The following is a 56,211-nucleotide window of genomic DNA, read 5'->3' as shown; positions in this document are numbered from 1 at the left end:
GGCCCGCCGGGGATCTTGGCGAGGACGAGGTGGACGATGTTCTCGGTGAGTTCGTGGTCGCCGCCGGAGATCCACATCTTGGTGCCGGTCAGCCGGTAGGTGCCGTCGGCGGCGGGCACGGCCCTGGTGGTGATGTCGGCGAGCGACGAACCGGCCTGCGGTTCGGACAGGCACATGGTGCCGAAGAAGCGGCCCTCGAGCATCGGCGGCACGAACGTCTCGATCTGCTCGTCGCTGCCGTGGGTGACCAGCAGGTTCGCGTTGGCTGCGGTGAGGAAGGGATACGCCGAGGTGCCGGCGTTCGCGGCCTGGAACCACGCCATCGAGGCACGTTGCACGGCGACCGGCAGTTGCATGCCGCCGTGCTCCTCGTCGAACCCGCCGGCGAGTAGTCCCGCCTTGCAGAACAGGTCGAGCGCGTCCTTGACCTCGGGGATGATCTCGACGCGACCGTCCTCGCCGATGCGAGGCTCCTGAGCGTCGCCCTTCTTGTTGTGGGTAGCGAAGTGCTTGGTGGCGATGTCGGCGCTCAGGTCGAGTACGGCGTCGAAGGTCTCCCGTGAATGCTCGGCGAAGCGGTCGCGAGCGGTGAGGGACTCGATGTCGAGCCAGTCGTACAGGAGGAAGTCCAGGTCGCGGCGGGACAGGACTGGAGAAGGCATCGAGGATCCTTTCGGGCGACTCGGATATCGGCCGTAGCAGGAGCGAACTCAGCAGGAACGAACTCAGCAGAACGAACTAAGCGCTCACTCAGTAGACCAACGACGGTGCATGATGTCAACGACGCCTTCTCCGCGACCCGCAGGACGGACCCCGTGACCGACACACCCGAGCAGACCCCCGACGCCTCTCTTGTCGCAGCGCTCCCGAGCGGTGGATCCGAGGTCGCGCGCCGGCTGGTCGCCTCCGCGGTGGAGTCCTTCGCACGCCGCGGCTACCACGCGACCACCACCCGAGACATCTCCGTCGGCGCAGGATTGAGCCCCGCAGCGCTCTATGTGCACTTCCCGTCCAAGGAGGCCGTGCTCTTCGAGGCAGGCCGCAACGGGCACCTCCACGTCCTCGAGGAGGTCGAGAGCGCCGCCACGAGTTCCACCGACCCGATCGAGCGGATCCGCGCCATCGTCGACCGTTTCGTGCGGATCCACGCCGTGCACCACACCACCTGCCGGGTCGCGCAGTACGAACTGCATGCGCTGTCGGAGGAGCACTACCGCGAGATCGCGGAGATCCGCAGGCGCACCGACGCGGTGGTCCGTGAGGTCATCTCCTCGGGGGTCGACATCGGCGCGTTCCGGGTCGGCGACGTGCCCACCGCAGCACTGGCGATCCTGTCGCTGGGGATCGACGTCGCCCGCTGGTACCGGCCCGGCCGCGTGGACGTCGACGATCTGGCCCGCAACTACGTCGGCCTCGCATTGTCGATGCTCGGGGCGCCCCGTAGCTGAACGAAGACGAGGCCCGCAACCCCGGTGGTCTCACCGGTGTTGCGGGCCTCGGATGTCGTTGCGGGTCCGGCTATCCGACGCCGAGCAGATCGATTACGAAGACCAGCGTCTTGCCTCCGAGCGGATGCCCGGAACCGGCCGGTCCGTACGCGAGCTGCGGGGGCACCGTGAGCTTGCGGCGTCCACCGACGCGCATGCCCGGAATGCCTTCCTGCCAGCCCGGGATCAGTCGTCCGAGCGGGAAGCGGACGGAGTCGCCGCGAGCGAACGACGAGTCGAACACATCGTTGGTGTCGTACTCCACGCCGTGGTAGTGCACGTCGACCACGCCGCCGGGCTGCGCTTCGTCGCCGTCACCGATGGTGATGTCCTCGATGACGAGATCGGCGGGCGCCGGGCCGGTCGCCGGCTCGACCGTCGGAACCTCCGGCGGCACCTGCACGGCGAGCAGGTCGATGATGAACACGAGCGTCTTGCCCGACAGGCGGTGGCCCGACCCGGCGGGACCGTAGGCGAGCTCCGGCGGGATGGTCAGCTGGCGACGGCCGCCGACCTTCATACCCGGGATGCCCTCCTGCCAGCCGGCGATCAGACCGGACAGCGGGAAGGTGATGGACTCACCACGGCTCCACGACGAGTCGAACTCTTCACCGGTATCGAACTCGACCCCGACGTAGTGGACTTCGACCTTCGATCCGGGCTCCGCTTCGGCACCTTCGCCGACCACCAGGTCCTTGATGACCAACTGGGTGGGGGCGGGACCCTCCTGGAACTCGATTTCAGGCTTTGTCATGCGTGTCTCCTCGTCGGGATTCGGTCGATCTTTCCGGTCGCTCCGAGGGTTCAGCGCTCCTCGAGGGACGTGTACGGGCGCTCGGTGTAACCGGTGTAGATCTGACGCGGACGGCCGATCTTCAGGGTCGGGTCCGAGTGCATCTCACGCCAGTGCGCGATCCAGCCGGGCAGGCGACCCAGGGCGAACAGCACGGTGAACATGCGGTCCGGGAAGCCCATCGCACGGTAGATCAGGCCCGTGTAGAAGTCGACGTTCGGGTACAGCTTGCGCTCGATGAAGTAGTCGTCCGTGAGGGCGGCCTCTTCGAGCTTCATGGCGATCTCGAGCAGTTCGTCGCCCGCACCGAGCTTCTTGAGGATGCGGTCGGCGGTCTTCTTGACGATCGCGGCCCGCGGGTCGTAGTTGCGGTAGACGCGGTGCCCGAAGCCCATGAGCTTCACGCCGTCTTCCTTGTTCTTGACCTTGCGGACGAAGTCCTTGACGTCGCCGTCGGACTTGTGGATGCCGTCGAGCATCTCGAGCACGGCCTGGTTGGCGCCGCCGTGCAGCGGGCCCCACAGTGCGTTGATGCCGCCCGAGATGGACGTGAAGAGATTCGCGTCCGAGGAACCGACGAGGCGCACCGTCGACGTCGAGCAGTTCTGCTCGTGATCGGCGTGCAGGATGAGCAGCATGTCGAGCGCCTGAGCGATCTCGGGATCGATCTCGTAGGGCTCGGCCGGGAAGCCGAAGGTCATGCGCAGGAAGTTCTCGACCAGCGACAGCGAGTTGTCGGGGTAGAGGAAGGGCTGACCGACCGACTTCTTGTAGGCGTAGGCCGCGATGGTCGGCAGCTTGGCGAGCAGACGGATCGTCGACAGCTCGACCTGCTCGGAGTCGTCCGGATCGAGGGAGTCGGGGTAGTACGCCGACAGGGCGTTGACCGCGCTCGACACGACGGGCATCGGGTGCGCGTTGCGCGGGAAGCCGTCGAAGAACCGCTTGAGATCCTCGTGCAGGAGGGTGTGGCGGCGGATCTTGTCGGTGAAGACCTCGAGCTGCTCCGCAGTCGGCAGCTCACCGTAGATCAGCAGGTAGCTGACCTCGATGAACGTCGACTTCTCGGCGAGCTGCTCGATCGGGTATCCGCGGTACCGCAGAATGCCCTTCTCGCCGTCGATGTACGTGATCGCCGACTTCGTGGAGGCGGTGTTGACGAAACCCGGGTCGAGGGTGGTGTACCCGGTCGCCGCGAGGAGCTTGCCCAGCTCGATACCGTCATTGCCTTCCGTCGCCTTGGCGATCGACATCGTGTGTTCGCCACCGGGGTAGCTGAGGGTGGGGTTGGTGTCATTCTCAGCGGGCACGAAGGATCCCTCTCAAGCTCAGACCTACGAGAAACTTCCGGACATTCACGTAGAACCTAGCCGTAGCGCGGGGTATGCGCTGCGGCAGGGTCCGCCGAAAGTCCCCGATCGGTATGTCGTCCATGTGGGTTCCGAACGCTCGCCCGCACCCTCCGCGACTGCGCCGCAAGGCCGGCACACGCCGATAACCTGCGGCAATACTACCCGGGTCTCACCAAGGTCGTTACGCGGGGATCTGCGCGTATCCGGCGCCCCACGCCGGCCACTGTACTCACGGCACGGCGAAGAGTGCGTCGACCAGCACGGCGGTGGTCTCCGCGACGGGCGCGCCCTCGAGGGGTGCGTCGGGGTCGCCGGTGGTCGAGTCCGACAGGATCGCCAGCAGCAGCGGTTGCCCGTCCGGCGACCACACCACCCCGGCGTCGTTCACCGTCCCGTGATTGCCCCCGTCCGTCTTGTCCGCCGATGTCCATCCCGGCGGCAATCCCCCGCGGATCCGGGTGTCCGAGGTGGTGGTGGCGCGCATCCAGCCGAGCAGTGTCCGCTGTTGCGGCGCGGGCAACCCCGCGCCGAGGAGCACCTCCCGGAAGCCGCGAGCGAGTCCGGCAGCGGTGGTGGTGTCGCGCTCGTCGCCCCGTGCCGCCTCGTTGAGTTCGGGTTCCCAGCGGTCGAGCCGGGTGGTCTCGTCCCCGACGGAACGGGCGAAGGCGGTGACGGCCCCGGGTCCGCCGATCCGTTGGAGCATCAGGTTTCCGGCAGTGTTGTCGCTGCGGGTGAGCGCGGCCTCGCACAGCCGGTCGATCGGCAGTACGCGCCCTTGATGTTCCGAGGTCACCGGCGAATTGACGACGATGTCCTCAGGGTCGATCGGGAGGGTCTCGTCGAGACGGAGGGATCCTTCCGCCTCGAGTCGCAGGATCGCGGCGGCGGCGTAAACCTTGAACGGAGAACAGATCGCGAACCGTTCGTCGGCCCGATAGGTGTGGACGCGCCCGGTCACCGGCGACTGCGCGACCACACCGAGCCGCACGGCGTAGCGGTCCTCGATCTCCCGGAGACGCTCGTCGACACCGGCGGCGAGCAGATGTGTGCCGGGTACCGAATCGGCCGTCGTCGACGACCCCCTGGCGACCGGACCGTCCGGCGACCCGCAGGCCGCCGCGGCGACGACGGAGGACAGGGCGAGGGCGGAGTGGAGAAAACCCCTGCGCGACAATCTTTTCCGGAGAAGTGAATCGGTGGAAGTCATGCCGACAGGACACCACCGACGGGAGTCGCCCCGCCAATACCCACCCGCCGTCCGCACGAGTCGGAAGAACTATCGCCGCCGTTGGAGGCGGGGACGACGGACGGGATCCGGCCGCGCGACACGCCGGGTCGGTGAATCGTCCGCCCGTGCTGATCGAATCCCTGCCATGGACCTGATCCGCCACCTCCGGTTCTTCGTCACCGTCGCGGAGGAAGGACACTTCGGCCGGGCCGCGGCGGTGCTCGACATGACGCAACCTCCTCTGTCACAAGGACTTCGGAAACTCGAGCAGCATCTCGGTTCCGAACTCGTGCATCGCACCAGGCAGGGAGCGGTCCTCACGCCCGCCGGAGCGGAGCTGCTCCCCCGCGCTCGTCTCCTCGTCGACGACGCCGATCGTTTCCTCGCCGAGGCCGGGCGCGTCGCCCGCGCCCGGGGTCTTCTGCACTGGGGTGCCACCCGCGTACTACCCGATCGCCTGGTCACCCTGTGCGTCACCGTTCTGAGCAGACGCGGTGAGGCGACGGTGGCGACGCGTTCCGCGAGCACGGTCGAACTCGTCGACGCCGTCCGCTCGGGCATGTGCGATCTCGCCGTCGTCGAGCATCCGGCTCTGACCGAAGGACTCGAGGCCGGCCCGGTGCTCAAACTCCGGCGATGGTTGGTCGTGCCGGCCGACCACCGCAGCGCCCGCTCCGACCGGCCCCGTCTGCCGATGCTCTCCGACCTGACGTTCGCCGCGCCGCCGCGGACGGGGAACCCGGCGGCCTTCGACGCGGCGCAGGATCTGCTGCGCGAACGCGGACTCGATGTCGAGACCACCCCGGCGGCGGACGACCGCGCGGTGCTCGCCGCCGTGGCCGCCGGTACCCACTTCGGGATGTCGACCTCACCGCCCGGCTCGGTGCCCGGCGTGGCCTGGCTGGACTGGGCTCCGTCCGCGCTGGCCCTGCGGGTGCGCATCGTGCGACGTGCCGACGCCGACGTCGGTGCGCACGTCGACGCCCTCGACCGCGTGCTGTTCAAGGAACGCGTCCGGTGAAAGGCGGGGAACGGCGAGACACGGCGGTCGACCGGATCCGCGCGGTGTTCGCGGATGCCGGGTGCACGGGATGGCTGCACGCCCGCCGGTGTTCGGATCCACGTGCGGCGACGCTGTCGGTGCGCGGGGACGAACGCGTGGTCCTCGCGTCGGTGTACAAGCTTCCGCTGTTCCTCGCGTTCTGCGCGGAGGTGGACGCCGGCCGACTCGACGCATCCGGGCAGCTGCGGATCGTGCCGTCGGACTGCACCCCCGGCCCGACCGGGATCGCGAGCTTCCGGGATCCGGTGACGATGAGCCGACGCGACGTGGCCGCATCGATGATGACGGTGTCCGACAACGCGGCGGCCGATGTGCTGCTCGGCGAGATCGGCACGACCACCGTCGAGAAACTCCTCGCGCGCCTCGGACTCACGCGGACCCGGATCATCGGCGGCACGGCGGACGTCTATCAGCGCCTCGTCGAGGAGACGGACACCCGCACCACCGTCGAGGCGTTCCGGGCGCTCACCGACATCGACGCGGCCTGGACGGTCTCGGCGTACGACCCGGCCTACACGAGCGCGACCATCCCGGAGGAGATGACCCGGCTGCTCGAGGCCGTGTGGTCGGGGCTCGGTGCTCTCGCCCGAGAGCACCGCCTTCGCGCAGCAGGTGATGCGCGCCCAGGTCTGGCCGCACCGCATCGCGTCGGGCTTCCCGCATCGCGGGGTCGCGATCGCCGGCAAGACCGGCACGATCGGCATCATCCGCAACGAGGTGGCGGTCGTCGAGTTCCCCGGCGAGTATCCGATCGCCGTCGCGGTGTTCACCCGCGCCGCCCGCGCGGATCCCGTACTGCCGGTCGTCGATGCAGCGATCGGTGAGGCCGCGCGCATCGCCGTCACCGAACTACGGGCGCCGCTCGCCGATCCCCGAGCGTTCCCGCCCGAGGTGTGACAGCGTTCCCGCCCGAGACGTGATGCTCCGTCGCCGTCGTCGTTTGCCCGCGCACCGGGTCGGGCACCCGAAACAGGAACAGTGAATCGACGACGAAGGAGCAACAGTGAAGGCCGATCGATTCCAGGAACTCGCTTCCGCTGCCGGTCCGTTCGCCTCGGTGTACTTCGAGGACACGCACACGACCGAGGATGCTGCGAAGGTCGCCGAACTCACCTGGCGCGCGATCTCCGAGAAGCTCGAGGAACTGGGGGTGTCCGAGGAGGTGCGCGCTCACGTCGAACACGCGGTGACCGAGGGGCCCACACCGGTCGGGACGAGCGGCCGCGCGGTGGTGGCGAACGCAGACCGCGTATGGGTCGACGAGCGGTTGGTCCGCCCTCCGCTGCAGACCGAGGTGCGATGGTCGGACGGTCCCTACCTGATTCCGCTCGTCGAACACGGCAGCCGAGGACGTCCGCATCTCGTGGTCAGGGTCGACCACGTGGGCGCAGATCTGACGGTTCACGACCGCAACGGCGCCGTCGTGCACGAGGAGACGGTCGAAGGAGACGACCACCCCGTGCACAAGGCCTCCGGGGCACAGACTCCCGGTTACGGCGATCCGGAACCTCCGGTGGAGGAGCAGCGCCGGCGGAACATCGCGAAAGTGGCGGAGCGTGTCACCGAACTCGCCGACGAGTACGGCACGGACCCGGTCTTCCTGATCGGTGAGGTCCGCTCCCGGAACGACCTGGCCGATGCTCTCGTTTCCCGCACGGCGGACGTGGCGGTGCAGGTGGAGACCGGTTCTCGCGCGGAGGGGTCCGATCCTGCGCAGACCCGGGCCGCCCTCGACGAAGGGCTCGCCCAGCAGCGGCTCGCCGAGATGGACGAGGCCGCCGAACGGTTCCGCGCCGGGGCCGGCACGGGGCTGGCCGTCGAGGGTCTGGCCGAGGTCACCGCGGCCCTGCGCGAACGTCGGGTCGAGTCGTTGATCATCGGCGATCTCGGGGACGCGACCGTACTGGTCGGGGACGATCCGTCCGTCGTCGCCCAGGACTCCGACGCGCTCTCGGCGATGGGATCGGAGAACGAACGGGTGTGCCGGGCGGACGAAGCCCTGCCGGTCGCAGCGGCGGTGACGGGAGCCGACCGCCTGGTGCGGATCGACGAGCGTCTGAGCCCCGCCGACGGGATCGCAGCGCTCCTGCGTTACTGATCCGCGCTACCCGCACCCTCAATCGAGGGTGCGGGTGACCCGGTACCGGACGAAGGCCGGGAAGGCGACGACGCACACGAGCGTGCCGACGATGACGAGGACGCCGCCACCGGCAGCCGCGACGGCCGTGCCTGCGGCCGCTGCGGCGGCGCCGTGGAGCACGTCGCCGATGCGCGGTCCGCCCGCGACGACGACGATGAACACGCCCTGCAAGCGGCCACGCATCTCGTCGGTGGCGACGGTCTGCAGCATCGTCGAGCGGAAGGCCGCGGACACCATGTCGACCGCCCCGCCGAACGCCAGGAAGAACAGGGCGACCCACAGCAGCAGACCGCTGCCGTCGGGCTCGGCCCACCACACCGCGACACCGAAGCCGACCATCGCCACGCCCCACAGGACGATGCACACGATCACGGCGAGACCCTGGCGCTGCACCCGCGGCAGCCATCCGGAGAAGACGCCGCCGATCGCCGCGCCGACCGACATGGCCGCGAACAGCAGACCGAGGGCGAAGCCGCCCTGCGCCGGATCGCCGAACGACTCGTGGGCGATCTGCGGGAACAGGGCGCGCGGCATCCCGAACACCATGGCGACGATGTCGACGACGAACGACGCCAGCAGGATCTTCTGGCCCGACAGGTACCGGAAACCGTCGAAGACCGCGCGCAATCCGGCCTTGGTGACCTCACCGAGCGGCGGAATCGCCGGGAGTCGGACCACCGCCCACAGCGTGGCGAGCAGGAAAATCGCGTCCAGCAGGTAGAGGGTGGACAGACCCACGACGGGAATGAGAGCGCCGGCGAACAACGGACCGGCGATCGCCCCGAACTGCACGACCGTCATGTTCAGCGAGGTGGCCGCCGCGATCTGCCCGACCGGCAGCAACCGCGGGATCACCGCCGCCCGGGTGGGCTGGTTGACGGCGAAGAACGCCTGCTGCACCGAGAAGAGACAGAGCAGTACCCACACGTTGTTCAGACCGATCGCGGCCTGCGCCCACAACAACAGCGACGTGACACCGAGACCGGTGGAGGTGACGATGAGCAGTTTCCGGCGGTCCATCGCATCGGCGAGCGCTCCACCCCACAGGCCGAACACCACGAGCGGCACGAGCCCGAACACGCCGGTCAACCCCACATAAGCGGAGTTCCGGGTGATCTCGTAGATCTGCTGGGGTACGGCGACGACCGCCATCTGCGCACCGATGACGGTGACGATCCCGGCCCACCACAGCCGGGCGTAGTCCTTGTTGCGCAGCGGTGTGGTGTCGGCGAGCAGGCGCCTCACGGTTGCAGACGCTCGGCGATCCAGCGACCGTCCACCAGGCGGGTCCGGATCCGGTTGTGCAACCGGTTGGGCCGGCCCTGCCAGAACTCGACGGACTCGGGCACGATGCGGAATCCACCCCAGAACGGCGGCACCGGGATGTCGTCGTCGACCTCGTAGCGCTCGGCGGCCTCGACGAGGGCGTGCTCGAGATCGGCGCGTTCGGCCACGGGACGCGACTGCTGCGACGCCCATGCGCCCAGGCGGGATCCGCGTGGCCGCGTCTGCCAGTACGCGAGGGTCTCCTCGTCTGGCACGCGCACGACCGGTCCGCGGACGGTCACCTGCCGGTAGACCGGTAGCCAGAGGAAGGTCGCCGACGCGTAGGGGTGCCCGGCCAGATGGCGGCCCTTGTCGGACTCGAAGTTGGTGAAGAAGGTCAGGCCGTCGGCGTCGATCTTCTTGCACAGCACGGTGCGGGTCGCCGGGTGGCCGCGCTCGTCGACGGTCGCGAGCACCATCGCGTTCGGCTCGGGCACCGCGGTGGCGACCGCGTTCGCAAACCACGTACGCACCAGCGGAAGCCAGCCCTCGGCGACATCGCCGGGGGTGAGATCGCGGTCGGCCGAGGACTCGTCGGTCGGCCCGGACGGGCTGTAGTCGACACGCATACGCGCGAGGTCGTCACCCTCGGGGCGCGGCAACGGGAAATCGGACGGCACGAACGACGACGGTACTCCCGGCATCCGGGCAGCGACGCTCGGACCACGGGCGCTACAGTTTTCACGACGACCCGAGTGGGGCGCCGATCACACCTGACGGTGACCTCATTCCACCGGCAGCGCGGCTCGGACCGGGCCGTGCTCGAACGAGGAGAGCCCAACCGTCATGGCAGCGCGCGCGTCAGTTCCCGAGGATTTCGTCGCAGGACTCGAAGGCGTGGTCGCCTTCACGAGCGACATCGCCGAGCCCGACAAGGACGGTGGCGCACTGCGCTATCGCGGCGTCGACATCGAAGAGCTCGTCGAGAAGGGAGTGACCTTCGGCGACGTGTGGGCCCTGCTCGTCGACGGCGAGTTCGGTCGCGGCCTGTACCCGGCCGAGCCGTTCCCCCTGCCGATCCACACCGGCGACGTGCGTGTCGACGTCCAGGCCGGTCTGGCGATGCTCGCACCCATCTGGGGCTTCCGTCCGCTGCTCGACATCGACGACGCCACGGCCCGCGACAATCTCGCCCGCGCCGCGGTGATGGCCCTGTCCTATGTGGCGCAGTCCGCCCGCGGCATCTACCAGCCCGCCGTGCCGCAGCAGCGCATCGACGAGGCGAGCACCGTCACCGAGCGCTTCATGGTGCGGTGGAAGGGCGACCCGGATCCCAAGCACGTCGAGGCGATCGACGCCTACTGGGTGTCGGCTGCCGAGCACGGCATGAACGCGTCGACGTTCACCGCCCGCGTGATCGCCTCCACCGGCGCCGACGCGGCGGCCTCGCTCTCCGGTGCCGTCGGCGCGATGTCCGGCCCGCTGCACGGCGGTGCGCCGGCCCGCGTGCTGCCGATGATCGAGGAGACCGAACGCACCGGCGATCCGCGCGGTCTGGTCAAGGGCATCCTCGACCGCAAGGAGAAGCTCATGGGCTTCGGTCACCGTGTCTACCGCGCCGAGGACCCCCGGGCCCGGGTGCTGCGCAGCACCGCCCAGCGGCTCGACGCTCCGCGCTTCGAGGCGGCGGCCGCGCTCGAGCAGGCCGCCCTCACCGAGCTGCGCGAGCGTCGTCCCGACCGGGCGATCGAGACCAACGTCGAGTTCTGGGCTGCGGTGATCCTCGATTTCGCCGAGGTCCCCGCCGCGATGATGCCCGCGATGTTCACCTGCGGACGGACCGCCGGCTGGTGCGCCCACATCCTCGAGCAGAAGCGTCTGGGCAAGCTCGTGCGTCCCGCGGCGATCTACACCGGCCCCGATCCGCGCCCTGCCTCCGAGGTCACGGGCTGGGATTCGATCACGCATCGCTGATGCCTCTTCCTCGGCCGGGCCGACCAGCGCCCGGCGGAGGCTCCGAGGGGGCGGTCTAGACTACCTGTGCACCATGTCCCTCGACTCTTAGGACACGCATTCCGATGGCAGACGCGTCACCGATCATTCCCGCCGACCTCAAGCCCGCAGACGGCCGCTTCGGCTGCGGCCCGTCCAAGGTTCGTCCCGAGCAGCTGCAGTCGCTGGTCGATGTCGGCGCTTCGGTGTTCGGCACCAGCCACCGGCAGAAGCCGGTCAAGGACGTCGTCGCCCGTGTCCGCTCGGGTCTGCGCGACCTGTTCTCCCTGCCCGAGGGCTACGAGGTCGTCCTCGGCAACGGCGGCACCACCGCCTTCTGGGACGCTGCGGCCTTCGGTCTGATCCGGGAGCGCTCGCAGCACTTCACCTACGGCGAGTTCTCGTCGAAGTTCGCGACGGTCGCGAAGAAGAACCCGTTCATCGGCGATCCGATCGTCGTGGGTTCGGAGCCGGGCTCGGCTCCGGAGATCGTCGCCGACGCGTCGGCCGACCTCATCGGCTGGGCGCACAACGAGACCTCCACGGGTGTCGCGGTTCCGGTGCAGCGTCCCGCCGGTTCCGACAACACCCTGATCGCGATCGACGCGACCTCGGGTGCCGGCGGCCTGCCGGTGAACATCTCCGACACCGACGTGTACTACTTCGCCCCGCAGAAGTGCTTCGCCGCCGACGGTGGCCTGTGGATCGCACTGATGAGCCCGGCCGCGCTCGAGCGTGTCGCAGAGATCAAGGAGTCGGGTCGCTTCACCCCCGAGTTCCTGTCGCTGCCGATCGCCGTCGACAACAGCAGCAAGGACCAGACCTACAACACCCCGGCACTGGCCAGCCTGCTGATGTTCGCGAACCAGATCGAGTGGCTCAACGGCAACGGCGGTCTCGACTGGGCCGTGGCGCGCACGAAGGATTCGTCCTCGCGCCTGTACGAGTGGGCCGAGGCCTCCGAGTACGCGACGCCGTTCGTCGCCGATCCGTCGCTGCGTTCGCAGGTCGTCGGCACCGTCGACTTCGCCGACTCCGTCGACGCGGCGAAAGTCGCGAAGATCCTGCGGGCCAACGGCATCGTCGACACCGAGCCGTACCGCAAGCTCGGCCGCAACCAGCTGCGCATCGGTATGTTCCCGGCCATCGATCCCGAGGACGTCACGCAGCTGACCAAGTGCATCGACTGGGTCGTCTCCCAGCTCTGAGTACGCCGCACAGCGGGGCCGGGTCCGATGTCGGATCCGGCCCCGTTGTTGTCATAGTCTCGACCTCGCATCGAGACATTTCGGCGAACCCTGGACGATAACGCGCCGCGTCGGATTTCTTGCGATGTCGCTCGGCGTGGCGCGGCGTGTCCGGCCACGAAAAATATCCAGGTCGGTTACAGTCGTGCGGGTCAATCGCGATCGGCGCGAGGAGGTCAAGGTGCGAGAGCTTCGAGTGGTCGGTCTCGAGCCCGATGCTAAGCATGTGGTGCTCGCCGATCCCACGACGGGGGACAAGTTCCGCATTCCCGTCGACGACACCCTGCGCGCGGCCGCTCGCGGAGATCTGGCCCGTCTCGGCCAGATCCAGATCGAGACGACCAGCCAGCTCCGCCCTCGCGAGATCCAGGCCCGCATCCGCGGCGGCGCCTCGGTCGAACAGGTGGCCGACGAGGCCGGCGTCCCGGTCGCCAAGGTCGAACGGTTCGCCTATCCCGTCCTGCTCGAGCGGTCCCGGGCCGCCGACATGGCCAAGAAGGGCCATCCCGTCCGCCCCGACGGTCCCGCCGTCGAGACCCTCCACGAGATCGTCACGCAGGCCTTCCGCGCTCGCGGGCACAGCCTCGACGAAGCCGAGTGGGACGCCTGGCGCGACGACGAGGGCTTCTGGGTCGCGCAGTTGCGGTGGCACGCCGGTCGTTCCACGAACCGCGCGCACTGGCGCTACCAGCCCGACGCTCACGGCGGCACGATCACCGCGCTCGACGACATTGCCGCCGATCTCGTCGATCCCGATTGCGGCCGTCCCCTGCGCTACCTGACCCCGGTCTACTCGGCGCGCGACGTCGACGATTCCACTGAGGTGGAGAACGCCGACCGTCACGCCCCGATCGAGCTGGAGGCTCCCGCTTCCGACGAACCGGCTCCGGAGCCGGTCGCCGACGAGGAGACCACCGTCGCCGTCACGGTGCCCGACGACGCCGATGCATCGCGCGCGTCGCAGGCTCCCGCGAAGGACAAGCGCGGCAAGCCCGCGCTCCCCTCGTGGGACGACGTGCTGCTCGGTGTGCGCAGTAACGGACGCGTCTGAGGAAGTCGTCGACGATGTCGGCGACAGTGTCGACGCTCTGGTACGTCGACGCACCCGATCCCGTAGCGGTGCTGCGCGAGTTCTCTCCGGACCGCGATGCGGCGCGAGCACTTCTGTCGCGTCTGTTCCCGGAGTTCCAGGTCGATCCCGGCGCGCGGGTACCGCTCGCCGACGCCGGGGGCACCGGCGAGGACGATGGCGCCGAACAGTTCCGGGTCGGTAGCTATCCCGGTGTGACGGTGGTGTCGAGCCCCCGATTCGCACTACGCCACCCCTCGGAGCTGCCCACGATGTGGTTGCGCACGCCCGCCGCCGAACGCACGTGCCTGCTGGCATCCGATCCGGCCGGTGCGTGGGGATCGTTCGCCGTGTGGGAGTGCGGCCGGCTGCGCCGCGGCTTCGGAGCGAACACCGTCGAGTTCTTCGAGGACCAGGGAATCCCGTTCGTATGGGAGCGGCCGTTCTGGGCGGGCGAGCATCCGCTCCGCTGGCCGCCGAACGTACCCCCTCCCCCGGAGTCCCTGCCCTTCCACCCTCGCAAGCTCGTCGAGGAGGCCCACGGGGCGTGGCTCGGGTTCCGCTATGTCGGGCGCCGCGACGACGAACTCGACCCGCGGAACATCGACACCTGGAGTTTCACGCTGCGCACCCCGGTCCCGCAGATCTCCGTCCCCGCACCGAAGACCTCCTGGTGGCGGCGACTCGCGGCGCACTGACGTGCCGTCGAGCGACGCTCCCGGTCGGACTCGTCACTCCTCTGCTCCGACAGTGAATTTCGCCTCGTCGATGTCGTCGGGTGTGATCTCCGGGGATTGCAGGACGAGAGCCCAGGCGTCGACGTACTCGGTGCTGTACTTGTGGCCGTGCCCGGCCGGGACACCCGTGGAGAAGGGCAGATCGGCCGTGACCTGCCAGAAGGTCACGAACGGGATCCACACCATGTCCTCGAGCACGTCGCGGCCGGGGGCTTCGCCGATCCAGTCCGGCTCACTCGTGATCAGGTGCGGACTCCACCAGACGATCGGGTCCGACGGGTGCATCAGATACAGCACCCGACTCCCCTCCCACGGCTCGTCCGTCGGCGGGATCTCCGCCTGTGGGTCGTTCGTGAACCGCACCGTGCGGCCGTCCCGGAAGACCGGTTCGATCTCGGGGCTGCCGGCCTCCCGGCGATCGCTGAACTCCCGGAAGAGGACGTTGAAGTTCGGAGGTCCGGCGAAGACCGTGCCCGACGTGCGATTGCGCAGGTCGTACTCGCCGCTGAAGGCGGTCTCCCCGCCGAACGAACCGAGGCTCTCCCCAGCCACGAGCAGTCGGGGGCGGGCATCCTGGGGAAGCTTCGACCAGACGTCGTAGACCGCGTCGAACAGGTCGCGTCCGGCTTCCCGCGCCTTCGACTGATCGACGAGATAGGAGATCCACGAGGGCAGATAGGAGTACTGGATCGCGACCGTCGCGACGTCGCCGCCGGTGAGGTACTCGACGGAGTCCACCAGGGCCGGGTCCACCCAGCCGCTCCCCGTCGTCGTCACGACGACCAGGTTGCTCCGCTCGAATCCTCCTGCCCGGGTGAGGTCCTCGACAGCGAGGGACGCGCGATCCTCGGTGTCGTCCGCCGATGCCAGGCCGGCGTAGATCCGGATCGGTTCGAGGGCAGGATCTTCGGTGAACTCACCGAGTTGTTCGGTGGTCGGCCCCTGCCCGACGAAGATCCGCCCCTGCCACCCGAGAGAATCCCACGGAACGACCGAATCCGGTCCACCGGAGCGGAGTGCGGTCGTCGGTTGCTGCACACCTTCCTCGGTTCTCGTGTCCCGCGCCGAGAACGCCGCATTGGCGGCGTCGATGAAGCCGGCGAGGAGCACTCCGGAGACGATCGCGTACACGAGTCCCGCGACGAGAACCCACCCCACGACGTTCGCGGCCCGCTGCCCGATCCACCGGTCGAGTGTCCGTGCCGCCCAGTGGTACAGGGCGCGGATACCACGTCCGATCGCCAGCAGCACAGCGAACATCACGACCGCGACGAGCGGGGAGAGAACCGCAAGTGCCAGGTTGTACTCGGAAACCCCCATCAGAGTACGGATCTCGTGCTGCCAGTACTGGCCGAGCCCGAAGAAGACCGCGAAGAGGACCGCCCCGCAGGCGCCGAAGATCCACCACGACGCAGCCTTGGGAGACCGAGGAGGCCGGTCGGCGAAGGCGCGCCACACGAACGCGAGGAGCACGCCGAGGCCGTATCCGATCGCGGCAGTGATCCCGCAGATCATCCCCTGCAGGATCCCGCCGCGCGGAAGCAACGACGGGGTGAACGACAGGCACGCGAAAAGCACTGCACCCCAACACCCGGGAAGTGTGAGGTGCAGTGCCCACCGCCGTGCCCGCGATCGGGGAACTTCGGTCGCGACGTTCGCGCCCGGATCACCCCGGACGTTGCGGCCGTCTTCTTGCACGGTCGCGTCAGTAGTAGTCGGAGCGTGGCTGCCAGGTCGAGATCGCCCAGATCACGACCGCGTCCAACGCGATGATCAGGATCGACCACCACGGGTAGTACGGCAACCACAGGAAGTTCGCGATGATCGACAACGCGGCGATGATGATGGCCGTGACGCGAGCCCACGTGGCACCGCTCATCAACGCGAGACCGGCGACCAGCATCACGACACCGAGGACGATGTGAATCCATCCCCACGTGGTGAAGTCGAACTTGAACGTGTATTCCACGCCCCGCACGAACACTTCGTCCTCGGCCACCGCAGCGATGCCCTGGAAGATCTGGACGATGCCGACAGTTGCCAGGATGATCGCTGCTCCGATCGAGGTGCCTGCGGCGATGCCCTGTTTGACACTGACCCCGCCCCGGTCGGGGCGTACATCCTGTGACATGACAATCCTCTCGTGTACGAAGGAGACATCGACCGTGCGCCGATCCTCGCGAGGAACGGTCACGGTCCGATTCTCAGGAACAAGGGTGCCTGCGGGTTATGCTGCCACCCTTACACTTTCGACCGCCGGCTCCTCGACGCGACGAGGCGTCGAACGCACGAGCCGACCACGGGAGGACTCCGTCCGCAGCGCCCTCCCCGCGACGACGATTCACGCGATGGGCACGCCGTCACGTCCGGTCGTGGCGTTGCCGAGCGCCTGCGCCTTGAGGTGTTCGTACTCCGCGGGCGTGATCGCACCGGAGTCGAGCAGGGCCTTGGCATCGGCGATCTGTTGAGCCGGGGATTTCCCGACCGCCACGGTCCGGATGTATTCGTCGGTGGCCTGCTTCGCCTCGGCCTGGGCCTGTTGTGCCCGCAGAGCCATTCCCCGACCGCGGACGATCAGGTAGACCAGCGCTGTCAGGTACGGAAGGAGCACCAGACCGATGACCCACATCGCTTTGACCCAACCGGACACGGAGTGATCCCGGAAGAGGTCGACGATGATTTGGAACAGGACGATCAGGTATGCCACGAAGGCGAATACGACGACGGTGTACCACACGTAGTCCCAGAATGAATCCATAGCCGAACCTCCTCGGCCGAACCGATGGCGGGACGATGCCCCCATGAAACCACCGGAGAATGAAGATCTCGAATCCTGTTTCCCCCTGCGGTGTGCCGCTACGGCACTGCCACTACTCGCGGCCCCCGGTCCACTCATCGATACCGGCGTCGAATCGTGACGACTGTCCGATTCGGGCTTCGGCAGGTCCATCTTCAGTCATGACGACCTCCGTCCCTCTGATCGGGGAGGGCCGGATATACCATACGCCCGTTCATGGGTGGAGGACATCGGTTTGCGCAATCGGCGCGCTTCGGTACCGGCTCGAGTCGGTCAGGAGTACACCGCGCGGGGGTTCCAGGTCGCGATCGCCCAGATGACCACTACATCGAGGGCGATGATCGCAAGCGCCCACCCTGGGTAGTAGGGAAGCCACATGAAATTCACCAGGATCGACAGCGCGGCGATGACCATTGCGGAGACGCGCGCCCATGTCGCCCCGGAAATCAACGCGATGCCCACGATCACCATCACGACACCGACAACGATGTGGACCCACCCCCACGTGGTGAGATCGAACGTGAACAGATACTCCTGGCCGGCGACGAAGACTTCGTCCTCGGCGACCGCAGCAATTCCCTGCAACAGTTGCAGAGCACCGATCAAGGTCATGATGATTGCGGCACCGACCGACGTGCCCGCGGCGAGACCCTGCTTGACCGACATTTCCTCCCGCTCGGCATGCACATTGCGTGACATGATGCTCCTTCCGGATGACCCGACATCTCGAGTGTGCGCTTCGTCGGAATTCTCCAATGGAGGTTGGGGGTTTTCCGCCGGCAATCGCACCCAGAACTCGTTCAGGACCCGAGCAGCGCGAGCCAGCCGAACGGCACACCGGCCAGGAAACCGGCGGCGAGCCAGCGCAGTACCTGCACCCGGAGCCACGACCACACGGTCGGCGCGACTCCCGCGACCGTCACGACATTGACGACGACGGCGAGGACCGGATGGATCCGGCCGAGCACCTGCCCGCAGGCGACGACGGTGATGACGGTGGCGGCGAAGGATAAAGCCGTCAGCGTGAGCCCCGTCGCCCAGGGAGTGGGCGCAGGACCGCGAGCCTGGCTCATCGCGGAAGCCGCACCCGCTCGTAGAACGCCATCGCAGCCGCGGTGGCCACGTTCAGCGAATCCGTGCCGACAGCCATGGGAATCCGGGCACGCACGTCGGTCGCCCGCATCGCATGTTCGGTCAGGCCCGGCCCCTCGGCGCCGAGCAGGAGCGCGACTTTTTCCCCCGTCATCGCTTCGGCGAGCGGGATCGCCCGTGGGTCCGGGGTCAGGGAGATCAGTTGGAATCCTCTGCTGCGCAACAGATCCAGGTCGTACGGCCACCGGTCGACGTGCGCGAAGGGGACCCGGAGGACGTGCCCCATCGACACGCGCACCGCACGCCGGTACAGAGCGTCGGCGCATCCTTTCCCGAAGAGCACACCGTCGACGCCGAGTCCGGCGGCGTTGCGGAACATCGAGCCGACGTTCTCGTGGTCGTTGACCCCTTCGAGCACCGCGACCGTGGTTGCCTTGTCGAGGACGTCGTCGAGCGAGAGCGGTTCGGGCCGGTGCGCGACGGCGAGCACCCCGCGGTTGAGGTGGAAGCCGACGACCTCCGCCATGGTCGCCGCATCGGTGCGGTAGAACGGCACGTCGACGTCACGCAGGTCGTCGGCGAGTTCGTCCAGCCGCCGACTCACCCCGAGCAGGCTGGTCGCAGCGAACCGGGAGTCGAGCATGCGCTGGACCACCAGCACACCCTCTGCGATCACCAGACCCTTGCCACCGGGAAGGTCGGGCCGACGGTCCGCGGAGTTGAGATCGCGGAAGTCGTCCACCCGGGGGTCGGAAGGATCGTCGATGTCGATGACGTGAACCACCGGGTCATTCTCCCAGCGGCCCTGCACCCTCCCGCACCGGGTCGGTCGTCACGACCGCGGTGCGGTCGGTCGTCATCGACCGCGGTGCGGTCAGTCGTCTTCAGCGACGAGCGCCGTGAGGATTCCGACGGCGTCGCGCAACGTGGCGAGCGAGTCGGGATCGAGTTTGTCGAGCCGTTCGGTCAGCCACACTTCGCGTGCCTGCGCCTCGTCGGCGAGCAATTCCCTCCCGGCTTCGGACAGCGTCACGATGATCTGTCGTCCGTCCGTCGGGTGCGGCGTCCGCTCGACGAGACCGAGTTCGTGCAGAGACGCGATGACCCTGGTCATCGAGGGTGGTTGGACGCGTTCGCGCGCTGCCAGTGCCCCCGGGGTCATCGCACCTTCCTGCGCGAGGGTGGCCATTGCCGAGATCTGGGTCAGAGAAACTCGGGAATCGGTGCGTCTCCCCCGCAGATGACGCGTCAGACGCACAACGGCGAGTGAGAGGTCACCGGCGAGTGCGCGTGTATCCGAGATCATGGCGTGCAGAATACGTCACATCGCCCGAAACACGCGTCGGCTGCCTAGGTGAGCAGTTCCGTGAGCGGATCGACCGAGAAGTACAGGGCGAACAGCACTGCGACGATCCACATCAGTGGATGGATGGTGCGGATTTTGCCGCTCGCGGCGTGCAGGATCACCCAGGTGATGAAGCCGACGCCGATGCCGTTGGCGATCGAGTAGGTGAACGGCATGACCATGATGGTCAGGAAGGCCGGCAGCGCCACAGCGAACACCGAGAAGTCGATGTCGCGGACCTGGCCGATCATCAGGGCACCGACCACGACGAGAGCCGGAGCGGCCGCTTCGATCGGGACCACCTCGTACAGCGGGGTCAGGAACATCGCGAGCAGGAACATCACACCGGTGACCACGTTGGCCAGGCCCGTGCGGGCTCCTTCCGCGATACCCGAGGCCGATTCGACGAACACCGTGTTCGACGAGGCGGAAGCGCCACCACCGACGATGGCGCCGGTGCCCTCGACGACGAGGGCCTTGCCGATGCCGGGCAGGGTGCCGTTCTTGTCGGCCAGGCCGGCTTCCTTGCCGAGGCCGGTCATGGTGCCCATGGCGTCGAAGAAGTTCGCGAGGACGAGCGTGAACACGAGCAGGGTCGCGGCGATCACGCCGATGCGGGTGAACGCGCCGAACAGGTCGACGTTGCCGACGAGGCTCAGGTTCGGGATGCCGAAGAAGGAGTCGGGGGCGTCGGGGGTGCTGAGGTTCCAGCCCTTGGGGTTGGTGCCCAGCGACGGGCCGACGTCGGCGATGGCCTCGATGATCATCGACAGGATCGTCGTGGCGACGATGCCGATCAGCAGTCCGCCGCGCACCTTGCGTGCGACGAGCACACCCATGAGCAGCACACCGACGACGAAGACGAAGGTCGGCCACGACGCGATGGAGCCGTCGATGCCCAGGCCGACAGGGACGGTGGTGCCGGCGGCGTCGGGGATGCGGCGGACGAAGCCGGCGTCGACGAGGCCGATCATGGCGATGAAGGCGCCGATACCGGCAGCGATGGCGGCCTTGAGTTCTGCCGGGATCGCGTTGAAGACCGCGGTGCGGAAACCGGTCAGGGCCAGCACGACGATGATGATGCCGTCGATGACCACCAGGCCCATCGCTTCGGGCCAGGTGACCTGCGGCGCGATGGTCACCGCCAGCAGGCTGTTGATGCCGAGGCCGGCGGCGATGGCGAACGGATAGTTGGCGACCACACCGAAGACGATGCTCATGAAGCCGGCGACCAGCGCGGTGACGGCGGCGACCTGGTTGATGGGCAGGATGTTGCCCATCACGTCGATCTTCGCGCTCGCGTCGTCGGCGGAGAAGCTACCGAGGATCAGCGGGTTGAGGACCACGATGTACGACATCGCGAAGAACGTGACGATGCCGCCACGAACCTCTCGGGACACGGTGGAACCGCGTTCGGTGATCTTGAAATAGGTGTCCAGGAAGGACGTTCGCTTGGAGTCGGTGCCTACGGCCATGTCCACAAATCCGCTCGTCGAGTACGGGGCGTCGCAACGGGAACCGATTATTGCAGCGCGAAGGAACTAATCTGCAAACCGTGGAACCCGCCCAGCTCGTCGCAGCCCGCATCCGACGCCTCGCCGACCCTCGCCCCGCGCTTGCCGTGGGAACCGGTCTGTGGGTGGTGGCGACCGTCGTCGTGGCGGTGGTGGGCGGAGAACTCCGGGACGATGTGCTTCCGGTCTGCGTGGCGGGAATCGTGGTGGGGCTGCTGGGAACTGCGCTCTTCCTGTTGCAGCGTCGCGCCGCCCGACGCGGTGACCGGGGCGCCCAGGCGGGGCTGGACTGACCCTCGCCCACGGCCGTCCGCGACAAGCCCACAGCGGTGTCAGCGACGGATCCGCACCCGAGTGATCAACCACACCCACAGCAGGGCCCATGTGATCCCGAAGATCCAGCCTGCGACGACATCGGTGAACCAGTGCGCCGCGAGGTAGACGCGAGAGAGCCCGATCACGAGGGTGTAACCGGCGAGCGCGATCGTCGCGGCGGTCCGGCGGCGATCGCCGCGCGGCCACGTGCGCACGACGACCGCGACGAGCACCGTGGCCAGAACTGCGCTGGTCATCGCGTGTCCGGACGGGAACGACTCGGTGCGCAGGGCCAGGAGCCGTTCGGGTTCCGGTGGCCGGACACGGCCGAACAGATTCTTGAGCAACACCATCAACGGCCAGCCCGTGAGGACCGCTCCGGCGACGAGGACGGCGTCGGACAGACGATCGGCCCGCACCAGCAGCAGCGTCGTCGCCGCGGCGATCAGGCTCGTCGCGACTCCCCCGCCCGTGTGGGTGAGTGCGGTCACCGCGGTGGTCAGCCACGGCTCGCGGAGCGACACCATCCAGTCGAGCACCGCGGCATCGAGCGTCACGGTTCGGTTCTCACGTCCGGAGCCGTGAGCGCGGTGAGTGCCGCGGCCAGGCCGATCGGTGTGCTGTGGACGGTGCCGGCCGCGTCGACCCACCACGGGACCTCGACCTCACCGGTCAGGACTCCGGAGCAGCGGAGGACGAGTCGGTCGTGCAGCGCGAGTACGCCGCGCGGAAGCGGCACCCCGGCGACGATTCCGGCCAGGACCGCGGCCGGTTCGCGCTCCCACGTCGAACTCCTCCCCTGCTCGACGGGTTCGGCGTCGACCACCGCGGACGCCACGGCGATGTCGAGCACGTCCGCGAGCGCGTGGGCGGTTCCCCTGCCGCCGGTGACGAGGCGGTCGTGCGGGATCGCGGCCGCGAACCACGGACGGTCGGGTACGAGAGCGTCGGCTGCGTCGACGACGACACCCGACAGGCTGCGCACCCCGTCGGGCAGAGTGACCGACTCGGGATCGAGACCACCCGACGAGAACGCCGCGGCGAGCGCGTCGTGCGCGGCGACGATCGCGGCCGGCCCCGGCGACCTGCTGTCGTCCGCGAGCCGGTCGAGCAGTGTCTGTGCCAGTTCGATGTCGTCGATCCGCGTTCCGGCGAGGGCGCTGCGGAAGGCCGATGCGTCGGGGTGGGTACAGGGATCGAGCAGACCTTCGAAGAGGGTGTCGTCGGCGAACCGGTAGTGGCCCAGAGGCCGGCCGTCGAGCGACGCGCGGGTGCGCAGATACCACGCCGTATATCCGGCGGGGTCGGCGATCGCTTCGGCCGTCGTGGGCTCGGCGGCCAGCAGGGTCAACGCCCGCGACCAGCGGCGATCGTCGACGAGATCGAGGTCGCGCACCGCGACGAGCACCTCGGGATCGTCGTCGAGCCGCTCCCACCACAGGTGTTCGTCGGGCAGATCGTGGTCGGGGCCGGTCGGCAGTTCCGCACGCAGGACCGTGAATCCCCAGCCCACACCGATCGCCCGCAGGGCGTCGGCCCCGTACCGGTCGACGACGGACGGGTCGACGGTGCCGAAGGGCGCGTCCTCGACGAGTACTTCTGCGAGCGGTGCACCGGGAAGCAGGAGTTCGTCGGCGGGGACGAGGTCGCCGTGGGTGTCGGGCAGCAGCAGTGCCCCGAGTTCGCGGGGCACGGCCGCGGGCGACACGAGCGGCACCAGTCGCAGCACGACGTCGGCGAGCTCACCGGCCGGGAGGTCGCCCTCCGGGTGGAGGTCGTCGGGATCGGTGTCCTCGACGGCCGCGACGAGCGCCGGGTCGGCGAGCAGGTTCTCGACCGTCACGGTGCCGGCTCCGAGCCGGGCGAGCAGCGGATGCGCGGCGTCGGGATGGACGAGACGCACCCACGGCATGGACACCGGGCCGATATCCTGCAGTTGCGTTGCGAGAACGGCCGTACGCGGGCCGGTCACGGTCCGTCCGTCCGACAGCGGAACCGGCAGCGATGCGAGTTCCTCGGCCGCGACCGCGTCGACGACGAGCGGAGTGAGCGCCTCGTACAGGCGGTTCCACCACTTCGGATCGCGTTCGTGCCCGGAGAGCAGTTCGGCCAGTCGCGCGAGACCGAGCCGGTGCACGCCGACGGCGGACAGCGCGGACGCATGTCGCGGCCCGCACAACTCGGGGATCACGAGCCCCGGGACCACCTCGCCGAGGACGTCGGCGAGGTCGTCGGTGAGACCGGGAAGTGCGACGGCCCGGTCGGGCACCAGATCGGCGCTGCGGTCGGCGGCGGGAAGCCACGCGCCGGCAGCCAACTCGTCGAGGATCGCCTCGCGGATGCGTTCGTCGACCTCGCTGCGCGCGAAACCCGGCAGGGGCACGAGGTCGAGTCGCTGCTCGGCGGGCAGAGCCGCGACGAACCGCGCGTATCCGCGGGCGACGTTCTCGACGTGGGCTCCGGGAAGCACGCGCCTCCGGTCGGGTTGCATGGCGACGTCGGCGACGACGATCGCGGGAAGTGACAGCTCCTCGTCGGAGCGGGTGGGGGCACGCAGGACATCGCTGCGGACCGGGTCGACCCGCCCGTCGACGACGGGCACCAGCCATCGCGCCGACGCTCCGGCGAACTCCCACCAGGTGCGATCGCCGATCCGCACCTCCCACAGGCCGTTGTCGAGTTCGCGCCGGTGACGGGTGAATTCGTCGTCGGCGACGAGGACGGTGTGCAGGCCCGGGAGTTCGAGCAGGATGTCGTGGGCCTCGGATCGGAAGGCGTCGAGCAGTGCGACCGGGTCCACCCCGGGGCGCAGGGTCAGCACGACCTCGGTGTCGCTGCCGGTCGCCGGCGGGGCCTCCGTCGGCCACACGAGGCGCAGCGCCGGGACACCCGACTCCGGCTCGGGCAGGTTCCGCTCGGCCAGCACCGCGCGGGTGCGCTCGGCCGAGAAGTGGAGCGAACCGGTGCGCGAACGCACCTCGATGTCGTCGGAGACCGACAGCACCGCCGTGAAGCCGACACCGAACCGCCCCACGGTGGATCCGGCGCCGGTCTTGTTCGACGAGCGCAGTGCGGTCAGCGCGTGGACACCGCCCTCGTGGAGCGGCTCACCGATGTTCGCGACGTGGAGACGGCCGTCGGCGAACCAGACACGCAGCTCACCCGGTACATCGGCACGCGCGGCGGCGTCGGCGGCGTTCTGGGCGAGCTCGGTCAACACGCGGTCGCGGTAACCCGCGCGGACATGATCGGCCTCGGTCGCCGCGTCCTCGCGCAGACGGGTGGGCGACGACGACCAGGCCGCGAGGATCCCTTCGCGTAACGCCGCGGTCCCGAACGGATCCGCGGGGTCCGGCCGGGTCACGTCAGTCGGTCTGTTCCGACTCGGACGGGGACGGCTCGGACGGGGACGGCTCGGACGACTCGGGGGCAGACGACTCGGGGGCGAGCTCGTCCGTGGAATCGGTCGGCGTGGACTCGGTGCTCACGACCTCGGTGCTCACGACCTCGGTGGTCGCGGACTCCGCAGGCGCCGAGCCGGCCGGTCCGACCTCGACGACCTCCACTGCCGAATCGTCGAACGCCTCGTAGATCGGCGAACCGGCGCCGGTGGGCAGGGTCGTGTCGGAATGCGCGCCGCATCCGTACTCGGCGTGCACGACGTGACCGTCGGCGGCGAACTCGTTGCCGCAGACGCCGAAGGCCGCACGCAGCGATCCGGCGAGCGGAAGATAGAAACCACACAGGCGGCACGATGACGGAGCGGCCTTCGCCATCTCCGAGTCGGGACCGTATTCGCTGTCGAACCAGCGCTGCGCTGCCTCGAGGCGACCTTCCAGACTCATGACCTGCTTGCGGCCCAGCCCGATCTCGAGGGCGGTCTCATCGACCTCGGGGTCGCCGGACAGCATGTAGCCGGGAACCAGGCGCACGTCGTCGGGAGCGGGAGCCAGCAGGTCGCCGGGACCCAGATCGCCGGGACGGATCCGCTCGCTCCACGGCACCCACTCGGGGGCGACGAGCGCGTCGGGACCGGGCAGGAGCACGAGTTCGCTCACAGTCACCCGATCCGAATCCGGGGCGGCGGCCACGACGACGGCCCACTGCCAACCGCGGTAACCCGGCAGCTCCGAGGCGAAACGATGGGTGGCCGAGCACTCGTCCTCGCGCGTCACGCCCAGATAGGCGCCGACTCCACCGTCTCCGAGTTCGTCGAGTGCGGCCCGAGCGAGGTCGACGGCGTCGGCGAGCACGGAACGCACCGCCGGATCGACCACGGGGTTCGTTCCTCGGGAAGTGGAAGCAGAGGCAACACTCACGACCCCCATTCTGCCTGACCTGTCTGCTCCGGCGCCTGCGGGTCGCGGAAGGTCGTACAGGCACCGCTCACACGTGAGGTGCAGGATGGGCGCGTGCCCCGTCTTCTCCTCTCGGCCGCGGTCGCGACGGTCGTCTGCGTCACCACCGCCGGATGCGGCGACGATCTCGTCGCCGAACCCGGTCCACCCGCCACCGAACTCGGTGTGGAAGTCGTCGCCACGCACCCCCACGATCCGGAGGCGTTCACCCAGGGCCTCGAGATCGACGAGGGCGAACTGCTCGAAGGCACCGGCCGGGCCGGGCGCTCGTGGGTGTCGGCCCGAGAGGTCGACCTCGACGGCGGGACCGTCACCCTCGCCGAGACCGAGCGCACCCGCGAACCCGTCCTCGACGACCTCTTCGGTGAGGGCATCACCGTGGTCGGCGACGAGGTGTGGCAGCTGACCTGGAAGGACGGCACGGCCGTCCTCCGCGATCGCGACACCCTGCTCGAGAAGCGCCGGGTCGACTACGACGGCGAGGGCTGGGGGCTGTGCGCGCAACCCGGCCGTCTGGTGATGAGCGACGGCTCGGCCGAGCTGATCTTCCGCGACCCCGTCACCTTCGACGAACTCGGGCGCGTCACCGTGCACCGGGACGGACGTGCCGTGTCGAAGCTCAACGAACTCGAGTGCGCCGAGGACGGCAGGGTCTGGGCGAACGTGTGGCAGACGGACGAGATCGTGCTGATCGATCCGGCCTCGGGCCGTGTGGAGGCCCGGGTCGACGCGGCTCCGCTGCGTGATCGGCTGCCCGCGGGAGCCGATGTGGACGTCCTCAACGGCATCGCACGGATCCCCGGGACCGATCGGTTCCTGGTGACGGGCAAGTACTGGCCGACGCTGTTCGAAGTGCGTTTCGTGGAGTGATCCGGGTGGCATACCGATCGCGGCACGCGTCACTCGGGCCACGTGCCGCCCTTGTGTTACAGCCGCTATCGCGTGGGGAAGAATCGAAGACGTGACCGAACCGGACGAGCGACCCGCCCCCGAGGGAGCGGACGGCCGTGTCCCGGGTTCGCAGCATCCGGGGTACAGCAACTATCCGCCTCCGCGCCGCGTCTCGGGCCGTCGCACTCCCCTGCCGCCCCTCCATCCCGTCGACCATCCGCGCCGACCGCCGGGTGCGTCGGCGGCCGGTCGGGCGGAGTCCTCGTCCGAGACCGACTCACCGCGGGCTCCGCGCATGCCGCGGAAACTGACGGTGACGCGGGTCGCGGCCCTGCGCAGCCGCGAACTCACCTCGAAGGGCATCGCGACCTTCCGCCGAGCGGCCACGGCCGACGGCGCCGACAAGTCGGGCCTGACGGCGCTCACCTACGCGACGATGGCGAACTTCGCCTCCGACGCGGCCATCGCCGTCGCGCTCGCGAACACCCTGTTCTTCTCGGCGGCCACCGGTGAGGACAGGACGAAGGTCGCGCTGTATCTGCTCATCACGATCGCGCCGTTCGCGATCATCGCCCCGCTCATCGGGCCGCTGCTCGACAGGTTGCAGCACGGTCGTCGCGTCGCTCTGGCGACGTCCTTCGCGCTGCGCACGGTGCTCGCGGTAGTGCTGGTGTTCAACTTCGACAGCTGGCTGTTGTATCCGGCGGCGCTCGGCATGATGGTGCTGAGCAAATCGTTCGCGGTGCTCAAATCCGCGGTGACACCCAGAGTCCTGCCACCGGAGATCGATCTGGTGCGGGTGAACTCCCGGTTGACGGTCTTCGGCCTGGTCGGCGGCACGATCGGTGCCGGCGCGATCGCGGCGGCCGCGGCATGGGCATTCGGTTCGTCGGGCGCACTGTGGCTGTGCGCCGGGATTACCGCATTCGGCGCCTATCTGAGCATGCGTATCCCCGCCTGGGTCGAGGTCACCGAGGGTGAGGTGCCGGCGACGCTGTCGTACCACCGCTCCGACGCGCGCACCGAGGTGCTGAACGCCGACACCGTGACCGAGGTGATCGTCACCAAGTCCGGGAAACGGAAGCAGCCGCTGGGACGGGCGGTGGTGACCGGACTGTGGGGCAACGGCACGATCCGCATCCTCACCGGCTTCCTGACCTTGTTCATGGCGTTCGTCGCGAAGAACACCACCGGACAGGATCCGCTCATGCAGGCCGCGATGCTCGGTGGTGTCGGTGCCGCCGCCGCGGTCGGCAACTTCGCGGGCAACGCGACCGGAGCGCGACTCGCGCTCGGACGGCCCGCTCTCATCGTCGTGCGGTGCACCGCCGCGGTCGTCGTCGTGTCCGCCGTCGTCGCTGCGACCGGCAACGTCCTGGCCGCCGCGCTGGCGGCGCTCGTGGCGGCGTGCGCCAGCGCGCTGGCCAAGGTCTCGCTCGACGCATCGCTCCAGCAGGACCTTCCCGAGGAGTCCATCGCGTCCGGATTCGGCAGGTCCGAGACGGTTCTCCAGCTCAGCTGGGTGTTCGGCGGAGCGATGGGTGTGCTGTTGCCGACCGAACTGTGGCTCGGGTTCGCTGTGGTCTCCGTCGTGCTGGTTCTCGGATTCGCGCAGACGGTGCTGACATACCGTGGGGGGACATTGCTGCCGGGATTCGGCGGCCGTCGACCCGAACGCGTCTCCACCGAGACGGCTGCCGGGCGGAGGCGCGCCGGTGGATCCCCCACCGAAGATTGGAACAGTTGAGTTGCAGGCCCGGACGAAGAAGACTCTCGCGCTGCTGCTGGTGGCCCTGGTGGTCGTGGTAGCGGGAGTCGCCGCCACGGTGTGGAAACTGGTCGATTCGGCCGAGCCCACGCTCCCCACCATCACCGCGTACGCACGGGGAAAGACCGTGACGGTCGATCCCGCGCAGCACTGCAATCTCTATCTCGAGGACTGCGTGGAGAACCCGATCGGTCAGCTCGACGTGCCGGCCGGCTACCCGCTGCAGCTGTCGCTTCCGAACGAGATCGCCGATGCTCCGTGGCGCATCCTCACCGTCTACGGCGACACGCAGACCGGGCAGACCTACATCGACGGCGCGATGTTCGAGGCCGGTGCACGCCGCACCCTCACCGTGGAGAGCTCCCCGGAGCTGCAGTTGCTCGGAGTGGAGATCCAGCTGCCGTCGGCCGTCGTCGACGAGGCCGGTGAACCGATCGCGCACGCCGTGTGGGCCGTCAAGACGTTCTGAGTCCCGACCCCGCATACGACGACGGGCCGTCCTCGCACACGGCGAGGACGGCCCGTCGTGGTTCGTCCCTAGTGATCGAGCTCGCGCGCGATCGCCCGCATGACCTCGGAGATGCGCTGCCCGGTCTTGCGGTCGGGGTAACGCCCGCGCCGCAGATCGGGCTGGACCGCTGCTTCGAGCAACTTGATCATGTCCTCGACCATGCCGTGCAGTTCGTCCGGCGCGCGGCGCTTCTGCTGGGCGGGAGCCTCGCGGCGACCCTGCCGCAACGTGGGCTGCTCGAGGAGCTCGACCTTCAGCGCCTGCGGACCCCGACGGCCCACCGCCATACCGAACTCGACGCGCTGACCGGGCTTGAGCGCTTCCACTCCCTCCGGCAGTGCCGAGGCGCGGACGTAGACGTCCTCACCCTCGTCCTGGGACAGGAAGCCGAAGCCCTTCTCGACGTCGTACCACTTCACCTTGCCGGTCGGCACCGCGCTCACCTGCTCCTCGAAAGCTGTGCCCCACAGCGGGGCAACCCGTTTACCATGCAAAACAACGCGCCCCGGCTCGGTCGAGCGGGACGCGTAGACACCTGTCAGTGTACCCGCAGAGGTGGGTCCGCCCCCGAATCGTCTTCCCGCTCCCGGACGTCACAGTCCGTCCTTGCGGCGACTACCGTGGTCACGTGGGTACTTCATCTTCGGATTCGTCTGCCGCCCCGCGTAACGGCCTCCTGAAGGCCGCGATCGCCTGCTTCGTCGTCGGTGTGGTGGCGGTCGTCGCCATCTTCCTCATTCCGGCGGTCACCGACGGCAAGCCCGGACTCGCGCTGTATCTGTTGACCCTCGCATGGCCGTTGGGTTTCGCCCTCGCCATCGCCTTCGCGCTGCGCTCGGGCCGGCGCGCTCGGAACGGAGACCGGACATGAGGATCCTGCTCAACATCATCTGGTTGATCTTCGGCGGGCTGTGGCTCGCGCTCGGCTACTTCGCGGCAGGTCTGATCTGCTGCATCCTCATCATCACCATCCCGTTCGGCATCGCGTCGTTCCGGATCGGTATCTACGCGCTCTGGCCGTTCGGCAAGACGACGGTCGACAAGCCGACGGCCGGCACCATGTCGCTGATCGGCAACGTCATCTGGATCCTGGTGGCCGGTATCTGGCTGGCCCTCGGCCACATCGCCACCGCGCTCGCCATGGCCGTCACGATCATCGGCATCCCGCTCGCCGTCGCCAACCTGAAGATGATCCCGATCTCCCTGATGCCCCTGGGGAAGGAGATCGTTCCTGTGGATGCCCGCCCGAGTCACCTGTGATCTTTCTCACATAACGAGCCGATAACGAGCAGGACTCGAAACGAAATTTCGGGTACCCGGACCCCACTACCTGGGACTTCATTCCCTGGTCCGCGCCACACACGTCTGTCGCCACACGAATCGGCGCGTTATCAATTGGTGACACTTCGCCCTCGGAACCGTTACCGTCATGTCCGGTCGAACCGCCTGGCTCGACCGGTCCGGAACCGCCGCGCCAAATTCCTGTCCCGTGGTTCCGGAAGTCCCGACGAACGATCCACAGGGGACAGGAAACGGGGGACCCACCGGTCTCCCAGGAACCGATCGGCCCACAGCCGGACGGTGTCCAGGAGGCCCGGGCCGACGCAAGCGCGACGGTCCTCGGGGTGAAGCCGAAGGCGCTCCCAACGGAGCGACACGGCCGGGCGACCTCTTCAGCCCGAACCCGACAGCTGACCTCGTAGGTGCGTACGGAGAGGAACACGGAACCGACATGAGCGGACGCCATCGCAAGCCCACCAATACCGGTCGTACCGTCGCGAAGTTCGCGCTGACGGGCGCAGTCCTCGGCGTCACGGGTGTCGCGTTCAGCGGCACGGCCGCTGCCGCCCCCGACTCCGACTGGGACCGCCTCGCACAGTGCGAGTCCGGCGGCAACTGGGGAATCAACACCGGCAACGGCTACCACGGTGGCCTGCAGTTCTCGCCGAGCACCTGGAACGCCTACGGCGGCCAGGAATACGCCGCCTCGGCCAGCCAGGCCAGCCGCGAGCAGCAGATCGCCGTCGCCGAGCGTGTCCTCGCCGGCCAGGGCTGGGGCGCATGGCCCTCCTGCTCGTCGAGCCTCGGCCTGTCGAGCGCGCCCACGCAGCGCTCCGTCGACGCAGCGCCCGCCGAGACCCCTGCGCCGGCCATCCAGAACGCTGTCCCGCAGCTTCCGGAGACCCCCGCTGTCCCCGCCGAGGTCCAGGGCATCCTGGCCGGCTTCGAGCAGGGCGTCACCGCACTCCAGGACGCCGGTGTCGAACTCGACCCGAACATCCTGGACGCCGTTCGCGCGGTGCTCCCGCAGTAACACCCCGAACATCCCGGAAGGGCCTCGCACCGTTCACGGTGCGAGGCCCTTCCGCATATGCGGACGACCTTCGTTCATCCCTCACACACGACGACGCCCGGTCCCCACGAAGGGACCGGGCGCCGTACGGAAGAGTCTGTTCGGTGATCCGCGATCGGATCAGCGGTTGATCACCGTCTTCGGATGCGTGTAGGGCAGGTCCTCGACCGGCAACGGGAACACGGTGTCCTCACCGTACGGGGAGAGCGGACCGGAACGCGTGGACGACAGTTCGGTGACAGCGTGCTCACCGTCGGCCAGCTCGGGCCATCCGTGGTCGACGTAGTGCTTTTTCGAAGAGGTAGCCATGCGCTCATTTTGGCAGGTGAGTTCGGGGCCTGCTACCGCAGGTCTCTAATCTGGAGGGGATGTCCCCGACCACGCCCGCTCCCGACACCGCCTCGGACTCCCTCGCCCGCTGGCTGGCAGGTCGACGCGACACGGATCTGGCCGCCACGCTGCGCGCCCGTCCGGATCTCGTAGTGCCGCCACCGGCGAGCATGAACGTGCTCGCGAGCCGGGCTCAGCAACGCGCCTCGGTGTTCCGTGCGGCGGACGAACTCGACACCGCCGCCTTCGGGATCATCGAGGTGCTGGCCCGTCTCGGAGCGGTGGACACCCCCGTCTCCCGCGCCGCCGTGCTCGACGAGGTCTCCGGCCGCATCAGCGCGAGGAATCTCGACCGGATCCTGTCCACCCTGCGCTCGCTGCTGCTCGTGTGGGGGTCCACCGACGAACTGCGTCTCGTCGCCGCCGCCGTGGACGCCGTTCCGTGGCGCGTCGGACGCACCGGCGACGTCACCGGACCGTCCCGGCAGGGGCTCGACGACCTCCTCGCGGCTCTTCCGCCCGAGCAGCGCAGCATCCTCGACACCCTGTCGCGTACGTCCCCGATCGGTCGGACCCGCGACGCCGCACCGGACACCCCCGCCGACCGGCCCGTGCAGAAACTGCTCGCCGCCGGACTGCTCTTCCGCATCGACGACGAGACCGTCGAACTCCCCCACCGGGTGGGCCAGGCACTGCGCGACGACGCTCCCTTCGATCCGGCGGCGCTCGCTCCCCCGCGCGCACCGAAACCCACCCGATCGACCGCCGACGTCAATGCGACCGCCGGCGGCGCCGCCCTCGAACTGCTGCGGCACTGCGAAGACGTTCTCGACACCCTCGGTGCGCAAGCCGCCCCCGTCCTCAAGGCCGGTGGGCTCGGTGTCCGCGAACTGCATCGCATCGGGAAGGCGGTCGGACTCGACGACGACGAGACGGCGCTCGTCGTCGAGGTCCTCGCAGGTGCCGGTCTGATCGCGCGGGGCCTCCCCGATCCGCCGACACCCGGGGACGACGATCACTGGGCACCGACCACCGCCACCGACGCGTGGCTCGCGTCCTCCCCCGCCTACCGCTGGGCCGTGCTCGCCGGTGCCTGGCTCGATCTGCCGCGCCGGCCCTGGCTGATCGGCCGGCGCGACCAGAACGACAAGCCGGTCGCCGCGCTGTCCGACGAGGTGAAGTCCCCTACTGCCGCCCGCGACCGACGGTTGCTGCTCGACGCCCTCTCCGACGTGCCGGCGGCGGGCACGGACGTCGCCGACCTGCGTACCGCTGCGGCGTGGCGTCGTCCTCGCTGGGCGAGTCGCTTCGACACGACGAGCGTCGTGGAGACCGTGCGCGAGGCGACGACACTCGGTCTCGTCGCGCACGGAATGCTCGCGTCGCCGGGCAAGGCGCTGCTGCACGGCGGCGACGCCGAGGCCGAGATGGCAGCGGTGCTCCCCGAACCCGTCGACTACGTGCTCGTCCAGGCCGACCTCACGGTCGTCGCCCCCGGACCGCTCGTCCCCGAACTCGGCGAGCGGATCGCGCTCGTCGCCGACGTCGAATCGGCCGGTGCCGCGACCGTCTACCGGATCGGCGACAGCAGTATCCGGCGCGCGCTCGACGCCGGGCTCGGCGCGAGCGACCTGCACGGCCTGTTCGCGACGCATTCGCGCACCCCGGTGCCGCAGTCGCTCACCTACCTGATCGACGACGTCGCGCGTCGCCACGGACGCCTGAGGGCCGGTGTGGCGACGTCCTTCGTCCGCGCCGACGATCCGGCTCTGCTCACCGAGGTACTGTCCGCCCCGGTCGCCGCCACGCTCGCCCTGCGCGCGGTCGCCCCGACCGTCGCGATCTCGCAGGCTCCTCTCGCCGAGGTGCTCACCGAGCTGCGCGCCGCTGGTTTCGCTCCCGCCGGGGAGGACGCATCGGGAGCGATCGTGGATCTACGGCCCCGGGGTGCCCGCGTCGCGATGCCGCGTGCCCGGGCCCGCTATGCCGGGCCCACCGCGCCGAGCGACGAGCAGCTCGACACCCTCGTGCGCACGCTGCGCGCCGGCGACCGTGCGGAGTCCGCGACACCGACGGCCTCGGCACGTGGTGACGGCAGCCGGTCCGGCGGTGCGGCGACGCTCGCGCTGCTGCAACTGGCCGTGCACGGCAAGCGCAGCGTCACCCTCGGCTACGTCGACGCTCAGGGTGTGGCGACGCGCCGCATCGTCGACCCGGTGTCGGTGGGCGGCGGGCAGGTGCAGGCCTTCGACCCGGCGACCGGCTCGGTGCGCAGCTTCGTCCTGCACCGCGTCACGTCGGTGGCGCTGGTCGACTGACGACGGACCCGGGTGCGGTTGATCGAGCATCGCCTGGAACCACCCACCACCGGCCCGTGGGCGGAGAGGCTCAGCGTTGCGTCGCGAACCCCACGAACGCCCCGCCGACGGTGAACTGGTTCTCCGGCCGTGGGAGCCCGTAGTGCCCACGCAGGGTGGATTCGGTGTACTCGGTGCGGAACAGACCGCGCTCCTGCAGGATCGGCACCACACCGTCGACGAACTTCTCGAGCCCCGACGGCAGCACGGCGGGCATGATGTTGAAGCCGTCGGCCGCGCCGCTGTGGAACCAGTGCTCGATCGTGTCGGCCACCTGCTCGGCCGTGCCCGCGAAGGTTCGATGGCCGCGACCGCCGCCGAGTCGTTCGATGAGCTGCCGCACCGTGAGGTTCTCCCGTCGCGCGAGCTGCACGATGAGCGTGTACCGGCTCTTGGCTCCCTCGATCTCGTCCTCGGACGGCAGGTTCTCCGGCAGCGGCTCGTCGAGCGGAAGCTGCTCCGGCCGCAACCCGAACCGTTCGGCAAGCTGGTGGCGCGCGTACTCGGGCGAGATCAGCCGGGCCAGTTCGGCGTCGAGTTCGCGTGCCTCATTCTCCGTATCGCCGATGACGGGCACGATGCCCGGGAGGATCAGCACCTGCCGCGGGTCGCGGCCGACCTTGCCGACCCGATCCTTCACGTCGTCGTAGAACGCCTTGCCCTCCTCGAAGGTGGGCTGAGCAGTGAAGATCGCCTCGGCGTACAGCGCGGCGAAGTCCTTGCCGTTCTCCGACGAGCCCGCCTGCACGAGCAGCGGATAGCCCTGCGGCGACCGCGGCACGTTGAGCGGCCCGGCCACCGAGAAGAACTCTCCCTCGTGTTCGAAGGTGTGGACCTTCGCGGAGTCGGCGTGGATCGCCGCCTCCTTGTCGGCGACGATCGCGTCGTCCTCCCAGCTGTCCCACAGCTTGGTCGACACCTCGACGAACTCGGCGGCCCGCGCGTAGCGGCTCTTGTGCGCCGGCACGCCGTCGAGACCGAAATTGCGAGCGGCGTCGTCACCGGCGGTAGTGACGATGTTCCAGCCGGCCCGTCCCCCGCTGACGAAGTCCAGCGATGCGAATCGACGCGCGAGGTTGTAGGGCTCGTTGTAGGTCGTCGACGCGGTCCCGATGAGACCGATCCGCTCGGTGGCCGTCGCGATCGCGGTGAGGATGATCGTGGGTTCGAGCTTGCCGCTCGGACGCCGTTCGGGATTCGCGAACAGCACGGGGCTGTCGGCGAGGAACACCGAATCGAACCTGCCACGCTCGGCGGTGCGGGCGAGCGAGATGTAGTGCTGGATGTCGAGATTCGCGTTCGGGTCGCTCTCCGGCAGACGCCAGGCCGCTTCGTGATGGCCGACGGGCATGAGGAAGGCGTTGAGGTGCAATCGACGATCGGTCATGTCTTCTCCTGTCGTGAAAGGTCTTTCGTCACAGTTGCGTGATGACACCGAGGGCGGTGAGGAGGTCTTCACGGATGTCCCGGAAACCGGGATCCGTGATGGAACGGGGCTTGTCGAGATCCACGTGGCAGTCGACGGCGATGCACCCTTCGTCCAGCACGACGATCCGGTCGGCGAGCACTATCGCCTCGTCGACGTCGTGAGTCACGAGCAGCACGGTGGGACGGTGCGCGCGGACGAGATCGTCGAGCAGTCCGTGCATCCTGATGCGGGTCAGGGCGTCGAGCGCGCCGAACGGCTCGTCGGCGAGCAGCAACTGCGGCTCCCGCACCAGGGCCCGGGCCAGCGCGACACGCTGTTGCTCCCCGCCGGAGAGTTCGAGCGGCCAGGCGTCCTCGCGCCCGGCCAGGCCGACCTCGGCCAGCATCTCGGATCCCCGGCTCCTGTCCTGCCTGTCGAGCCCGAGCGTGACGTTGTCGAGCACGCGCAGCCAGGGCAGCAGGCGGGAGTCCTGGAAGGCGACGGAGACCTTCTCCGGTACCGCGAGGGCGCCGCCGCGGATCTCCACGTCGTAGTCGAGGCCGGCGAGCGCACGCAGCAGGGTGGACTTCCCGGATCCGCTCCTGCCGAGCAGGGCGACGAACTGTCCGTCGGGGATCTCGAGGTCGAGCCCGTCGAGCACGTTCCGGTCGCCGAAGCCGCGGATCAGGCCGCGGATGCGTACGGCGCTCATCCGCCCAGCGTCTTCCGCCAGGCGAGCGCCCGACGCTCGACCAACCGGAGACCGGCGTCGGATGCCAGACCGAAGATGCCGTAGACGAGCAATCCGACGAGGATGACGTCCGGCTGACCGTAGTTCTGGGCGTTGAACATCATCTTGCCCAGGCCGCTCACGGCGTTGATGCTCTCGACCACGATCAGGGTGAGCCACGCACCGGTCACCGCCAGGCGCAGACCGAGGAAGAATCCGGGCAGCGCTCCTCGCAGCACCACCTTCCACACGAACTGTGCGCGAGTGAGAGCGAGGACCTCGGCGAGTTCGACGTAGCGCTGTTCGAGGGCCGTGAGAGCGTTGTGCGTCTGGATGTAGATGGTCACGACCGTCCCGAGTGCGATCACCGTGATCTTGAAGGTCTCGCCGATGCCGAGCCACAGGATCAGCAGCGGGATGAGACCCAGCGTCGGGATCGCACGCTTGAACTGCACGGGGCCGTCGATCAGTGCTTCACCGGTGCGCGTCAGGCCGGATGCGAGCGCGAGCGCGGTGCCGATGACACATCCGATCACGAAGCCCAGCACGGCACGGCTCAACGATGCCAGGATGTGTTGTTGCAGAGTTCCTTCCGCGACGAGTTCGACCGCGCTGGTCACCACTGTCCAGGGAGCGGAGAGCTTGCGGTCGTCGATCCATCCGGCACCCGACCCGATCGCCCACACGACGAGCAGCAGAACCACGCCGGTCATGCGCGAGAACGGGACGGCCTTGCGGAGACCGAGCCGCCGGAGCGGCCTGATCCCCTCCGTCGGTGGCTGATCGGTGGGGTCCGGTGGGCGGGCGCCGACCTCCACCGGCCGTGTCAGTGTGCCGGTCACGAATCCGACCCCTTCCGGTACTCCTGCGGAACCGACTCCGCGGCAATAGTTTCGAATCTGCGATCGAAGATCTGCTCGACGTCGAACTCGTCGAACCATCCGGCCTCGTCGAGCAGTTCCGAGGTCTCCTGCGTCCATTCGATCGCGGAGTCCCAGTCGATGGGATATGCCGGTTTCTGGCCGACGGTTTCGACGATCCGCCTGCCGTCCTCGTACGACACTCCCTCGCTCTCGACGTAGTACTTCCGGATCCACTCGTCCCGGTTCTCCCACGCCCAGACGTCACCCTGTGCCCACAACGGGATGAATTCCTTGATCGCCGCGACCTTCGCGGGATCCTCGAGCACGGACACCGGAGCCCACAGAACACTCAACGCGTCGACCTCGGGCGTGAACACCCCTCGCGCGCCCTCGGTTTCGTACTGGTTCAGGTACTTCGTGAGGGTAGGTTCCGCCAGCGGTGCGACGTCGACCTGTTTCGCCTGGAGCGCCGTGAGGAACTGCGTGCTCGGTAGTTCGACGAATTCCACCTCGTCGAGACCGATTCCGGCCGTCTTCAGCGTCCGGAGCACGACGACACCCTGGGCCTGCCCCGGCGACAACGCGATCTTCCTGCCGCGCAGGTCGTCCAACGAATCGATGTCTGTGCCGGGTGCCGTCGCGAGCGAGTACTGCGGCGAATCCTTCTCGCGTACGGCGACGATCCTGGCGTCGAGCCCGGTGGCACGGGCCTGGATGGGAGGAATCGCCGCATTGACCGCGAGGTCGACGGCGTCGCCGCGGAACGCCTGGATGACGTCGGGACCGGCCGAGACGTCGGGCCAGTCCGACACCGTGAACGGCAACTCGTCGATACGACCGGTCGCTTCGAGCTGGATACGGGTGGGCTTGACGGCAATGCTCAACGACGTCCCCGGTGGAATCTCCTCGGGGATTTCGGCGTCGGCGGACAATCCCCCGGTCGAACCGCCGGCGCACCCGGTGAGCACGACGCTCAGTGCGGCCGCAACGACGATCGGAGCGCGCGATCTTCGAGAGCGCACGAGTGAGGACACGATCATGAGAACTCCTTGCGAAGGTGAGGGACGCGACATCGCGCGAATACGCCGACGTGCGCCACCGGAAGACGAGCGGGAACCCGAGCGCGGGCCCGACCGCGACGACAGCAGTCCCGGAAACCGCAGTCCCGAAATCAGCGGTCACGGTACGGAGAACAGCGACAGTGCGGACAGCCACGGAACCGCGATCGGTGGACGACACGACACGCACGGTGTTCGCGACGCGAGGCACTGCGGCCTGCGATCACGGTCCGGCCCATCGCTCTCCCCCGTCCGCCCGGGCTGTGGACGTCCTCTGTCTGCACAGCATCGCCGGTGACGGTATCGGCCGCGCGGAACTTCCCGACAGGGATCAGCGCACGGTGAAATCAACTCCGGACACCGGAGTACGGAACATTTCAGCGCCGTGTTCGGATGGCGCACAGAATAATTCGAGCGACTGGCTTTTTCCGGGAAATGACGTATGGTGTGGTCTTGTCGAGTGGTTGTTCATCGAAGATGGAGTGACAATGGCCGACAAGGGCAAGAATTCGAAGAAGCCAGCGAAGTCCCTGAAGGAACGTCGTCAGGAGAAGCGGCAGAAGGCCGCCGAAGCCGGCGAGTTCATTCGTAAGCGGAAGCGGAGCTGAATCCGGTTGCAGGCCATGGATCTCGAAATCGCAGCGCTCGAAGCGCTGTACGACAAGATAAGTGGATTGTCCGGTCGGGAAACGGGCACCGACGCACAGCGGCACGGATATCGCGCCGCCTTGGCGCGTGCACGGGTGTTCGTTCTCGACGAGCGTGCCGGCGCGATGAAACAGCCGGCCTGAGAAAAGAGAAACTCGGTACTGGAATGAAGCGGACGCTGCATGCCCTGGACAAGATCCAGGAACGACTCGAATCGGAACTGGATTCGAGACCTCCCACCTCCGAGAAAGACGCCGGCTACCGGTCCGGTATCTCCGAGGCGCTGGTGTGCGTGATGGAGGTGCGGCAGTCGCTCGCACGGTGAGTACGCCGTGAAACCGGTCGGCCGTGCGTTCCCGCCACGGGGGAACGCACGGCCGTACACCGTCGTGGTGGCGCGGTACGGCCCGAACCTGGAGAATGGGAAAGTTCTACTTTCCATCCACAGGAGGCACTCGTGGCCGACGGACCGCTCATCGTCCAGTCCGACAAGACCGTGCTCCTCGAGGTCGATCACGACCGGGCGAACGAGGCGCGGCAGGCGATCGCACCGTTCGCCGAGCTCGAACGCGCCCCCGAGCACATCCACACCTACCGGGTGACGCCGCTGGCATTGTGGAACGCCCGTGCCGCCGGTCACGACGCCGAGCAGGTCGTCGACGCGCTGGTCTCGCATTCCCGGTTCGCCGTCCCGCAGGCGCTGCTCGTCGACATCGTCGACACCATGAGCCGTTACGGGCGCCTCCAGCTGGTCAAGAACCCCGCCCACGGCCTGACCCTGGTCAGCCTCGACCGGGCGGTGCTCGCCGAGGTCCTGAGAAACAAGAAGATCGCCCCGATGCTCGGTGCGCGCATCGACGACGACACCGTGATCGTGCATCCGAGCGAGCGCGGACGCGTCAAGCAGATGCTGCTGAAGATCGGCTGGCCGGCCGAGGACCTCGCGGGGTACGTCGACGGCGAGGCCCATTCGATCTCGCTGGACTTCGAGACGAACCCCTGGCACCTGCGCGACTACCAGGAACTGGCGGCCGACTCGTTCTGGTCGGGCGGCTCGGGTGTCGTGGTGCTGCCGTGCGGCGCCGGTAAGACGATGGTCGGCGCGGCCGCGATGGCGAAGGCCGGCGCGACGACGCTCATCCTCGTGACGAACACGGTCGCCGGGCGCCAGTGGAAGCGCGAGCTGATCGCCCGCACCTCCCTCACCGAGGACGAGATCGGCGAGTACTCGGGCGAGAAGAAGGAGATCCGCCCGGTCACCATCGCCACCTACCAGGTGATCACCCGCAAGTCGAAGGGTGAATACCGCAATCTCGAGTTGTTCGACTCCCGCGACTGGGGGCTGATGATCTACGACGAGGTGCACCTGCTGCCGGCGCCGGTCTTCCGTATGACCGCAGACCTGCAGTCCCGCCGCCGCCTCGGTCTCACCGCGACCCTCGTGCGCGAGGACGGACGCGAAGGCGACGTCTTCTCGCTCATCGGCCCGAAGCGGTTCGACGCGCCGTGGAAGGACATCGAAGCCCAGGGCTGGATCGCCCCCGCCGACTGTGTGGAGGTCCGCGTGACCCTCACCGACGCCGAGCGCATGGCGTACGCGGTCGCCGAGCCCGAGGAACGGTACAAGCTGTGCTCGACCGCGCGCACCAAGATCCCGGTCGTGAAGTCGATCCTCGAGCAGCACCAGGACGCCCCGACACTGATCATCGGTGCCTACATCGATCAGCTCGACGAGCTCGGTGAAGCGCTCGACGCCCCGGTCATCAAGGGTTCGACGAAGACGAAGGAACGCGAGGCGCTGTTCGACCGGTTCCGGTCGGGCGAGCTGAAGGTGCTCGTCGTGTCGAAGGTCGCGAACTTCTCCATCGACCTGCCGGAGGCCTCGGTCGCGATCCAGGTGTCGGGCACCTTCGGTTCGCGTCAGGAGGAGGCCCAGCGTCTCGGGCGGCTGCTGCGTCCGAAGCACGACGGCGGGCAGGCCCACTTCTACTCCGTGGTCTCGCGCGACACCCTCGACGCCGAATACGCCGCGCATCGCCAGCGGTTCCTCGCCGAGCAGGGTTACGCGTACCGGATCACCGACGCCGACGACCTGCTCGGACCTCAGATCGGCTGACGCGGAGCGTCCCTGCGCGACGCGTCACAGGGACTTCGTGTCACTGCGTCCGGTATTCCTGTTCGGGACGGCCGGTGGTGCCGTAGCGCAACTGCATCCGCAGGCGTTTCTTCGCGACGAGCGCCGCGAGATAGCGCTGCGCGGTCGCGCGCGACACCCCGATCGTCACGGCCACCTCCCCAGCCGACATCGGTTCCGGTGATTCCCGGAGCGCCTGCATCACGAGCTCTTCGGTCATCGAACGCGAGGGTGCCGGGCGGGCGGCCGGCAACACCGGCCGCAGTGCGGCCAGCGCCGTGTCGATCTCGGTCTGGGTGAGCTCCTCCCCCGCGACGACCCTGCGGTACTGCGCGTAGGCCGCCAGCCGCCGGGCCAGTTCGGTGCTTGCGAACGGCTTGACCAGATACACCAGTGCACCGGCAGTGAGTGCCGCGCGCACCGTCGTGCCCTCGCCGGCGGCACCGAGCACGAAACTGTCGCATTCGAGGCTCCGGATCAGGTCGATCCCGGAGCCGTCCGGTAGGTACACGTCCACGAGGGCGAGATCGACGGGACCGGCCCGAACGGCGTCCCGGGCCGCCGCGATGCTCCCGGCGACCGCGCAGACCTCGAATCCCGCCACACCCGAGACCACGGAGGCGTGGAGTTCGGCGACCCGGAAGTCGTCGTCGACGACGAGGACCTTCAGATCCGTTCCGCCCATCCCGTGTCCCTTTCGTCGAGCATCCCGGGCAGCGTCGCCAGGAAGACCGCACCCCCGGTCGGATTCTCCGGCGTGCGCTGCCCGCCACGGTCCGCCAGCACGACGTCGCCGCCGTGCAGCCGCGCGATGCGCCGTGCCAGCACCAGCCCCATTCCCCGGCCACCGGGCACCGTCGGATCGCTGCGGGTCGTTGCGCCCTCGGCGAAGACGTCGGGCAGCGCGGGATCGACGCCGTCGCCGGTGTCCGCGACACTCACGTGCAGGTCGGCACCGTCCTCCATCAGTTCCACCTCGACCTCGGCCGGAGCGCGCCCGCTCGTGCGTGCCGCCTCGATCGCATTGTCGAGCAGGTTGCCGAGCACCGTCGTGACGTCGACGGGTGCCCGCACGGTGGCGTGCGCCCACGTGTTCTCGCCGAGCACGAGCGTGACTCCCTGCTCGCGCGCATGCGCGGCCTTCGCGACGAGGAAGGCGTGCAGGTACGGGTCGGTGATCGCGTCGATGCCCTCGAGCTGCTCACCGAGCGGACCCGAACCGAGGATCTGTTCGATGTACTCGAGCGCCTGCTCCGCATGCCCCCGGCGGAGCAGTCCGTCGAGCAGGTGGAGCCGGTTCGCGAACTCGTGCCGTTGGGCCCGCAGTGCCGTACTCATCGCCTTGACCGCGTCGAGTTCGCGCGTGAGCGTCTCGATGTCGGTCCGGTCCCGCACCGACATCACCGTGCCGAGATCCCGGCCGTCGCGCACCACACGCCGCGAGACGGCGACGACGACCCGGTCGCCGGTGGTCGCCGCGACCGGGATGCCCTCCGCGGAGCGCAGCACGTCGAGCAACCGCGGGGTCATTCCGAGGGTGTCGACACTGCGACCGATTCCGTCGTCGAGATCGAGCAGACGACGCGCCTCGGCGTTGACGACGGTGACGTTGCCGCGGGCGTCGGTGCCGACGACCCCGTCGGAGATCCCGTGCAGCACGACCTCCTGTTCGCGGACCAGCTCGGTGAGCTGCTCGGGTTCGAGTCCCAGAGTGAGCCGCTTCCAGCGGTTGGCGAGCAGCAACGATCCGACAGCACCGCACACGAGTGCTGCGAGCGCGATCAGGACGGCATCGGCGAGGTCGCTGCGCAGGTCGGCGCGCACCCGGTCGGTGGCGATGCCGACGCTCACCTCCCCGACAACCCTGCCCGAGACGGGATCGCTCACCGGCACCTTGGCCCGGACCGAATCGCCGAGCGTGCCCGACTCGCTGGTCACGACCTCCCGTCCGGCGAGTGCCTCGGTGGGGTCGGTGCTCACCCTCCGGCCGAGCTCCTCCGGATCGGGATGCGCGAGCCGGAGTCCCTGGTCGTCGGTGACCACGACGAACAACGCTCCGGTGGCGGTGCGGACGGCCTCGGCGGCCTCCTGCACCGCACCGGATGCGAGTTCCGGGTTGTCCGGGGAAACCACCCCGTCGTCGGCGGCCGAATAGCGTGCGACCTCGTCCCGCACGGTCGGGTCCGCGGACACCGACCGTGCGATCGCGAGCGCCCGCTGACCGTGCTCGTCGGTGACTCGGTCCTCGGTGGTGGTGGCGAACACCGTGAATCCGATGCCGAGTGCCACCGCCACCACCGCGGACTGGAGCAGAAGTACCTGGGTGCGAAGTTTCACGGCGTCGCTCCCGTTCGTCCCATCCGTCCAGTGTGGCCCGGGGCCGATCTCATCCGAACGGAATCTGCCCGAGTACCACCCCGACGACGAGCATCACGACCGACACCACTCCGGCGCGCCACAGCACCTTGCGGTGATGGTCGGCCAGTGGCACCCCGGCGAGGGTCACCAGCAGCAGAATCGCCGGGACCAGCGGGCTCTGCATGTGGACGGGCTGTCCGGTGATCGATGCGCGCGCCATCTCGACCGGTTCGATGCCGTACTGCGCTGCCGTCTCCGCCAGCACCGGGAGCACCCCGAAGTAGAAGGCGTCGTTGGTCATGAAGAAGGTCATCGGGATGCTGAGCAGGCCGGTGATGACGGCGAGGAACGGGCCGAGTGCGTCGGGGACGACGCCGGTGAGCCACAACGCCATCGATTCGACCATGCCGGTGCCTTGGAACACGCCGGTCAGGACGGCGGCGGCGAACACCATCGCGACGACCGACACGATGCTCGACGAATGGCGTGCGATCGCGGCGGACTGATCGACGACGCGAGGGAAATTCACGGCCAGCGCGATACCGGCGGCGATCATGAACAGCACGGGGATCGGCAGGATGTCGAGGCCGAGGACGACGAGCAGCGCCACCGTGAGGATCGCGTTGAAGGGCAGCAGACGCGGACGCAGGGTCGGACGGTCGGGGTCGAGTCCGGCAGCCAACCGACCGACCTCCCCGTCGGTCGTATCGGTGCCCTTTCCGACCGTCGTACCCACTCCGGACGGACCGGCGCCGAGCGGCATCAGGTCGGGCTTCCACGTGAGCTTTCCGAGACGGCGACGTTCGACGAAGCCCAGGTGAGCAGCGAAGCCCAGCACGACCACGAGTCCGACGACGAGCGACGGGATCATCGGGACGAACACGTCGGACGGGGACAACCCGAGCGCGCTGGCTGCACGGACCGTCGGCCCGCCCCACGGGATGATGTTCATCGTGGCGTTCGCCAGGCCCGCGACGACGGTGAGGACGACCGGGCTGACCTTCAGTTTCAGGTAGAGCGGCAACAGTGCGGAGGTGGTGATGATGAACGTCGTGGACCCGTCCCCGTCGAGGGAGACGACCATCGCCAGCACAGCGGTTCCGATCACCAGTCGTGCCGGGTCGTCGCGCACGAGCCGCAGGATGAGCCGCACGAGGGGGTCGAACAGGCCGACGTCGATCATGATGCCGAAGAAGATGATCGCGAAGAACAGCAGCGCCGCTGTGGGGGCGAGACTTTCGACGCCGTCGACGATCATGTCGCCGATGTCGGTGCCGGCTCCGGCGATCAGGCCGAACGCGACCGGGATCAGGATCAGGCCGACGACCGGGGTGGCCCGTTTCGACATGATCAGGTACATGAACGTGGCGACCATCAGGAAGCCGAGGACGACGAGCATGGCGGTGCCCACTTTCTGACGTGATCGGGGCCGGTCCGGGCACACGTCGACCACGGGTCGCGGGCGCGACCGGAGGTTCGGTGTGGGGGTCCGGCTCGAAGCCGTGAGGGTTGTGTGATCTCTGCTACAGCAGAGTGTGTGGCCACGTCCCTCACCGAGTCACCGTTGCGCGCGAAAGCGCCGTTGTGCGCATTCTGCTCGAGCCCGTCGTGGTCGGGCTCGCCGCCGGAGGCCGACAGTGGTCGGCCCAAGGGCTCCAATAAGCTGGTGACGTGCGCCGCTTCGACTTCCCTGTGGACCTGCCCCATGCCAAGGCCGTGAACCAGACCCTCGCGGATGTCCGTCGTCTGCGGTGGTCGGCGATATTCGTCGGCCTGGTGTGCGTCGCGGGTGCGGTGGGTCTGTTCCTGCTCGGCGAAGCCTGGGCGTACATCGTCGCCGCCGTGCTGGCGGTCGCGGCCGCGACGTCGGTGTGGGTGGCGCTGTGGGCGCCGCGCAAGGTGGGGACCATCGAACAGCTCTACCGCGACAGCCCTCTCGTCCCGGCCGTCGTCGCCGCCGAGCGTGCCCGCGGGCTGACGCTGCTCGCGCTCGTCGACATCGCCAAGCCCGAGACGTCCGGCCGGCACTTCGCCCTGGTCACCCGCAACGTGGAGGCGGTGCCGGGTCACCGGATCGCGATCGGTGAGCGCGTGCCGTGTGCCGCGGTCCTTTCCGACCGCACGACCCGCAACGACTCGGGGGTGTGGCAGATGGTCGGCCCCATGCCGATCGCCTGGGGTACCCGTGATCAGAAGGTCATCGCCGACGCGGTCGCGCAGATCCCCGAGGTGGAGTGGCGCGTGCTGAAGGACAAGCTGAAGATGGTGGACCAGGTCGACGCCACCGACGAGCGTCGCCTCGAACTGGCGAGCAAGGAACTGCCGCCCGAACTGCGGTGACGGGGGACGTGCCGCGGGACGTTGTGGGTCGCCGGATTGTCGGCCGACGACCCACACGGCCCGTGAACGGCTGGCCCCTCCAGCTCTCAGGGGCAGTGGGCATCACGCGAGGTGCGGGAGCACTTCCTTCTCGAGCAGTTCCAGCCCCGAGGTGTCGTAGGCGGCCTCGGGAACGTAGAAGATCGCGTACTCGAGCCCCTGCTTCTTCAGCGCGGTGAGGTTCTCGACGATCTGCTCGGGGGTGCCGACGGCGGGCATCCCCCGGAAGGCGTCGAGCGCCCCGTCGGCCTTCTCCGCTCCGACGATCGGTTCGAGACGGGCCCGCAGTGCCTCGAGCCGGTCCTGCACCTCGGCTTCGGTGCGGCCGATCGCCACGTTGTAGTTGGCCGATCGCACGATGGCGCCGAAGTCGGTGCCGACCTCGGCGCAGTGCTCGCGCAGGATCTCCGACTTGCGCGCGAACCCTTCGGGTGTGCCGTCGAAGTTGGTGTACTGCGCGTACTTCGCGGCGATCTTCAAGGTCACCTTCTCGCCGCCGCCGGCGATCCACAGCGGAATACCGCCCTCCTGCAGCGGAAGCGGGCGGACGATGGCTCCGTCGACGGTGTAATGCCTACCTGAGAACGTCGCGGAACCCGTGGTCCACGCCTGTCGGAAGATCTGCACGCCCTCGTCGAGTCGGCGCAGCCGCTCACCCGGCGACGGGAATCCGTAACCGTATGCGCGCCATTCGTGTTCGTACCATCCGCCACCGATCCCCATCTCGATGCGCCCGCCGGAGATGATGTCGGCGGTGGCCGCGACCTTCGCGAGATAGGCGGGGTTGCGATAGGCCATGGCGGTACACATCTGGCCGATGCGCACACGCTCGGTGACGGCGGCGAAAGCCGACACGAGGCTCCATGCCTCGTGGGTGGCCTCGTCGGTGGGCGCAGGGACGGTGTGGAAGTGGTCGTACACCCAGATCGATTCCCACGGTCCGCGATCGGCGCGGAGCGCGAGATCGCGCATCACCTGCCACTGGTCGGAGGGGTCGATGCCGACGAGGTCCAGTCGCCAACCTTGGGGGACGAACAATCCGAAACGCATACGTGTCCTAGGGTCGAAGTGACGTTGTGCAGTGCCGGTTCGGCCGGCGCCACCTGTTCCAGTGTGCGCCGCGGCCATGGCGAGTATCGCGGAACGAAGCGGAACATGCAGGCCGCTCCGAGCAGAGCCAGACCGCCCACGGTCAGAGCACCGGCGGCCAGGGACAGGGTGGCGACGGCGCCGACGGCGAACGGACCGACGAACATGCCGGTGTCGTGGGTGAGCCGCCAGGCCGCCAGGAACTCTGCCCGGGTCGCAGGTGGTGCCGTGTCGGCACCGAGCGTCATGATCACCCCGTTGCCCAGACCGTTGCCGATGCCGAGCACCACCGCGACCGCCGCGAGAGACGCCAGGTCGTCGGCGACCGGCAGGATCAGGAAGGCCACCCCGATCACGAGCAGCGACGGCACCGCGACGGCCCGTCGCCCGTACCGGTCCATCAGTTGCCCGGCCGGATACGAACAGAGCAGGTCGACGGCACCGCCGATCCCGAAGACGATCGAGACGGTGGCCGCGTCGAGTCCGATATGACTCGCCCACAGCGGCAGCACCGCTTCGCGCGATGCCCTGGCCGCACCCATCAGCAGCGACGCGACGCCGAGTGTGCCGAGCAGTCGGCGGTGCCGTCGCAGGATCGTGCCGAGCGAGGTGTGCGTGCGCTCGCCGGTTCCGGCGTCCGTTCGTCGCCCGGGGTCCGGCGCCCGCGCCATGAGGACGCCCGACAGCACCACACCCACGGCCTGTACCGCGAGGCCGCCCCGAACTCCCACAAGGTGGATGACACCGGCGCCGAGGAACGGACCGAGGAAGAAACCGAGTCGCCACATCGTGGCGAAGGCCGCCATGGCCCGTGCTCGTCGCTCGATCGGCACGGCCTCGGCGAGATAGCTCTGTCGCGCCAGACCCCACACCGCGTTGGCGAACCCGGTGAGCACCGCGCCCGCGGCGAGAACCGCCGGTGTCCAGGCCGTGAGGGAGACCAGGACACCGACGGTTCCCAGGGCGGTACCTGCGAGGATCGCGCGACGCTCCCCCAACCGCGCGACGATGCTTCCCGCCGGCAGGTCGCCGATCACGGCGCCGAGCGCGACGAGTGCGACGACCACCCCCGCCACGGGCACCGACGCGCCGAGTTCGCGCGCGAGCAGTGCCACGACGGGGGCACCGGCACCCTGGCCGATCCCGAAGATCGCCGACGGCACGAAGACCGTGATGATCAGCGGTTTCGGGTCGAATCCCTCCGTCATGCGGCCACGACTCGGGGCTCGGACGGTTCGGCGGGGATCACTGGTCGGCGCGCCACCGCGACAGGCGGCGTTCGATCGCGACGAGGACGCCGTTGAAGACGAGCCCGACGAGCGAGATCGCGATGATACCCGCGTACATGTCGGGGATCCGGAAGTTCAGCTGCGACGCGGTGATCAGGTAGCCGAGACCGGCCTTCGCGCCGACCATCTCGGCGGCGATGAGCACCAGGATCGACGATGCCGCCGCCATCCGGACACCGGTGAAGATCGTCGGCACGGCCGCGGGCAGCACGACCTTCTGGAACAAGCGGTGCGCCGGAAGACCCAGCGATCGCGCGGACTTCACCAGCAGCGGATCCACCGTGCGCACACCGGAGATGGTGTTGAGGAGGATCGGGAAGGTGCACGCATAGATCACCAGCGCGACCTTCGAGGTCTCCCCGATACCCAGGATCAGGATGAACACCGGGAGCAGCGCGAGGGCGGCCGTGTTGCGGAAGACCTCCAGGATCGGGTTCAGCAGATCCGCGACCGGCTTGTACCAACCGATCGCCACCCCGAGCGGCACCGCGATCGCGACGGCGACGAAGAACCCCACGAGCGCGCGGGACAGGCTCGCCGCCAGATGGTCGGCGAGCTGACCGTTGCCGATCAGGTCGAGGAACGCTCCGACCACGGTGGTGAACGGCGGCAGGAACACCTCGTCGACGAGCCCGACCCGGGGAGCGATCTCCCACAGCGCCAGGAAGGCGACGATCGCGACGGCCGGCTTGACGAAACGCCACACCAGGGCACCGGTACGCCGCCCGACGCTGCGCACCGGGGATCCGGCCGGCGTGACTGCGGGTGTGATGCGGTCGTCGAGCTCGGGCTTCGTCAGAACGGCACTAGTGCTGGACATGCTGGGCCTCTTCCGTTGCTGTGGCGAGTTCGAGGTCGTGCGCGCGGGCCACCTCCGAGCGCAGCAGCGACCAGATGTCGTGCCGCAGCGCCCGGAATGCTTCGCTCGAGCGGACGTCGTCGACGTTCCGGTCGATGTCGACGTCGACGACGGTCTTGATCCGACCCGGTCGGGACGTGAGGATCGCGACGCGCTGTCCCAGATAGACGGCTTCGTCGATGCCGTGGGTGATGAACAGGATCGTCTTGCCGGTCTCGCGCCGGATGCGGAGCAGTTCGTCCTGCAAGGATTCGCGGGTCTGGGCGTCGAGTGCCGCGAACGGCTCGTCCATGAGCAACACTTCGGGATCGAAGGCAAGGCTGCGTGCGATGGCGACGCGCTGCTTCATGCCTCCCGACAACTCGTGCGGGTAGCGGTCGCCGAATCCGTGCAGGCCTACGAGATCGAGGTAGTGCCCGGCGAGATCGCGACGCTCCCGCTTCGGCAGACCCTTCGCCTCCAGACCGAATTCGATGTTGCTACGGGCCGTGCGCCACGGGAGCAGTGCGTACTGCTGGAAGACGATTCCACGATCCAGGCCGGGGCCGGTGACGGGCCGGCCGTCGAGCAGGATCTGCCCCGAGGTCGGTGTGGTGAGACCACCGAGAAGGTCGAGCAGGGTGGACTTTCCGCAACCGCTCGGTCCGACCAGGACGAGGAACTCCCCGTCGGCGAGGTCGAGACTGATGTCGTCGAGCGCGGTGAAGGTGTCGTTCGTGCCGCGCACCGGGAACTTCTTGGTGACGTGGTCGATCCGGAGTTTGGGCTCGCTCACTTCGCCTCCTCGAGGGGTTCGCCGTTCGGGCCGCTGGTGGGCTCGTAGGTGCCGTTGGCGTAGGGGTTGAATTCGTTCGTGTAGACGTCGTCGAGTTCGATCTGCCCTTCGTCGAGCTCGCCGTTGCGCGTGAGCCAGTCGATCCACGTCCGGATCTCCTGGTCGGTGATCACCCCACCGGGGCCGGCGACGCCGGGGCTGCGCCAGTACGCGACGAGGCTCGTCGACTCGTTGCGTCCGCGACCGTCGATGATCTCCTCGAACTTCGCAATCACCTCGTCGCGCGGGGTCACCTGGGTCCAGCGGATGGCACGGGCCGTGCCCTGCACCAGGTCGGCGACGACATCGCGGTTCCGCTCGATGAAGTCGTTGCGGAACACGAGTGTCCCGTAGGAGAACGACCCGAAGAGGGACTCGTCGGTGAACAGCGGCCGGATGCCGCCCCGTTCCACCGCGGTCTCGCGGAACACGCTGCCGAGCGTCCCGACGTCGATCTGTCCTTCGCGCAGAGCCTGCTCGGTGTTGACGGGCGGGACCACGATGAGCTCTACCTGCGCGATCTCCTCGGGGGTCAGGCCCTGCTGAGCGAGCCACTCCCGCACCAGGAATTCGTGGTGAGCACCGAGGGTGTTCATCCCGACCTTCTTGCCGATCAGATCGCGCGCGGTGCGGATCGGGCTGTCCTCGAGGACGAAGTAGCCGTTGAAGGTCTGCTCGTCGGACCCGTAGTAGGCGAGCACGGAGGTCAGCGGTGAGTTGCCGGCCTGCGCCTTGATCACGGCACCGTTGAACGCGCCGCCGAAGTCGACCTGGTTCGTCGCGGTGTTCTGGAGCGACTGGGGGCCGTTGCCGTTGTCGCCGATCCATTCGAGCCCGACGTTCTCGAAGTATCCGAGCGCTTCGGCGAGTTCAGGGAACCCGACCTGTCCGGCCGAGCCCTCGTAGCGGAGAACGGTCTTGCCGTCCGCAGTGGTGGTGGCCTCGGAACCCGAGCAGGCCGTGGCGACGGAGGCGAGGGTGAGGAAGGCTGCAGTCGCAGCGACGACGCGCAGCAGATTTCTGCGCAGGGCGGATGCGGGCATCAGGATTCGAGTCCTCGTGTCGGCCCGTGGTGCGGGCACGGTGATGTGATGCCCGAGCGTGCCGGGCACGGTGATGTGATGCCCGAGCATGCCGGGCACGGTGATGTGATGCCCGAGCATGCCGGGCACAGCGAACTACGCACCGGCGGTGCGGTGATGGGCGCTGCTGTTCGTCAGCGGCAAGAGATGTGATTGTCTCTCAGCGACAACACAACCGACACTCGGACACGGTCCGTCCCCCTTCGAAGTTCTGCGACCGTGACAGCATCCCCGCCCCGCGTGCAGGATCGCAACGATTGTGCGCAGCGTGATCGGAAGTGGCCGATTCCTGCCCGCTCACGGCGAAGGCCGACACATCGACTGTGCCGGCCTTCGTTGCAGTAGGGACGATGCAGCAGGGTCAGGAGCGGAAGAGCGAGAACAGGCTCCGCCGGCGCCGTCCGCCGTCCGCGTTGCCGGAACTGCACGTGCAGCGATCGGCTGCGGGAACGGACGCCATCACGGCGTCGACATGCTGCCCACACCCTCCCCAGCCGGTGCTACCGCAGGTCGGGCACGTCACGGGAAAACACATGAGAATCTCCTCGTATCGATTGTCGTATGGGGGTCAGGCGGACAGGCGGGAAGCGACCCAGGCGTTGTAACCGCCGAGCAGGTCGGTGACGTTCTCGAAACCCTGCGCACGCAGCAGTGATGCCGCCACGCTCGAACGCCACCCACCCGCACAGTGCACCACGATCGGTTTACCGACCGGTACCTGTTCCAGACGGGCGCGCAACTGTGCCAACGGAATCGGAACCGATCCGGGAATCACACCGGATTCGCGTTCACCGGGATTGCGGATGTCGACGAGGGTGACCGCATCGTCGGAGAGCAACCGGTCGAGTTCTTCGACCGTCGTCCGTCGGGCGGTCTCGATCAGGCCGGTGAGTTCGGCGGGGAAGACACCGTCGCGATCGACGTTCAGATAACCTGCCGCACCGTCGGATCCGATGCGGGCGAGACGCACCGCGGCATTCTGTTCTTCACCGGGATAGGTGATCAGCACGATCCTCTCACCGACCTCGGCGACCATGCCGCCCGTCTCCGCGAAACGGCCGTCGAATCCGACGTTCACCGAGCCGCGCAGGTGCCCGGCGGCGAAGTCGTCGACACCACGCGCATCGAGAACACGTGTGCCGGCGACGAGTTCGTCTTTCACCTGTTCCGGCGTCAACTCGGGAATCGCGCGGTCCTGCACCAGGAGCGGGTGCATCCGCTTGTTCATCGCCGCGTCGACCGAGAAGTACGACGGAGCTGCCGGCTGACCTTCGGTGACCAGGCTGACGAAGTCGTCCTCGCTCATGGGCTGCACGGACGGGTTGGTGGCGCGCTGCTCGCCGATGGTCGAGGTCAGTTCGCTCGACAGGTTCTTTCCGCACGACGAACCGGCACCGTGAGCAGGCATGACGACGACCTCGTCGGGCAACGTCAGAAGCTTGTCGTGCACGGTGCGGTACATCGCCCGGGCCAGATCGCCGGTCGAGCCGTCACCGAGGTTGACCAGGTCCGGGCGTCCGACGTCGCCGATGAACAGCGAGTCGCCGGTCAGAACTGCGGCCGGGACGGCGCCGGGGTGTTCGCGCACCAGCACCGATATCGATTCCCAGGTGTGGCCCGGGGTGGAGAGGATCTCGAGTTCGACCTCACCGAGGGAGATCTTCTCGCCGTCGCGCAACCGCCGGATCGGGTAATCCGTCTCGGCGGATTCACCGAACCCGATCCACGCACCTGTGGCGTCGCCCAGTTCGAGGTGACCCGAGACGAAGTCGGCGTGGAAGTGGGTGTTGATCACACCTTCGATCCCCAGTCCGTACTTCGCTGCGTCGGAAAGATATTCGTCGATGTCGCGGCGGGGGTCGACCACGACGGCCTTTCCCGTGTTTTCGTCGCCGATGAGGTAGGACGCGTGGGAGAGGCACTCGATGTAGTACTGCTCGAGAATCATGGATTCCTCCGAATGAGTCGATTCGACCTCGTTGTGGACAAGACTGTCATATACCCCCTAGGGTATGTCAAGTACCCCCGGGGGTATCGAGATAGAGGCACGGCCTTCGCGCAGCGACCGTTCCCGTCTCCCCTCCCGATCCCCACCCCACCGAAAGGCACCCATGACCGAGTCCTCGACGACCACCATCGACCCGAACACCCTGCGCGAATCGCTGAATGCCGCCGGCCACGTGCGCATCGTCGACGTCCGTACACCGGGCGAGTTCGAGTCGGTGCATATCCCCGGCTCCTACAACGTGCCGCTCGACCTGCTGCGGGAGCACCGCGACGAATTCTGCGCACATCTCGACGAGGGCATCGTGCTGGTATGCAGATCCGGACAGCGCGCAGGGCAGGCCGAGCAGACCTTGCGGGCAGCCGGCCTTTCACACATCCGCATCCTCGACGGCGGCATTCTGGCGTGGGAATCAGCCGATCTCCCCGTCAACCGCGGTTTCGAACGGTGGGATCTCGAACGCCAGGTCCGGCTGGTCGCCGGTTCGCTCGTGCTGTCGTCGATTCTCGGCAGCGTCGCAGCCCCGAGACTGAAGTGGCTCGCGGCGGGAATCGGTGGCGGGCTGGCTTTCGCGGCACTGTCGAACACTTGCGCAATGGGCCTGCTGCTCGCCAGGCTTCCGTACAACCGCAGCGCCGCGTGCGACGCGCAGGCCGTCGTCACGCAACTGATCGCATCGAAGCAGCCGACTCCATCCGACTACCGGGAGTGAGCGCGCCCGACGTGGAGACGACCATGACACTCGCATTCGGTTTCGGTGCCGCGATCGGCGTACTACTGGGCCTGCTCGGTGGTGGCGGCTCGATTCTCGCAGTGCCGGCACTGGTCTTCGGCATGGGGCTGAGCATCGAGGAGGCCATCCCGATCTCGTTGATCGTCGTCGGCGCAGCTTCGACGGTAGGTGCGCTGCCGAAGGTGCGGGCCCGTCAGGTCCAGTGGCGGCTGGCCGGCATCTTCGCTCTCACCGGTCTGCCCGCCACCTTCGTCGGCAGCGCGGTGGGACGGTTGCTCCCGGAGCGCGTACTGCTCGTCGGATTCGCGGTGGTGATGGTGGTGGCGGGAGCGCGGATGCTCGCCGAGCGTGGGAACACCGGGACCGCGTGCTCGACGGGCGGTTCCGGGATCGACTGGCGCCGATGCGTTCCGCGCTCGGCGTCGGCAGGCCTGGCAGTGGGTTTCCTCACCGGCCTGTTCGGTGTCGGCGGCGGATTCCTCATCATCCCGGCCCTGGTCCTGCTTCTCGGCGTGACGATGCCGGTCGCGGTGGGCACCTCGCTGGTGGTCATCGTCGCCAACTCGGCTTCCGGACTCGTCTCGCACCTGAGCGGCACGAGCATCGACTGGTCGATCACGGCCGCCTTCGCAGGGGTGGCGATCGTCGGCTCGCTGGTCGCGAGCCGGTTGGGTTCCCGTATCGACACGGGTCGACTACAACGCTGGTTCGCATTGCTCGTGTTCGCGGTGGCTACCTACGTGCTCGTCGATGCCGTCTTCCTGCGACAATAGCCCGTAACATACCCCCGGGGGTACACTGGCGGCAGGTCTACGAAAGGACATTTCCATGGTCGGCGACGAAGACAGCATCGCACTGGTACTCAACCGGTTGCGCAGAGCCCAGGGCCAGCTCGCCGGAGTGATCTCGATGATCGAGCAGGGCCGCGACTGCAAGGACGTCGTCACGCAGCTCGCAGCCGTGTCGCGCGCGTTGGACCGCGCCGGATTCAAGATCGTGGCAACCGGCCTGAAGGAGTGCATGAGCGGCAACGCCGAGGAGGGCAAGGAGCCGATGACCGAGGCCGAGCTCGAGAAGCTCTTCCTCGCCCTGGCCTGACCGGCGCTTCGAGAGGAAGGCAGAAATTCATGGCACTCGCACTGACGGCCACCCTGCGCACATCGTTCGGCGATGCGGTCGAACGCACCCGTAAGGCACTGTCCGAGCAAGGGTTCGGGATTCTCACCGAGATCGACATGAAGGCCACCCTGAAAGCGAAACTCGGTGAGGACATGGAGGATTACGTGATCCTCGGTGCGTGCAACCCGCCGCTCGCCCACCGTGCGGTGACGGTCGATCGGCAGATCGGGCTCCTGCTCCCCTGCAACGTCGTGGTCCGCACCGACCCCGAGGACCCCGACACCGTGGTGGTCGACGCGATGAACCCGCAGATGATGGTGCAGGTCGCGGACAGTCCGGGACTCGCAGATGTGGCCGATGACGCCACCACCGCCCTGCAGGCCGCCATCGATTCACTGAAAGCGGACACGGTGGCGGACTGACAGACGCGCTGCGGAGGTCGACGACGACGAGGCGCTCGCCTCGATCGCCGGCAGTTCCTCGTTCCGATGGTGCTGCCGGACTACGGCTCGACGCGGTAGTACCGGCCTTCTTCGTCCAATCGCGTACGCAGCGCTTCCAGCACCGGCCGCTGCCCCTTGTGCAGTTTCGTCTCGGCGTCCGCCGCGACGATCCAGCGCGCATCGTCGACCTCCGGGATCGTGATCCGCTTACCGGACTTCGGCGGCCATTCGACCTCGCACGTGTTGCTCTCGACGAATTCCAGCTCGTCCGTCGTCTCTCCTGCGTAGATGCTGACGATCTTGCCGGACGACTGCCGGTAGCGACCGAGCAACGACAGCGGCACGTCCGGCGGTTCGACCCCGCACTCCTCGGTGAACTCGCGCAGGGCGACCTCCCGGGGGTCCTCCTCCGGCCCGTACTCCCCCTTCGGCACCGACCAGGCCGCTTCGTCCTTCCCCTTCCAGAACGGGCCGCCGGGGTGGACGAGCCACACGCTGAGCAGACCGGTGTCGTCGACGCGGTAGAACATCAGACCTGCGCTGGTGACGGCCATCATTGCTCCTGTATGCCTGCGACAGGTTGACGGAGAATGGTTTTCAGCTTCTCGGGGGCCGTGCGGCGAGGGTCGGACAGATAGATCTCGTGGTGGTCGCCGGCGAACGTCACCCCTCGTTCGGGCATCACCTGCGTGTGCAGGCACTGCAGGGCGGGGCCTTCGTCGTCGTACGGCCCGACGTGCAGGATCTGCAGCGCCCTGCCCTCCGCCAGCCGGAACGGCCGCACACGCGGCAGGGACGGGAGCGGATTCTTCTTCGCCCGGGCCTTGTCGCCCGCCGTCTCGATCGCGTCGTTCATCATGTCGTCGGTGATCCAGGGCGGCTGCGCGATGAGCATGCGCCACGACCAGGAGTCCTTGTCCCGCGTGAGGAAGGTGGTCATGTCCTCACTCCACCACAGGCCTTCGAGAGGTCCGACGACGAAATCCCGCCCGAGTTCCTTCTTGGAGGTGAACTTCAGGGTGTACGCCACCGAGTAGAGGGCCTCGACGGCATCGGCGTACTCCTCGGAACCGTTCGGATCACCCTTGCCGTCCACGGCGAGGTAGTCGAACTCGGGAGCGTGCACCTCGGCGAAATCCTCGGCCGAGCACGAGTACAGCTCGCGGTGCTCACGCTTGATGTCGTATTTGTCCAC

The 56,211-nt window shown here is 68.3% G+C and carries 59 protein-coding genes, 2 pseudogenes and 1 riboswitch (1 of these 62 only partly in view); of the genes and pseudogenes, 26 read left to right on the top strand and 35 right to left on the bottom strand.

Annotated features, from left to right (window positions below):
• A protein-coding gene (locus RBB84_RS00305) for an acyl-CoA dehydrogenase (protein ID WP_019289914.1) crosses the window boundary here: on the bottom strand, positions 1-662 show its 5' portion. 1,138 nt of this gene lie to the left of the window's left edge; only the first 662 of its 1,800 coding nucleotides appear in the window; it begins with the start codon at positions 660-662; the stop codon falls past the left edge of the window.
• A gap of 105 nt (positions 663-767) precedes the next feature.
• Here RBB84_RS00305 and RBB84_RS00300 point away from each other — a divergent pair, with 105 nt between their 5' ends.
• Entirely contained in the window at positions 768-1,448 is a 681-nt protein-coding gene (locus RBB84_RS00300; RefSeq protein WP_024103099.1) for a TetR/AcrR family transcriptional regulator, read from the top strand.
• 70 nt (positions 1,449-1,518) lie between these two features.
• Here the strand turns inward: RBB84_RS00300 and RBB84_RS00295 are convergent, their stop codons facing one another.
• From RBB84_RS00295 to bla, 4 genes and pseudogenes are all read right to left on the bottom strand, one after another.
• Positions 1,519-1,884, bottom strand: coding sequence for an FKBP-type peptidyl-prolyl cis-trans isomerase (locus RBB84_RS00295; RefSeq protein ID WP_039958015.1), 366 nt, complete (start codon positions 1,882-1,884; stop codon positions 1,519-1,521).
• 6 nt (positions 1,885-1,890) lie between these two features.
• Positions 1,891-2,241: pseudogene (locus RBB84_RS00290) on the bottom strand (FKBP-type peptidyl-prolyl cis-trans isomerase); the annotation flags it as partial.
• Positions 2,242-2,291: 50 nt separating this feature from the next.
• A complete protein-coding gene (locus tag RBB84_RS00285; RefSeq protein ID WP_006551650.1) occupies positions 2,292-3,590 on the bottom strand; it encodes a citrate synthase in 1,299 nt (432 codons plus the stop codon).
• A gap of 271 nt (positions 3,591-3,861) precedes the next feature.
• On the bottom strand, positions 3,862-4,839 hold the full coding sequence (bla, locus tag RBB84_RS00280; protein ID WP_231911976.1) for a class A beta-lactamase: 978 nt from the start codon (positions 4,837-4,839) through the stop codon (positions 3,862-3,864).
• Positions 4,840-5,005: 166 nt separating this feature from the next.
• On the opposite strand from bla, the gene RBB84_RS00275 reads away from it, so the two are divergent.
• The 3 genes and pseudogenes from RBB84_RS00275 to RBB84_RS00265 all read left to right on the top strand — a co-directional run bounded on the left by RBB84_RS00275 (position 5,006) and on the right by RBB84_RS00265 (position 8,021).
• Positions 5,006-5,881, top strand: coding sequence for a LysR family transcriptional regulator (locus RBB84_RS00275; protein ID WP_064255906.1), 876 nt, complete (start codon positions 5,006-5,008; stop codon positions 5,879-5,881).
• 119 nt (positions 5,882-6,000) lie between these two features.
• A pseudogene (locus RBB84_RS00270) lies at positions 6,001-6,820 on the top strand (serine hydrolase).
• A gap of 106 nt (positions 6,821-6,926) precedes the next feature.
• Complete coding sequence (locus RBB84_RS00265) at positions 6,927-8,021, top strand: hypothetical protein (protein ID WP_064255907.1); 1,095 nt, start codon at positions 6,927-6,929, stop codon at positions 8,019-8,021.
• A gap of 18 nt (positions 8,022-8,039) precedes the next feature.
• Here RBB84_RS00265 and RBB84_RS00260 read toward each other — a convergent pair whose 3' ends face one another.
• Positions 8,040-9,308, bottom strand: a complete 1,269-nt coding sequence (locus tag RBB84_RS00260; RefSeq protein ID WP_064255908.1) for an MFS transporter — start codon at positions 9,306-9,308, stop codon at positions 8,040-8,042.
• On the bottom strand, positions 9,305-9,991 hold the full coding sequence (gene pdxH, locus RBB84_RS00255) for a pyridoxamine 5'-phosphate oxidase (RefSeq protein WP_197481817.1): 687 nt from the start codon (positions 9,989-9,991) through the stop codon (positions 9,305-9,307). Before pdxH ends, RBB84_RS00260 begins: the two co-directional genes overlap by 4 nt.
• Positions 9,992-10,175: 184 nt before the next feature.
• On the opposite strand from pdxH, the gene RBB84_RS00250 reads away from it, so the two are divergent.
• From RBB84_RS00250 to RBB84_RS00235, 4 genes are all read left to right on the top strand, one after another.
• Positions 10,176-11,303: a citrate synthase 2 gene (locus RBB84_RS00250; RefSeq protein WP_019289920.1), complete on the top strand. Its 1,128-nt coding sequence runs from the start codon at positions 10,176-10,178 to the stop codon at positions 11,301-11,303.
• Positions 11,304-11,407: 104 nt separating this feature from the next.
• Positions 11,408-12,529 carry a phosphoserine transaminase gene (serC, locus tag RBB84_RS00245; protein WP_064255909.1) on the top strand — a complete coding sequence of 374 codons (1,122 nt, stop codon included), beginning with the start codon at positions 11,408-11,410 and terminating at the stop codon, positions 12,527-12,529.
• Positions 12,530-12,749: 220 nt separating this feature from the next.
• A complete protein-coding gene (sepH, locus tag RBB84_RS00240; RefSeq protein WP_197481813.1) occupies positions 12,750-13,619 on the top strand; it encodes a septation protein SepH in 870 nt (289 codons plus the stop codon).
• A 14-nt stretch (positions 13,620-13,633) separates the two neighbouring features.
• The gene (locus RBB84_RS00235) at positions 13,634-14,335 is read left to right on the top strand and encodes a hypothetical protein (RefSeq protein ID WP_006551661.1); all 702 of its coding nucleotides are present in this window, start codon (positions 13,634-13,636) and stop codon (positions 14,333-14,335) included.
• Positions 14,336-14,368: 33 nt separating this feature from the next.
• Here RBB84_RS00235 and RBB84_RS00230 read toward each other — a convergent pair whose 3' ends face one another.
• From RBB84_RS00230 to RBB84_RS00195, 8 genes are all read right to left on the bottom strand, one after another.
• Positions 14,369-15,952, bottom strand: coding sequence for an alpha/beta-hydrolase family protein (locus RBB84_RS00230; protein WP_064255987.1), 1,584 nt, complete (start codon positions 15,950-15,952; stop codon positions 14,369-14,371).
• Between the two features lie 127 nt (positions 15,953-16,079).
• A complete protein-coding gene (locus RBB84_RS00225) occupies positions 16,080-16,505 on the bottom strand; it encodes a hypothetical protein (protein ID WP_019289924.1) in 426 nt (141 codons plus the stop codon).
• A gap of 210 nt (positions 16,506-16,715) precedes the next feature.
• The gene (locus tag RBB84_RS00220; protein WP_019289925.1) at positions 16,716-17,132 is read right to left on the bottom strand and encodes an SHOCT domain-containing protein; all 417 of its coding nucleotides are present in this window, start codon (positions 17,130-17,132) and stop codon (positions 16,716-16,718) included.
• A 312-nt stretch (positions 17,133-17,444) separates the two neighbouring features.
• Entirely contained in the window at positions 17,445-17,870 is a 426-nt protein-coding gene (locus RBB84_RS00215; protein ID WP_019289926.1) for a hypothetical protein, read from the bottom strand.
• Between the two features lie 101 nt (positions 17,871-17,971).
• Positions 17,972-18,244, bottom strand: a complete 273-nt coding sequence (locus RBB84_RS00210) for a DUF2537 domain-containing protein (protein ID WP_064255910.1) — start codon at positions 18,242-18,244, stop codon at positions 17,972-17,974.
• On the bottom strand, positions 18,241-19,047 hold the full coding sequence (locus RBB84_RS00205; RefSeq protein ID WP_024103089.1) for an RNA methyltransferase: 807 nt from the start codon (positions 19,045-19,047) through the stop codon (positions 18,241-18,243). The genes RBB84_RS00210 and RBB84_RS00205 overlap by 4 nt, the downstream gene beginning before the upstream one ends.
• A 90-nt stretch (positions 19,048-19,137) precedes the next feature.
• The gene (locus RBB84_RS00200) at positions 19,138-19,569 is read right to left on the bottom strand and encodes a MarR family transcriptional regulator (RefSeq protein WP_006551668.1); all 432 of its coding nucleotides are present in this window, start codon (positions 19,567-19,569) and stop codon (positions 19,138-19,140) included.
• Between the two features lie 44 nt (positions 19,570-19,613).
• Positions 19,614-21,083, bottom strand: coding sequence for an NCS2 family permease (locus tag RBB84_RS00195; RefSeq protein ID WP_064255988.1), 1,470 nt, complete (start codon positions 21,081-21,083; stop codon positions 19,614-19,616).
• Positions 21,084-21,163: 80 nt separating this feature from the next.
• On the opposite strand from RBB84_RS00195, the gene RBB84_RS00190 reads away from it, so the two are divergent.
• Entirely contained in the window at positions 21,164-21,415 is a 252-nt protein-coding gene (locus tag RBB84_RS00190) for a DUF2530 domain-containing protein (protein ID WP_006551670.1), read from the top strand.
• A gap of 39 nt (positions 21,416-21,454) precedes the next feature.
• Here RBB84_RS00190 and RBB84_RS00185 read toward each other — a convergent pair whose 3' ends face one another.
• Genes RBB84_RS00185 through RBB84_RS00175 form a run of 3 tightly spaced genes read right to left on the bottom strand, consistent with a single transcriptional unit; the run spans position 21,455 to position 25,714 of the window.
• Positions 21,455-21,994 carry a phosphatase PAP2 family protein gene (locus RBB84_RS00185; RefSeq protein ID WP_019289931.1) on the bottom strand — a complete coding sequence of 180 codons (540 nt, stop codon included), beginning with the start codon at positions 21,992-21,994 and terminating at the stop codon, positions 21,455-21,457.
• The gene (locus RBB84_RS00180; protein ID WP_064255911.1) at positions 21,991-24,801 is read right to left on the bottom strand and encodes a hypothetical protein; all 2,811 of its coding nucleotides are present in this window, start codon (positions 24,799-24,801) and stop codon (positions 21,991-21,993) included. Before RBB84_RS00180 ends, RBB84_RS00185 begins: the two co-directional genes overlap by 4 nt.
• Position 24,802: 1 nt before the next feature.
• Positions 24,803-25,714 (bottom strand): DUF3027 domain-containing protein, encoded by a 912-nt coding sequence (locus RBB84_RS00175; RefSeq protein ID WP_064255912.1) that lies wholly within the window; start codon positions 25,712-25,714, stop codon positions 24,803-24,805.
• A 135-nt stretch (positions 25,715-25,849) separates the two neighbouring features.
• Between RBB84_RS00175 and RBB84_RS00170 the strand changes: the two genes are divergently transcribed.
• From RBB84_RS00170 to RBB84_RS00160, 3 genes are all read left to right on the top strand, one after another.
• Entirely contained in the window at positions 25,850-26,665 is an 816-nt protein-coding gene (locus tag RBB84_RS00170; protein WP_006551674.1) for a glutaminyl-peptide cyclotransferase, read from the top strand.
• Between the two features lie 91 nt (positions 26,666-26,756).
• Positions 26,757-28,433, top strand: coding sequence for an MFS transporter (locus tag RBB84_RS00165; RefSeq protein WP_006551675.1), 1,677 nt, complete (start codon positions 26,757-26,759; stop codon positions 28,431-28,433).
• 1 nt (position 28,434) lies between these two features.
• The gene (locus tag RBB84_RS00160) at positions 28,435-28,923 is read left to right on the top strand and encodes a DUF2771 domain-containing protein (RefSeq protein ID WP_006551676.1); all 489 of its coding nucleotides are present in this window, start codon (positions 28,435-28,437) and stop codon (positions 28,921-28,923) included.
• Positions 28,924-28,991: 68 nt separating this feature from the next.
• Here RBB84_RS00160 and RBB84_RS00155 read toward each other — a convergent pair whose 3' ends face one another.
• Positions 28,992-29,399 (bottom strand): cold-shock protein, encoded by a 408-nt coding sequence (locus RBB84_RS00155; RefSeq protein ID WP_006551677.1) that lies wholly within the window; start codon positions 29,397-29,399, stop codon positions 28,992-28,994.
• Positions 29,400-29,593: 194 nt separating this feature from the next.
• On the opposite strand from RBB84_RS00155, the gene RBB84_RS00150 reads away from it, so the two are divergent.
• The 3 genes from RBB84_RS00150 (at position 29,594) to RBB84_RS00140 (ending at position 31,279) form a co-directional block, all read left to right on the top strand.
• Complete coding sequence (locus RBB84_RS00150) at positions 29,594-29,836, top strand: hypothetical protein (RefSeq protein ID WP_064255913.1); 243 nt, start codon at positions 29,594-29,596, stop codon at positions 29,834-29,836.
• Positions 29,833-30,225, top strand: a complete 393-nt coding sequence (locus tag RBB84_RS00145) for a YccF domain-containing protein (RefSeq protein WP_064255914.1) — start codon at positions 29,833-29,835, stop codon at positions 30,223-30,225. Before RBB84_RS00150 ends, RBB84_RS00145 begins: the two co-directional genes overlap by 4 nt.
• A 327-nt stretch (positions 30,226-30,552) precedes the next feature.
• Positions 30,553-30,687, top strand: a riboswitch (cyclic di-AMP (ydaO/yuaA leader).
• A gap of 10 nt (positions 30,688-30,697) precedes the next feature.
• A complete protein-coding gene (locus RBB84_RS00140) occupies positions 30,698-31,279 on the top strand; it encodes a transglycosylase family protein (protein ID WP_006551680.1) in 582 nt (193 codons plus the stop codon).
• Between the two features lie 159 nt (positions 31,280-31,438).
• Here RBB84_RS00140 and RBB84_RS00135 read toward each other — a convergent pair whose 3' ends face one another.
• Entirely contained in the window at positions 31,439-31,627 is a 189-nt protein-coding gene (locus RBB84_RS00135) for a hypothetical protein (RefSeq protein WP_006551681.1), read from the bottom strand.
• Between the two features lie 59 nt (positions 31,628-31,686).
• Between RBB84_RS00135 and RBB84_RS00130 the strand changes: the two genes are divergently transcribed.
• Positions 31,687-33,966 (top strand): helicase-associated domain-containing protein, encoded by a 2,280-nt coding sequence (locus RBB84_RS00130; RefSeq protein ID WP_064255915.1) that lies wholly within the window; start codon positions 31,687-31,689, stop codon positions 33,964-33,966.
• Positions 33,967-34,036: 70 nt separating this feature from the next.
• On the opposite strand, the gene RBB84_RS00125 is transcribed toward RBB84_RS00130, so the two are convergent.
• From RBB84_RS00125 to RBB84_RS00110, 4 genes are read right to left on the bottom strand one after another with little or no spacing between them, the layout of a single operon-like run.
• Positions 34,037-35,392: an LLM class flavin-dependent oxidoreductase gene (locus RBB84_RS00125; RefSeq protein WP_064255916.1), complete on the bottom strand. Its 1,356-nt coding sequence runs from the start codon at positions 35,390-35,392 to the stop codon at positions 34,037-34,039.
• 28 nt (positions 35,393-35,420) lie between these two features.
• Positions 35,421-36,146 (bottom strand): ABC transporter ATP-binding protein, encoded by a 726-nt coding sequence (locus tag RBB84_RS00120; protein ID WP_064255989.1) that lies wholly within the window; start codon positions 36,144-36,146, stop codon positions 35,421-35,423.
• On the bottom strand, positions 36,122-36,985 hold the full coding sequence (locus RBB84_RS00115; RefSeq protein WP_024103079.1) for an ABC transporter permease: 864 nt from the start codon (positions 36,983-36,985) through the stop codon (positions 36,122-36,124). The genes RBB84_RS00120 and RBB84_RS00115 overlap by 25 nt, the downstream gene beginning before the upstream one ends.
• Positions 36,982-38,046 (bottom strand): ABC transporter substrate-binding protein, encoded by a 1,065-nt coding sequence (locus RBB84_RS00110; protein ID WP_064255917.1) that lies wholly within the window; start codon positions 38,044-38,046, stop codon positions 36,982-36,984. The genes RBB84_RS00115 and RBB84_RS00110 overlap by 4 nt, the downstream gene beginning before the upstream one ends.
• Positions 38,047-38,234: 188 nt before the next feature.
• Here RBB84_RS00110 and RBB84_RS00105 point away from each other — a divergent pair, with 188 nt between their 5' ends.
• The 4 genes from RBB84_RS00105 (at position 38,235) to RBB84_RS00090 (ending at position 40,828) form a co-directional block, all read left to right on the top strand.
• A complete protein-coding gene (locus RBB84_RS00105) occupies positions 38,235-38,672 on the top strand; it encodes a hypothetical protein (protein WP_144376970.1) in 438 nt (145 codons plus the stop codon).
• A 15-nt stretch (positions 38,673-38,687) separates the two neighbouring features.
• The gene (locus RBB84_RS00100) at positions 38,688-38,855 is read left to right on the top strand and encodes a hypothetical protein (protein ID WP_019289942.1); all 168 of its coding nucleotides are present in this window, start codon (positions 38,688-38,690) and stop codon (positions 38,853-38,855) included.
• 23 nt (positions 38,856-38,878) lie between these two features.
• Complete coding sequence (locus tag RBB84_RS00095) at positions 38,879-39,037, top strand: hypothetical protein (protein ID WP_019289943.1); 159 nt, start codon at positions 38,879-38,881, stop codon at positions 39,035-39,037.
• 132 nt (positions 39,038-39,169) lie between these two features.
• Complete coding sequence (locus RBB84_RS00090) at positions 39,170-40,828, top strand: DNA repair helicase XPB (RefSeq protein WP_006551687.1); 1,659 nt, start codon at positions 39,170-39,172, stop codon at positions 40,826-40,828.
• A gap of 40 nt (positions 40,829-40,868) precedes the next feature.
• Here the strand turns inward: RBB84_RS00090 and RBB84_RS00085 are convergent, their stop codons facing one another.
• From RBB84_RS00085 to RBB84_RS00075, 3 genes are read right to left on the bottom strand one after another with little or no spacing between them, the layout of a single operon-like run.
• Entirely contained in the window at positions 40,869-41,531 is a 663-nt protein-coding gene (locus tag RBB84_RS00085) for a response regulator (RefSeq protein ID WP_064255918.1), read from the bottom strand.
• Complete coding sequence (locus RBB84_RS00080) at positions 41,513-43,183, bottom strand: sensor histidine kinase (protein ID WP_064255919.1); 1,671 nt, start codon at positions 43,181-43,183, stop codon at positions 41,513-41,515. Before RBB84_RS00080 ends, RBB84_RS00085 begins: the two co-directional genes overlap by 19 nt.
• Before the next feature lie 49 nt (positions 43,184-43,232).
• A complete protein-coding gene (locus RBB84_RS00075) occupies positions 43,233-44,603 on the bottom strand; it encodes a citrate:proton symporter (RefSeq protein ID WP_024103076.1) in 1,371 nt (456 codons plus the stop codon).
• A gap of 272 nt (positions 44,604-44,875) precedes the next feature.
• On the opposite strand from RBB84_RS00075, the gene RBB84_RS00070 reads away from it, so the two are divergent.
• Positions 44,876-45,544 (top strand): DUF3239 domain-containing protein, encoded by a 669-nt coding sequence (locus RBB84_RS00070; RefSeq protein ID WP_024103075.1) that lies wholly within the window; start codon positions 44,876-44,878, stop codon positions 45,542-45,544.
• Positions 45,545-45,646: 102 nt separating this feature from the next.
• Here RBB84_RS00070 and RBB84_RS00065 read toward each other — a convergent pair whose 3' ends face one another.
• From RBB84_RS00065 to RBB84_RS00045, 5 genes are read right to left on the bottom strand one after another with little or no spacing between them, the layout of a single operon-like run.
• Positions 45,647-46,633, bottom strand: coding sequence for an LLM class F420-dependent oxidoreductase (locus tag RBB84_RS00065; RefSeq protein WP_064255920.1), 987 nt, complete (start codon positions 46,631-46,633; stop codon positions 45,647-45,649).
• A complete protein-coding gene (locus RBB84_RS00060; RefSeq protein WP_082920995.1) occupies positions 46,555-47,880 on the bottom strand; it encodes an MFS transporter in 1,326 nt (441 codons plus the stop codon). Before RBB84_RS00060 ends, RBB84_RS00065 begins: the two co-directional genes overlap by 79 nt.
• Before the next feature lie 37 nt (positions 47,881-47,917).
• The gene (locus RBB84_RS00055) at positions 47,918-48,781 is read right to left on the bottom strand and encodes an ABC transporter permease (RefSeq protein ID WP_024103072.1); all 864 of its coding nucleotides are present in this window, start codon (positions 48,779-48,781) and stop codon (positions 47,918-47,920) included.
• The gene (locus tag RBB84_RS00050) at positions 48,768-49,595 is read right to left on the bottom strand and encodes an ABC transporter ATP-binding protein (RefSeq protein WP_064255921.1); all 828 of its coding nucleotides are present in this window, start codon (positions 49,593-49,595) and stop codon (positions 48,768-48,770) included. Before RBB84_RS00050 ends, RBB84_RS00055 begins: the two co-directional genes overlap by 14 nt.
• Complete coding sequence (locus RBB84_RS00045; RefSeq protein WP_024103070.1) at positions 49,592-50,677, bottom strand: ABC transporter substrate-binding protein; 1,086 nt, start codon at positions 50,675-50,677, stop codon at positions 49,592-49,594. Before RBB84_RS00045 ends, RBB84_RS00050 begins: the two co-directional genes overlap by 4 nt.
• Before the next feature lie 48 nt (positions 50,678-50,725).
• Between RBB84_RS00045 and RBB84_RS00040 the strand changes: the two genes are divergently transcribed.
• Positions 50,726-50,869: a hypothetical protein gene (locus RBB84_RS00040; RefSeq protein ID WP_350246998.1), complete on the top strand. Its 144-nt coding sequence runs from the start codon at positions 50,726-50,728 to the stop codon at positions 50,867-50,869.
• A 415-nt stretch (positions 50,870-51,284) separates the two neighbouring features.
• Here the strand turns inward: RBB84_RS00040 and RBB84_RS00035 are convergent, their stop codons facing one another.
• On the bottom strand, positions 51,285-52,664 hold the full coding sequence (locus RBB84_RS00035) for an MBL fold metallo-hydrolase (RefSeq protein ID WP_024103069.1): 1,380 nt from the start codon (positions 52,662-52,664) through the stop codon (positions 51,285-51,287).
• Between the two features lie 163 nt (positions 52,665-52,827).
• Between RBB84_RS00035 and RBB84_RS00030 the strand changes: the two genes are divergently transcribed.
• The 4 genes from RBB84_RS00030 to RBB84_RS00015 are packed head-to-tail and all read left to right on the top strand — an operon-like array spanning position 52,828 to position 54,995.
• Positions 52,828-53,433 carry a rhodanese-like domain-containing protein gene (locus tag RBB84_RS00030; protein WP_064255922.1) on the top strand — a complete coding sequence of 202 codons (606 nt, stop codon included), beginning with the start codon at positions 52,828-52,830 and terminating at the stop codon, positions 53,431-53,433.
• Between the two features lie 23 nt (positions 53,434-53,456).
• Positions 53,457-54,227, top strand: a complete 771-nt coding sequence (locus RBB84_RS00025; RefSeq protein ID WP_024103067.1) for a sulfite exporter TauE/SafE family protein — start codon at positions 53,457-53,459, stop codon at positions 54,225-54,227.
• A 55-nt stretch (positions 54,228-54,282) separates the two neighbouring features.
• Positions 54,283-54,552: a metal-sensitive transcriptional regulator gene (locus tag RBB84_RS00020; protein WP_024103066.1), complete on the top strand. Its 270-nt coding sequence runs from the start codon at positions 54,283-54,285 to the stop codon at positions 54,550-54,552.
• Positions 54,553-54,581: 29 nt separating this feature from the next.
• Entirely contained in the window at positions 54,582-54,995 is a 414-nt protein-coding gene (locus RBB84_RS00015; RefSeq protein WP_064255923.1) for a DUF302 domain-containing protein, read from the top strand.
• An 80-nt stretch (positions 54,996-55,075) separates the two neighbouring features.
• Here the strand turns inward: RBB84_RS00015 and RBB84_RS00010 are convergent, their stop codons facing one another.
• The gene (locus tag RBB84_RS00010) at positions 55,076-55,570 is read right to left on the bottom strand and encodes an NUDIX domain-containing protein (RefSeq protein WP_024103064.1); all 495 of its coding nucleotides are present in this window, start codon (positions 55,568-55,570) and stop codon (positions 55,076-55,078) included.
• A complete protein-coding gene (locus tag RBB84_RS00005; protein WP_064255924.1) occupies positions 55,570-56,211 on the bottom strand; it encodes a GyrI-like domain-containing protein in 642 nt (213 codons plus the stop codon). Before RBB84_RS00005 ends, RBB84_RS00010 begins: the two co-directional genes overlap by 1 nt.

The sequence above is a fragment of the Rhodococcus sp. D-6 genome (assembly GCF_040256695.1).
Classification (GTDB): domain Bacteria; phylum Actinomycetota; class Actinomycetes; order Mycobacteriales; family Mycobacteriaceae; genus Rhodococcus; species Rhodococcus pyridinivorans.
The sequence above is the reverse complement of the archived record's forward strand: the minus strand, read 5'-3'. Positions and strand labels throughout refer to the sequence as shown.

What these genes read in the sequence shown, in the direction of transcription:
- bla (WP_231911976.1), bottom strand. Translation starts at nt 4,839, where the DNA reads ATGACTTCCACCGATTCACTTCTCCGGAAAAGATTGTCGCGCAGGGGT.
- RBB84_RS00275 (WP_064255906.1), top strand. Translation starts at nt 5,006, where the DNA reads ATGGACCTGATCCGCCACCTCCGGTTCTTCGTCACCGTCGCGGAGGAA.
- RBB84_RS00250 (WP_019289920.1), top strand. Translation starts at nt 10,176, where the DNA reads ATGGCAGCGCGCGCGTCAGTTCCCGAGGATTTCGTCGCAGGACTCGAA.
- serC (WP_064255909.1), top strand. Translation starts at nt 11,408, where the DNA reads ATGGCAGACGCGTCACCGATCATTCCCGCCGACCTCAAGCCCGCAGAC.
- RBB84_RS00235 (WP_006551661.1), top strand. Translation starts at nt 13,634, where the DNA reads ATGTCGGCGACAGTGTCGACGCTCTGGTACGTCGACGCACCCGATCCC.
- RBB84_RS00225 (WP_019289924.1), bottom strand. Translation starts at nt 16,505, where the DNA reads ATGTCACAGGATGTACGCCCCGACCGGGGCGGGGTCAGTGTCAAACAG.
- RBB84_RS00220 (WP_019289925.1), bottom strand. Translation starts at nt 17,132, where the DNA reads ATGGATTCATTCTGGGACTACGTGTGGTACACCGTCGTCGTATTCGCC.
- RBB84_RS00215 (WP_019289926.1), bottom strand. Translation starts at nt 17,870, where the DNA reads ATGTCACGCAATGTGCATGCCGAGCGGGAGGAAATGTCGGTCAAGCAG.
- RBB84_RS00210 (WP_064255910.1), bottom strand. Translation starts at nt 18,244, where the DNA reads ATGAGCCAGGCTCGCGGTCCTGCGCCCACTCCCTGGGCGACGGGGCTC.
- RBB84_RS00200 (WP_006551668.1), bottom strand. Translation starts at nt 19,569, where the DNA reads ATGATCTCGGATACACGCGCACTCGCCGGTGACCTCTCACTCGCCGTT.
- RBB84_RS00195 (WP_064255988.1), bottom strand. Translation starts at nt 21,083, where the DNA reads ATGGCCGTAGGCACCGACTCCAAGCGAACGTCCTTCCTGGACACCTAT.
- RBB84_RS00145 (WP_064255914.1), top strand. Translation starts at nt 29,833, where the DNA reads ATGAGGATCCTGCTCAACATCATCTGGTTGATCTTCGGCGGGCTGTGG.
- RBB84_RS00140 (WP_006551680.1), top strand. Translation starts at nt 30,698, where the DNA reads ATGAGCGGACGCCATCGCAAGCCCACCAATACCGGTCGTACCGTCGCG.
- RBB84_RS00135 (WP_006551681.1), bottom strand. Translation starts at nt 31,627, where the DNA reads ATGGCTACCTCTTCGAAAAAGCACTACGTCGACCACGGATGGCCCGAG.
- RBB84_RS00130 (WP_064255915.1), top strand. Translation starts at nt 31,687, where the DNA reads ATGTCCCCGACCACGCCCGCTCCCGACACCGCCTCGGACTCCCTCGCC.
- RBB84_RS00125 (WP_064255916.1), bottom strand. Translation starts at nt 35,392, where the DNA reads ATGACCGATCGTCGATTGCACCTCAACGCCTTCCTCATGCCCGTCGGC.
- RBB84_RS00110 (WP_064255917.1), bottom strand. Translation starts at nt 38,046, where the DNA reads ATGATCGTGTCCTCACTCGTGCGCTCTCGAAGATCGCGCGCTCCGATC.
- RBB84_RS00100 (WP_019289942.1), top strand. Translation starts at nt 38,688, where the DNA reads ATGGATCTCGAAATCGCAGCGCTCGAAGCGCTGTACGACAAGATAAGT.
- RBB84_RS00095 (WP_019289943.1), top strand. Translation starts at nt 38,879, where the DNA reads ATGAAGCGGACGCTGCATGCCCTGGACAAGATCCAGGAACGACTCGAA.
- RBB84_RS00085 (WP_064255918.1), bottom strand. Translation starts at nt 41,531, where the DNA reads ATGGGCGGAACGGATCTGAAGGTCCTCGTCGTCGACGACGACTTCCGG.
- RBB84_RS00075 (WP_024103076.1), bottom strand. Translation starts at nt 44,603, where the DNA reads ATGCTCGTCGTCCTCGGCTTCCTGATGGTCGCCACGTTCATGTACCTG.
- RBB84_RS00065 (WP_064255920.1), bottom strand. Translation starts at nt 46,633, where the DNA reads ATGCGTTTCGGATTGTTCGTCCCCCAAGGTTGGCGACTGGACCTCGTC.
- RBB84_RS00060 (WP_082920995.1), bottom strand. Translation starts at nt 47,880, where the DNA reads ATGACGGAGGGATTCGACCCGAAACCGCTGATCATCACGGTCTTCGTG.
- RBB84_RS00055 (WP_024103072.1), bottom strand. Translation starts at nt 48,781, where the DNA reads ATGTCCAGCACTAGTGCCGTTCTGACGAAGCCCGAGCTCGACGACCGC.
- RBB84_RS00045 (WP_024103070.1), bottom strand. Translation starts at nt 50,677, where the DNA reads ATGCCCGCATCCGCCCTGCGCAGAAATCTGCTGCGCGTCGTCGCTGCG.
- RBB84_RS00040 (WP_350246998.1), top strand. Translation starts at nt 50,726, where the DNA reads ATGCCCGAGCGTGCCGGGCACGGTGATGTGATGCCCGAGCATGCCGGG.
- RBB84_RS00035 (WP_024103069.1), bottom strand. Translation starts at nt 52,664, where the DNA reads ATGATTCTCGAGCAGTACTACATCGAGTGCCTCTCCCACGCGTCCTAC.
- RBB84_RS00030 (WP_064255922.1), top strand. Translation starts at nt 52,828, where the DNA reads ATGACCGAGTCCTCGACGACCACCATCGACCCGAACACCCTGCGCGAA.
- RBB84_RS00025 (WP_024103067.1), top strand. Translation starts at nt 53,457, where the DNA reads ATGACACTCGCATTCGGTTTCGGTGCCGCGATCGGCGTACTACTGGGC.
- RBB84_RS00020 (WP_024103066.1), top strand. Translation starts at nt 54,283, where the DNA reads ATGGTCGGCGACGAAGACAGCATCGCACTGGTACTCAACCGGTTGCGC.
- RBB84_RS00015 (WP_064255923.1), top strand. Translation starts at nt 54,582, where the DNA reads ATGGCACTCGCACTGACGGCCACCCTGCGCACATCGTTCGGCGATGCG.
- RBB84_RS00010 (WP_024103064.1), bottom strand. Translation starts at nt 55,570, where the DNA reads ATGGCCGTCACCAGCGCAGGTCTGATGTTCTACCGCGTCGACGACACC.